We start from the raw sequence: 52,329 nt of genomic DNA, 5'->3' as shown, positions 1-52,329 counted from the left end.
GTGTCTTAACCACTTGACCAACGGGCCAATATGTATGGCAGAGAAGAAGGGATTCGAACCCTCGCACCGCGTTAGCGATCTACTCCCTTAGCAGGGGAGCCCCTTGAGCCACTTGGGTACTTCTCTGTATGGCTCCGCAGGTAGGACTCGAACCTACGACCGATCGGTTAACAGCCGATAGCTCTACCACTGAGCTACTGCGGAATAATGAAGACAATTTGTATCTTATAAAAATTCTCTCTGTAAGTCAAGAAGTTTTTAACAACATCTTGTTCAAACGTGACATGTTTATAATATACTGGATTGCGTTTTTACTGTCAAGATGTTTTCGATATCGGTTTGAGTTTCCCTTTACACTTTCCACAGACATATCTTTTTGTATTTATTTGACGCCTTCTTACATATTGAAGTGAACACTCCATACATTCATACTTATAAATCTTTTTTTGCTTCTCTTCATTAATCATTTGTTTACAAAAACGTGGTGCATCAACTTTCTTTAACAACTCACGAAAATCCCTGTCCCTGTGCTTATACCCTCTTCCTGCAATATGTAAGTGATAATGACAAAGCTCATGTTTAATAATCCCGACTAACTCTTCTTCACCATACACTTCGTAATATCGATAATTCAGTTCGATATTATGACTCTTCAATAAATAACGCCCACCAGTTGTACGTAATCTATTATTAAACACTGCTTTATGTAAGAACGGCATCTCAAAGTATTGTAGTGACACTTCTTCCACTAGTCGCTGAATTTCTTGCTCATCCACTCTCATTCCTCCTAAACAAAAAAATATTTTTACACTTTTCTCCCTTCTTATACATATATTAAATAGTACATATACCCATCCTCATGTAAGAAGCGTGGTTTCTAAAAACAAAACATGAATAGAAATCCACTCACCAACCTCTCATCAATAGCATTTTAGATTTTTGAGAGCAGGATTAAACAAGGAGGGATTCCTATGCCTACGTGGCTAAAAAAACAAATGCAACGTGCATATTTCGAAAAAAACCGGTATCAAATTAAATTATTAAATGAATGCTGGTTTTATTATAGCAAAATACATCAAAGCTCATAATCCATTACACTTTTTATTCCATAAAAAAAGAGCAGTTTCATCTGCTCTCTTCTCTTACTATTCAATCGGCAACATAGATAGTGCAACGCGTCCTTTTTTTGTATCAATATCATCTACCCATACTTTTACAATTTGCCCTACTGATACAACATCTAACGGATGCTTTACAAACTGTTTGCTAAGTTTAGAAATATGTACTAAACCATCTTGCTTTACGCCAACATCAACAAAAGCACCAAAATCAACAACGTTACGAACTGTTCCTTCTAGTTCCATACCACGTTTTAAATCTTCTAATTTCAAAATCCCTTTTTTCAGAAGTGGTTTAGGCAACTCATCCCTCATATCTCTTTCTGGACTAATAAGCGCATCTATAATATCAACTAACGTCGGCTCCCCAACTCCTGTTTCTTGAGATAACTTAGAAATCTCTACTTCTTCCAATCTCTTTTGTAATTGCGGTTGTCCTACGTCATCTATCGATAACCCTAGACTCTTCAATAACAATTCAACATTTTTATATTGCTCTGGATGAATACCTGTTCGATCTAATGGATTCGCTCCTTCTAGTATACGTAAGAAACCTATACATTGTTCATACGTCTTTGCACCTAAACGCGGGATTTTCTTTAATTCCGTGCGCTTCGTGAATTTCCCATCTTCTTCTCTCTTTGCCACAATATTTTTCGCAACAGTTTTCGATAAACCTGAAACATATTGTAACAATGCAACCGAAGCCGTATTTACATTAACCCCAACTTGGTTAACAGCTGTTTCTACTACAAATGTTAATGACTCATTCAGTCTCTTTTGAGATACATCATGTTGGTATTGTCCAACCCCAACTGATTTAGGATCAATTTTCACAAGTTCAGCAAGTGGATCTTGCAGACGTCTTCCAATAGAAACGGCACTTCTCTCTTCAACTTGTAAATTTGGGAATTCCTCACGGGCTAAATCAGAAGCTGAATATACACTAGCACCCGCTTCATTTACAATAATATAAAAGACATCTCGGTTCACACTTTGTAATACATCTACTATAAACTCTTCTGTTTCTCTAGATGCTGTCCCATTACCAATTGCAATCATTTCAACTTGATATTTATCTATAATAGAAAGAACTTTCGTTTTTGCATCATCATATTTACGAACAGGTGGATGCGGATAAATAACATCGATATGTAGTACTTTCCCCGTATCATCTACTACAGACAATTTACAACCAGTTCTATATGCCGGATCTACCGCTAGCACGACTTTCCCTTTCATCGGAGGTTGTAATAATAAGTTACGTAAGTTCTCAGAGAAAATATGTATCGCTTGTTCTTCAGCTGTTTCTGTTAATTCTTTACGAATTTCTCTTTCGATTGAAGATTGAATTAATCGTTTATAACCATCTTCAATCGCTAATTGTACATAATGTGCACTTTTCGAATCGTTATCACGAATTACTTTCTTATTTAAGAAAGTTACTATCTCATCTACTGGCGGAACAACAGCAACTCTCAATATATCTTCTTTCTCGCCACGATTCATTGCTAATACACGATGTGGTACTACTTTTTGCAATGGTTCTTCATAACTGTAATACATTTCATATATATTCTTTTCATCTTTTTCTTCATCTTTCACGGACGAAGACATAACACCTTTTCTAAAAGTAACATTTCGAATCCAACTACGATACGCAGCTTCATCTGAAACCATTTCTGCAATAATGTCTTGTGCACCTTGTAAAGCTTCTTCTGCAGATTGCACTTCTTTCTCTACATTAATAAATTCCACTGCCTTTTTAGCCGGATCTTCTTTCTTATATAACAATAACCATTCAGCTAATGGTTCTAATCCTTTTTCTTTAGCGATTGTCGCTTTCGTTCTTCTTTTCTCTTTATATGGACGATATAGATCTTCTACTTCTTGCAACTTTGTAGCTTTAACAATTTGCTGTCGTAGCTCTTCTGTCAGTTTCCCCTTCTCATCAATAAGACGAAGAACTTCTTCCTTCCTATCTTCAAGTTGCATCATATATTGCCATCTCTCTAAAATCGTACGAATTTGCACCTCATCTAAAGAGCCTGTCCATTCTTTTCGGTAACGAGCAATAAATGGAACTGTGTTACCTTCTTCTGTTAATTGAATAACATGACGAACTTGCTTTTCGGTAAAGCCTAATTCTTTCACTAACATTTTCATTAACGCTTGTCGATTATCTACCATTTCCATATACAACCGTAACCTCCTCTATAATAAAAAAAGTTGCCCTTCAAAGAGAGCAACTTAAACTGCCGATTTAAAAATCTATTAGTCCTAAACTAATTTGTAACGCTTCATCTACACGACTCATCATCACTTCATCCAAATGAGTGATTTTGTCCGTTAAGCGTTGCTTATCGATTGTTCGAATCTGCTCAAGTAAAATAACAGAATCTCTCTCAAAACCATACTTTTTCGCATCAATTTCCACATGAGTGGGTAATTTTGCTTTTTGAATCTGTGCAGTAATAGCCGCTACAATCACCGTTGGACTAAAACGATTTCCGATGTCATTTTGAATGACAAGAACCGGACGAACGCCTCCTTGCTCAGAACCAACAACTGGGGAAAGGTCTGCAAAATACACGTCGCCGCGTTTTACAATCAAAATATTACCCCCCGCTAACTAAGCGTTCTACTGTATGAGCTGCTTCATACTCTGCTAAGAAAGCTTCAGATGCAATACCAAGATTAATTTTTCCCATTTCAATGTACCCACGTCGCATTGATTCATGTTGGTAGCGTTTCTTCGTCTTATGTTGACGCAATAACAATTGTGTTGCCTGGCAAATTAGTTCATGGCGATTCTTATTCTCTTGTTTTCCAATTCCGTCCAATTCCGTTACCATTTGCTTTGGCAACCGAACCACGATTTCAGTAGTTACACTTGATTCGGACACAAAAATACACCTCCACCGTCAACTACACACCCAAATATATATATGACACCTATTGTAATAATACCATTGTATGGAGCCTGTTGCAAAGACTTCCTTATTCCTTGCTTATGTTTTCCAATTCACAAACAAAACATTCATCTTCTTAAATTTTTTATCTCATAACTAACTAAAAACAATAGAACTCCTCTTCAAAACTTACGTGCAACTTATATAAAAAATGATTATAAGTAAAAAGCTTCTCATCAAAAAGAGCTTATTATCCAGCAATGAACAGTCACTCCAATGACAAGAAGCAATCATACTACCTTCTATATATTGTTCAAGTAATTAATTATCTCTACAATCTTACCATTCCGTATAAATATTCTTGGCACACGGAAACTGATCGTTGCAATAATTTCATAATTAATAGTCCCTGAGTATTCCGCAACCTCTGTAGCGCTAATATACTCATCTCCTTGCCTTCCAATAAGCGTAACTTTCGTACCAAGTGGCACTTCACAAGGAAGATGAATCATGAACTGATCCATTGTTACTCGCCCTACAATCGGTACCCTTTTACCATTTATAAGCACTTCAAATCCTTGCAACCTTCTAAGCCACCCATCTGCATAGCCAATCGCTACAGTCGCAATCCATTCTTCCGTTTTCGTTCGGTAGGTGACGTTATAACTAATTCCATCACCTTTAATTACCTGTTTAATATGAGCGACTTTCGTATGAAGTGATAGCGCTGGTTCTAATTCAAATGGTAAAAAAGGACGTATTTCTACAGAAGGAGATAATCCATACATTGCAATCCCAATTCGCACTGCATTAAATGTAATCCCTTGAAAACGTAACGTCGCAGCACTATTAGCTGTATGAACAAACTTAGGATCCACTCCGAATTCTTTCAACCAACTTAACTGCTCTAAGAACGTGTTATATTGCTTATCAAAATACGAAGTCTCAACCTCATCTGCCGTTGCAAAATGCGTGTATACTCCTTCTAACTCTAAAAACGGTGCACCCTCTAAACTCTTTAAAAATTCTTTTAGCTCTTTTCTTTCACGTATTCCAATTCTCCCCATACCACTATCAAAGTTAATATGGAATTTCATTACAGATGAACCATCCCAAAGTTTAATTGCTTCGTCCACCCATTCTTTTTGAAAAACAGTTAGCGCTACATCATTTTCAGCAGCTACATTTACATCACGCGGCGGCGAGGGACCTAACACTAAAATCGGCTCAGTAATACCAGCCCTCCGAAGCACTAAAGCTTCATCTAAAAAAGCAACAGCTAACCTCGTTGCACCTGCTTCTAATGCCGTTTTAGCCACTGGTACATAATCGTGCCCATATGCGTTTGCTTTAACTACAGCAAAAATCTCTACATTACTTGGGATGAACTCTTTAATATGTGTAACGTTGTTATAAATGGCATCTAAATCCACTTCCACCCAAGTGTCACGGTAAAATGGTGCTTCTTCCATAAATACACTTCCTTATACACGATATGCGAAGCTTATTCTTTTATATGCTTCTTTTATGAAATCCACCTTCAAACTAAGAAAAGACGTGGTGCACATATATCACCACGTCTAAGAAGTTTACTTCACCTGCTTCGCTGTAACCGAACGAGCAACCATTAACAGCTCCTTCTGCTCTAAACCTTTAGACACGAGCATATATTCTACTCCGTTATGCGACCACGTTACAGAGTCTTTCGTTAATGCACCAATCGTAAACCCAAGATCAACTGGTTCTCCACTTACACTTACCGCTGATGATGCCTCTGCAACTTTTGCCTTTTCTTGTATTAAAGTAAAGGATTTCTTATTTCCAGTGTATGTGAGTATCGCACGCTTGCCACTGTCTGTCTTCAACTCTTTTTCATCTTGCAGAGTCATACCTTGTGGTGTATCAAGTGGATACAAAATAGCAAACGGTTTGTCTTCTTTCGCTGTTGTTTGAACATCTACCTGTGCTCTAGACATATTTTGTTTCGTATCAAATGCACCTTTATCAAATTTCGCATCGAATTTCACTTTAGAGAAATCTACTTTCACAAGAACATTTTGATCATTATCCATTAACTTCACTGAAACTGGAGTCAAGTCGCTCTTATTCAATGTAATCTCTTGTCTCGGCAACATATTTTGATGTTGATAGTTTGTTTTTGTTTTAAAAATATAATACTTATCTGTTTTCTCAAAAGTAAGGTTTTTCTTGTCCTGCAAAATATCTCTTACAAGTGATTCATATAAATAAGCCTGGCTACTATTTTGCGGCCAATCACTTTGAAAACGGAAGCTCTTATTAAGTGCTGGCGTTAATACAAATACACCTTCTTCATTTCTCAAAATAATTTGGCTCTGATCTTTTTTTGCATTTTTTAAATTCACACGATAAAAAGACGGTTCCTTATGCCAAATCTCTACGTTATACTCTTGAGGCTCATTGCCTGTTTTAATAGATAATTTTGCCTCAGCTTGATAACTTTTCATCCCTTTTACTTTTGATTCTAAATCTCTCACGACATCATCTTGCTTCTTTTCCATACAACCCGCCAACACAAAAACGGTCAACAAACCGACAAGAACTAAAAACAGACGCCTTTTCATCAATTCAGCCCCTTTGCCCCTATAAATGAATGGAAGATGTACCTTCCTTATCGCTACCTCAAATATATGAGACAAAGATATAAAATATGCAGACTAGCGTGACGAGCTTTCTAAAACAACTTGAGCAACAGCAAATTCCTTACTATGACTAATTGATAAATGAACAATATACTCTGTACTTGTAATCAGAATTGGCTTACCTCTTTCATCATTTTTCACTTCAATATCTAAAAAACTCACTTCTTTTCCGATACCAGTACCTACAGCTTTTGAATACGCCTCTTTCGCTGCAAACCTTCCAGCTACAAACTCTGTAAGGCGACTTCCTTTCAGCTCCATAGCAACATTACGTTCATTTTCCGTTAAAATACGTTCCATAAATTTAAGCTTTCCATCTAGCATTTTTTCAATACGATTTAATTCAATAATATCGATACCAATCCCTATAATCATTTCGAAATCCCCTTCTTCTATTTAACTTTCTTCTTTCATATTTATAAGAATAACAGAGAATCTTTCTGATGCAAAAGGGGTGAAAGTAACCGTATGCTAATAAGATCCACTCATATTTCTTTACAACCGACTATTCTTACCTTACTTCTTATTCATTTAGTCATGATGATATTAGGCGACTTTTTTCTCTTACCACTGGCAGCCTCTAATGAATATATCGCTAAAGGAGAATGGTGGCGTGTCATAACTTCTCTTCTCGTACACGTAGACTTACAACATTTTCTTTCTAATAGTATTTTTTTGTTTGCTCTTGGTTCCTCTATCGAAAAGCAACTCGGACACTTTTCTTTTTTTATTCTATTTTTTCTCTCTGGAATTTCCGGAAATATTTCTTCTTATATTATTATGCCGCTTGAATATATTCACGCAGGTGCATCAGGTGGTATTTTCGGACTATTAGGTGCACAGTTATTTTTATTGTACAATCGATACCGCTCTTCAAAACCAAAAGAAATTGCCATTTTCTCAATTATGATTCTTCTATTACTGCTATTTACTTTCTTTAACCCTTCTGCCAATCCGATCAGTCATTTAACAGGTTTAATAACCGGTGGCATTTTAACCCCTTTTTTAACCAAAAAAAACGATGGTGCAAAGCTTATTTAATATAAAAGCTTGCACCATCGATAATTTCTACATCTACTTGTTCACTTAAATCTCTCATTAATTGAAATAAAGACTCATCCTTCATCTTCGCCTCAATCATACAATCAATTTGCGGAACACTTCCCTTTATCCTTCTTAAAAAAGATAAAAATGCGTCTACATTAATATAATCTGCATGGGCTCTTGGATCTTTCCCCTCTCTAGGGCTAGAGATATGCATTTTAACCGGCAACAAAGACGTTTCCCACGTATGAACGACACGTGCCCAATCTTCATACCAATCTTCTTGCTCATTATTCATCATATGGTGATGCAAGTCAAATACGACGGGAATATCTAATTTTTCTCCTAAATATAATGTTTCCTCTAACGTAAAGGTTGTATCATCATTTTCTAATATAATCATTTCTTGAATACTCCTTGGGACATTCGACCAATTCTCTATAAAGCGCTCTAATGCAAGTTCTTTATCTTTATATCCTCCTCCAACATGCAGTATACATCGTTGCTTATGTTCAATCCCCATGCCTTTTAATAATTTTTTGTGCATCTGCAATGTTTTTACAGATTGTTTAAAAACACTCTCCTCAGGTGAATTTAGTACAACAAAATGATCTGGATGGAAATCAATTCTCATATTCATATGAACTGCATATTCACCTAGTTTTTTTAAATTTTCTTTTAAAGGACGAATATAGTTCCACTCTAGCAATTCCTCATGATTCGCTAAAGGAATGAGCTTTGAACTGAGCCGAAAGAAAGATATGTCATGCCCTTTATTATGCTTTAATAAACGTAAACAATTTTCTAAATTGGAATTAGCAATTCTTTCAAGTTTACGAATTGCAGCAGCACGATCATCTAATTTCTGAAACTGTGCATACGTCATCGTTTGAGATGGAGATGCATTCTTCAAATGTACACTCATCGCAACGTAACCAAGCCTTACAAGCATATAACAGCCCCTTTTCTATCATAACTATTATGTAGTATGCACAATTATAGAAATAAAAAAAGAGAATGCCCGCAAAGGGCATTCTCTTTTTTTTATTAAGCTTGTGGACGGCTATGATGTTTTCTTTCGCCGCGTCCATTTGAAGAACCAGGGCGACCTTGGCCTTCACCTCTACGACCACGACTACCACCATCACGATTACGATCGCGGTTTCCATCACGATTGCGATCACGGTTTCCATCACGGTTACGGTCACGATTACGTCCATCGCCACCGCCGCGTCCATCACGACTACGATTACGGTTACCATCACGGTATCCGCCTCCGTTACCGCCGCGTTTTTTAGAACCGCCACCTCTTGCAACAACTGGTGGTTCTGATGTTAAAGCGATTGGAGTTGTATCCGGCTCTTTTGTCATCATTTTTAAAGCAGCAGCTACTACTGTTACAGAGTCGTTCTCTTCTAACATTTCTTCTGCAATACGCTTGTAGTATGATAAATTTTCATTTTGAATTGTGCTTTGAAGTTTTTCAGCGATTAAACGTTGTTGACCTTCTAATGCTTCGTCAAGTGTCGGTGCTTCCATACGATCAACTTTACGTTTTGTTGTGCGCTCGATATTTTTTAATTGCCCTGATTCACGTGGTGTTACAAATAACATTGCAATACCTTTTTTACCTGCACGGCCAGTACGACCGATACGGTGAACGTATGATTCTGGATCTTGTGGGATATCGAAGTTATATACGTGTGTTACACCTGAAATATCAAGACCACGTGCAGCAACATCTGTTGCAACAAGAACTTCAATAGCACCTTCTTTAAATTTACGTAATACAGACATACGTTTCGCTTGTGTTAAGTCACCGTGAATACCTTCTGCTGCATAACCACGTAAGTTTAACGCTTCTGATAATTCATCAACACGACGTTTTGTACGACCGAATACGATTGCAAGCTCTGGAGATTGAATATCTAGCAAGCGTGTTAACACGTCAAACTTTTTCTTTTCTTGCACTTCTAAATAGAACTGCTGAATGTTTGGCATTGTTACTTCTTTTGCTTTTACTTTAATGTGTTGAGGCTCAGTCATGAAACGCTCAGCAATACGACGGATTGGATCTGGCATTGTCGCTGAGAATAGTAATGTTTGATGTGTTTCTGGCACATCTGTTAAAATTGCTTCAATATCTTCAATGAAGCCCATGTTTAACATTTCATCCGCTTCGTCAAGAACAACAGTCTCTACATTTTGTAAGCGAAGTGTTTTACGGTTAATATGATCTAAAATACGACCCGGCGTACCAACAATAATGTGTGGGTGTTTTTTTAGAGCACGAATTTGGCGGTTAATATCTTGACCACCATAGATTGGTAAAATACGAACGCGTTTATGTTTACCAATTTTGTATAGCTCTTCTCCAACTTGAATTGCTAATTCACGCGTTGGTGCGATAACAATACCTTGAACTGCTTCTTTATTTGTATCCACTTTATCTAATAGTGGTAATCCGAATGCTGCTGTTTTCCCTGTACCTGTTTGCGCTTGCCCAATAATATCTTTACCTTGCAATGCATGTGGAATTGTTTCAGCTTGAATCGGCGTAGCCTCTTCAAAGCCCATACTTTCAACAGATTGCAGTAAAGATTCACTTAATCCTAATTCTCGAAATGTTGTCAATGTTACTTCTCCTTTTCTATCCTATACTTATCATTTAAAAAAAGGCGTTTTCCGAATTTGCGGAAAAGCCCTTTTCCTGAATGCTCACGTATATAAACGGGCGTATATTCTTCGCGAAAATACTTCTAAACGTTATTACACTTTATCAATTATAAGTTTTGTATGTGTAAAAAGCAAACCCAACTGTTACCTTATTTTCATATTCAGAGTTTTTTTCTTCACTTTTATTTTTTTATATTTACTGTAAGCGCTTATTATAAGTTTCTTCTATTTTCGTAACTATCATCCCTATTTATATACACCAATTATTTCAACATCGTAATTACTTCTTCTAACTTCATACCGCGAGATGCTTTTATTAATACAACATCTTTCACATCGACTACTGCTTGTAAATCTTTTACTAACTCTTCTTTATTATCATACGCCTTTACACGTTCATTAGGGAAATTAATTTTCGCTCCTTCAGCAATTTGAGCCCCTAATCTACCGTATGTGAATACATGCGAGATTTTTGCTGGATCGATTAATTTTCCTACCTCATAATGGAACTGCACTTCTTGATCTCCAAGTTCTAACATATCACCAAGCACAACGATTTTTTTAGCAAAACCATCTAAACCATTCATTAAATGGAACGCTGCTTCCATAGCCGTCGGACTTGCATTATAAGCATCGTTGATAATTGTTAAACCACTATTTGTTTTCACAATTTCCATACGCATGCCCGTCATTTGAAGTGTTACTAAACCTTCTTTCATCTCTTCCCACGTTACACCAAAATGTTTCGCAATTGCCATTGAAGCAAGTGTATTATACACATTATGTTTTCCTAACACCGGTAAGTAGAATGAAATATTTTCATCTCTATTCATTTTGAAATGTGTCCCAGTTGCTTGTAATGTTACAGTCGTTGGATAATAATCGTTTGCTCTTGCATCACCAAACGTAACCGTTTCTGCTGCTAAATTCATTTCAGGAACACGATTCGTTAATAAAGGCTCATCTCCGTTATATACGAACACGCCACCTTCTTGTAACCCTGTAACAATTTCTAATTTCGCTTCAGCAATTGCCTCACGAGATCCTAAATCCATTAAATGTGCCTCACCAATATTCGTAATGATAGCTGCATTAGGACGAGCTAACTTAGATAAGAATTCAATTTCGCCTCGGCTTGACATACCCATCTCTAATACTGCTACTTCTGTATTTTCTTCTAAGTTTAAAATGGTAAGAGGTAATCCGATATGGTTATTGAAGTTCCCTTCTGTTTTTTGCACTTTGAATTTAGTCGCAAGAAGACTTGTTACAATATCTTTCGTAGATGTCTTACCGTTACTACCCGTTACACCTACAACTTTAACATCCAATTGATCGCGATAGTTTTTCGCTAACATTTGCAATGCCGATAGCGTGTCTTCCACAAAAATAACCGGAAGATTCTCAGGTGGATTCGCTACATCTTTCATCCATAATGTAGCCACAGCTCCATTTTCAACAGCTTTATCTACAAAAGCATGTCCATCAAAGCGCTCCCCTTGAATCGGAACATATAAGTTTCCTTTTTCAATTTTTCTTGTATCAATAGACACGCCTTGAATAGTAATTCCCTCATATTGCTCTGCTAATCCAGTACCATTTACCATCTGTTCCACTTGCTTTAACATTCGCTTTATCATATAGAAACGCTCCTTACATAGAGGAAGCACTATTCCTATGAATAGTGCTTCCTCCTTTTTTGTTAGATTGTATATTTAATTTTTTGTTTTTCTTCGTGACGTTCAATTGCTAAACGAATTAGCTCTTCGATTAATTCTGGATACGGTAACCCAGTATGTTGCCATAATAGAGGGAACATACTGAACGGTGTAAATCCTGGCATTGTGTTTACTTCGTTAATATACACTTCTCCATCTTTCGTTAAGAAGAAATCAGCTCGCGTTAAACCTGCACCGTCTAATGATTGGAATGCAATAATCGCATCACGCTTAATTACATTAGATTCTTCTTCTGTCATTTCAGCTGGAATAATTAGCGCCGTATCACCATCGATATATTTCGACTTATAATCATAGAAGTCCTTTTTCGGAACGATTTCACCTACAACTGAACATTTCGGCTCATCATTACCTAGTACCCCAACTTCTACTTCACGACCTACAATATTTTCTTCTACAATAATTTTGCGATCAAATTGGAATGCCTCTACAAATGCATCCTCAAGTTCTTCACGATTTTTACACTTATTAATACCAACACTTGAACCAAGGTTCGCTGGTTTTACGAAGCAAGGATATCCTAACTTATCTTCTACTTTAGAATAAGCTTCCTCACGATTTTTTTCCCATGCACTACGAATGAAGGATGCATATTTTGCTTGTTTTAAACCAGCCTCTGCAAAGATGTTTTTCATAACAACTTTATCCATACCAGCAGATGATGCTAGAACACCATTTCCTACATAAGGGATATTCATTAATTCTAATAGTCCTTGAACCGTTCCATCTTCACCATTTGGTCCATGTAGTAATGGGAAAATAACGTCAATAGCGTTCTCCTCAGAAGCTGCAGATGGGATAATTTCTGTACTTAATGATAACGGAGAAATCGCATTTTCTGCACCGCTCATTTTTAAAGCTTCAACATCTGTTACTTCGCCTTCAATACGCTCACCGCGTACCCATTGACCTTGTTCTGTAATATAAATTGGATGAATCTCGAATTTATCTTGATTTAACGCTTTAATAGCAGCAAGAGCCGTCTGTAGCGAAACTTGATGCTCAGCTGATTTTCCACCATATAATAAACCTAATTTAATTTTCGTCAATGAAATCACCCTAACCAATTGTTTTCATTTTTCTATTTTAGCACTTTTTATAAAAATAGGTAGTTCCTATTTGAAATAAAATGTAACTTCCATAAATAATTAAATAACATCACTTATTGGTTTTTCATTTCATTTTCTATATAGGTACACAAAATAAAATGGCAATCTAATCTAGTTATGTACCTAAAATATGTAGAAATCCCCTTTTTTGTGTATGTCACCTATTCACTAAGAAGATTGTTTGGTTAGTGTGTCTTTTTGCCTTTGCTCCACAAGGCGATCTAAAGAAACATATACAATACCTGCAACTACACATCCTACAGCTAAAATTGTAAATAGAAAGTGACCAAGTAATCGATCTAATAAAAAACCTCCCAAAAGTGGACCAAATGCGCTTCCTGTAATCCACTGCAAACTTGCAGCTCCCATGTAAGTCCCTCTCAAATGCTCAGGGGCCAAATTTGCTACAAATGTCATCTGTACAGGCGACATAATCATCTCACCTAACGTATATATAGCATAAACGAACAGTAGTGTTATTAAAATAATTGTAGCATTTGTATTAAATTCTCCAAACCATTTCGGTAACCACCCTATAAAAAATAATCCAATCCCGAATAAACATGCACCGTATAACATCGTCTTCCCGACTGGTTTATCCGTAGCCCATTTTGAAATTTGAAACTGGAATAAAACAACTAATAGTCCGTTTAACGCCATTAAATATGGATATGGATTATTCGTTCCAAAAATACGCTTCATTTCATTATCAAAATGTAGTGGCAACATGCCTTCGGTTTGAGAAAACCCCATCGAAATGATAATACCTGCTAATAAGTAAATCATTAATGCCTTATCTTGCATTACAATTTTCCAAACTGCCCCAGATTCCTTTTCTTTATGTTCTTCCTTATCTGTCCTCTTTGGCATCGTCTCTTGAATAAGAAGTAATACAAGTAACGCATAAAATAGCATTGTAGAAGAGGCAATAATAAACACAAGGTTCTTTGACAACACAACTACTGATGCTCCCATTATCGGACCAATGGCAGCACCTATATTGTGTCCCATTCGTAATAAACCATATGCCTCTGTTCTTTTTTCTGGTGCCGTTACATCTGCGACCATAGCTGATGCAGCTGGATGAAATAAAGAATTACTCAACCCTAAAAAAATAGATAAAATCGCATATGGAATAAATCCTTCTATAAATAGAAAACCGAGCATTAATAATGCATTACTTGCCATAGAAAATATCATAATAGGCTTTCTTCCATATATGTCAGCAATTCTCCCTCCTATAAGTGATCCAAAGCTTGCAGCAATTGGAGAAAGCGCCATAATAACCCCAACTTCCAACAACGAATCTACCTTATCTTTTAAATATAATGCAAAAAAAGGCATTAACATCATCATTGCAATTCCATTTAACGTCTCTCCAATAAATCGAATCCATACGTTACGGTCCATCTCCCTTAACTCACGCCACGTATTTTTCATCATTTCACCCCTTTAGTTAGCCAACAATTATCTTATAATAAGTTCAGAAAAATGTAAATTTTCAAATAAAAAAATCCATTCTAATTCTGTTAGAATGGATTTTTCCGCTTATAAATTTGCAACATCTTCTTCTTTTTTACTATTATTTAAAGCACTATGTTTCCGGCTATATAAGAAGTAAACCGCTATACCAATAACCATCCATATCCCAAAACTAATCCACGCTGTCCCCGATAATTGAAGCATTAAGTATAAACAGAAAATCACTGTTAATGCTGGTAAAAATGGTACAAGCGGAGCCTTAAATGCCCTTGGTAAGTCTGGATGAGTTCTTCTCATTACGATTACCGCAACAGCTACGAGTGCAAATGCTGACAATGTCCCCATATTTACAAGATGTGCTAAAACATTTAAATCTATTAATCCTGAAATCAGTGCCGCAATAATCCCCGTTGTCCATGTATTTAAAAATGGCGTTTTAAATTTCGGATGAACTTTAGCAAGACGCTTCGGCAGTAAACCATCTCGGCTCATCGCATAAGAAACCCGAACTTGCCCATACATCATAACTAGCATTACTGTTGTAATTCCTGTAATTGCTCCTACTGAAATTACCCCCGCTAAACCATCTTGTCCAATAAATTGAAGTGCAAAAGCAACTGGATCTGATATATTTAGCTGGCCGTATGGAACAATCCCTGTCAAAATAAGCGAAACAACAATATAAAGAACTGTACAAATTAATAACGATGCAATAATACCAATTGGTAAATCACGTTGCGGACGTTTCACTTCTTCTGCCGCTGTTGAAACTGCATCAAATCCTATGAATGCGAAGAATACTGTAGCCGCTCCAGCCATTACACCATCTAAACCAAATGGCATAAAAGGCGTCCAGTTTTCAGGTTTCACATAATTAAAACCAGCAAAAATAAAAATAAGAACAACTGCTATTTTAATAAATACCATAATGTTATTTACTCGTGCACTTTCACGAACACCCCTAGATAAAAGAACTGTCATCACTAAAATAATTAGAACTGCAGGTAAATCAATTATTCCACCCTTTCCTGTACCAGGAGCCGAGGAGAGAATAGTCGGAATGTGAATTCCAAACCCCTTTAATAAAGATTGAAAATATGCAGACCAACCGTTCGCTACAGCAGATGTAGCAAGTAAATATTCCAGCATTAAGTCCCAGCCAATTAAAAATGCGAATACTTCCCCCATCGTCGCGTATGTATACGTATACACACTGCCCGAGACAGGAACTGAAGAAGCAAATTCAGCATAACAAAATGCAGCAAAGGCACAAGCTAGAGCGGCAATCGCAAATGATAATATAATAGCTGGCCCAGAATGTTTCGCTGCCACAACACCCGTTAGAACAAAAATACCAGTTCCAACAATTGCTCCGATTCCAAGCATAGTTAAATCTAGCGCGCCCAATGTTCTTGCTAACGTTTTTTGCTTACTTTCTTGCATTAACTTTGCAATTGGCTTCTTTTGAAAAATTTGCTTCATCTTTCACTCCTCCAAGTTTTAAATTTTCTGAAAATTTTTAATTCGCTTTTTCATTTTACTCATTACGCTTTTCCTAGTCAATACTTTTGTCGAAACAAGTAGAAATTCTTCTAAATATGCACGATCCTTATTATTCTTTCTATATATCTTTCCATTATTTTTTTGGTATTATTATACATGTCGATTCCGTGAAAAAGGCATGCTCCCTTATTGAGAGCATGCCTTTTTTTACTTATTTCACAGTATATGAACCTTGTTCAATCCAGCTATACATATACTTTTCATCTTCTGTTTCATGTGCTTGTTTTACAATACGAAGCGGACGGAATGTGTCTATCATAACAGCTAATTCAAGCGTCTCTTTCTTCCCTATACTTGCCTCTGTTTTCCCCGGATGCGGCCCATGAGGAATCCCGCTCGGATGAAGTGTAATAGAACCTTCTTCCACACCTTTGCGACTCATAAAGTTTCCTTCTACATAGTAAAGAACTTCATCACTATTAACATTACTATGATAATATGGTGCCGGAATTGACTCTGGATGATAATCGTATAAACGTGGTACGAAAGAGCAAATAACAAAATTATGTCCTTCAAATGTTTGATGTACTGGCGGTGGCTGATGAATGCGCCCTGTAATTGGTTCAAAATCCTCTACATTAAATACCCACGGATATAAATAGCCATCCCATCCAACAACATCTAACGGGTGGTGTCCTAAAACATGTTTATGCATATAGCCTCTTGATTTTGTCATTACGACAAACTCGCCTTTTTCATCATATGTCTCTAATTTTTCTGGACCACGAAGATCTCTTTCACAAAACGGACTATGCTCTAACAATTGTCCGTATTCATTTCGATAACGACGCGGCGTTGTAATTTGGCTATTTGCCTCTACAACAAGAAACTTAGTCTCTCCTTCATCTGGAATAACACGATAAATCGTTCCAATTGGAATCGTTACATAGTCGCCTTTTCTATAGTGAATCGTTCCAAACATCGTTTCAATTTTCCCTGTTCCATAATGAACAAATAACATTTCATCGCCATCACCATTACGATAGAAATAATCCATTTTTTCTGTTGGACTCACTACTCCAATTAACAAATCTTCATTTCCAAGTATGAAATTCCGTCCACTTATTGCATCACCACTTTTTTTACTTTCTTTCGTTCGAAAGTGGCGATGAGAAAGAGCAACATCCTCTTCATACTGCAACTGACAAGAATGCGATAATGCAGAATGACCTACTTCTGTTGGCATATAATGATGATACAAAATAGACTGCGTACCAGAAAAACCTTTTGTTCCCATTACCTGTTCACGATAAAGCGACCCATCTTTTTTACGAAATTGTACATGTCGTTTATGAGGTAGTTCTCCCATGTGACGATAAAACATGCCCATCACCCGCTTCCTTTTCTTTTTTGATCGTATTACGTAGTGTACCTAAACCAGTAATCGACAGTTCTACAACATCTCCATCTTGTAGCCACTCTTCTGTACCCAGTTCTAAAATACATCCTGTTCCTACTGTCCCAGAACCAATCACATCTCCTGGATATAACGTAACGTCCTCTGAAGCACGTTCAATCATTTCAGCAAATGTATAGTAAATATCTTGGAAGTTTCCTTTTGATAATAGTTTTCCATTTACATGAGCAGTCATTTCTAAATTATATCGATCACCATTACGATAAACGTCTAATTCCTCTTTCGTAACGAGATGTGTTCCTAATGAAGTTGCAAAGTCTTTTCCTTTCGCTGGACCGAGACCTACTTTCATTTCTGTTGCTTGTAAGTCTCTCGCACTCCAGTCGTTCATAATACAATAACCAAAAATATATTCCTCTGCTTGCTCTCGAGAGATATTTCGCCCTTCTCTTCCTATTACGCAAGCAATCTCCAACTCATAATCAAGCTTTTTAGACTTTTTCGGACCAATTACAAAATCACCGGAACCAATTACAGCACGATGATTAGTAAAATAAAAAACCGGAATATCATACCATTCAGGCACAACATCTAATCCTCTTCGTCCGCGAGCTGTTTTTACATGTTGTTCAAATGCGTAAAAATCTCGAATACTACTCGGATTAGGAAGAGCAGCTGTCAATTGTACTTCTTCTAAAGCATATATACCCTTATTTGGATTCTTAATATTCCGCACTACTTCTACATACTCATCCGCTTTCTCTAAAAATCCCATCATAGAAGAAGGGATTTTCCCTTCACTAGCAAGATTCATATCTATTACTTTGTCACCTTCAAGCCATCCAGCCCGTAGTTCTTTTGAAGGAAGACGAAATGTAACAAATTTCATCCTGATTCCTCCTTATAAAAATGAAATTTCCACCAGCAAAGGGACTTTTGCTGGTGGATACAAATCTTATAAGTTTCCGCGACGCTCTTGTTCTCTTTCAATTGATTCGAATAACGCTTTAAAGTTTCCTTCACCAAATCCACGAGAACCTTTACGTTGAATGATTTCAATAAATAAAGTCGGACGATCTACAATTGGTTTCGTAAAGATTTGTAGTAAGTAACCTTCATCATCACGATCTACTAAGATCTTTAATTCTTTTAACTTATCAATTTCTTCATCGATTTTTCCAACTCGTGCAGTTAGCTCATCGTAATAAGTATCAGGTGTATCTAAAAACTCCACCCCATTTGCACGAAGCGCTTCAACTGTTTTAACAATATCACTTGTTAATAAAGCAAGATGTTGTACACCAGCTCCATTATAGAATTCTAGATACTCTTGAATTTGTGATTTTCTCTTTCCGTCTGCTGGTTCGTTAATAGGAAACTTAATACGACTTCCATTCGTCATAACTTTCGACATTAACGCCGAATACTCTGTACTAATATCGTCATCATCAAAATGAATCATTTGTTTAAAGCCCATAACATTCTCGTAATAACTAACCCACTCTTCCATTTTTTCAACATTACCAACTACATGATCAACAGCAATTAAACCAGACTCTTCAAATGGAATATTAAATTCTACCTTTTGGAATCCTGGCATAAATGCCCCTTTATAATTTTTACGCTCTACAAGCGTATGAATTGTATCACCATACGTACCAATAACTGCTTTTTTCAATGTACCGTCCTCATCTGTTAATTCCTGTGGTGGAGCAATTGCGACGGCACCACGTTTCACTGCTTCTGAGTATGCTTTATCAACATCATCAACAAGTAGTGCCACATCCTTCACGCCATCACCATGAGTCTTTACAAACTCTGCAATACGATTTTCACTACTTAAAGCTCCAGACACAACGAAACGCATATTTTTTTGCACAAGAACATAAGATACCTTTTCACGGTTTCCAGTTTCTAATCCAGAGTAAGCCACAATTTTGAATCCGAACGCTCTCGCAAGATAATAACTCGATTGCTTTGCATTCCCTACGTAAAATTCCAAATGATCTACATCACGTACTGGAAAAAAGTCCTCCATTTGTGCAGCTAGCGTATCCATAGATTTTTGTTTCATAATATCTTCATCCCCCTGTAAATAGATTAAATGGTCCATACTTAAAACCAACCGAAAACGCTTCCAACATTAATTAATAGAAATTAGTTAGCAAGCTAACAAATTCTGACCTTTAAAATTTTCTATCTTTTCTGTCAAATTCCTCTTTTTTTCTTACATATAAAATTCGACTTTTTTCTCTTTGAAATAAAGCGGGATTTTATTCAGTGGATTTTTGATTATTCGTTGAATCAAGTTTCAACCGCAGCGTTTAATTAGCCATAAATGCTGGATAATGAGGTAACTTTAATACTTGAAGGTATATAAGAAGAATATAAAAAAGACTCCAACATATTAACTACTTACTAATACGTTAGAGTCTTTATTTTTTTTGAATGATTGTATTTATATATCTCATACTAATACATTTGCAAGGAATAGAATAAATGATGTTAATATTACCGCTCCACCTAAGGATCCTAATAAATCTGTTTTTGTTACTTGAAACACTTGTTCACTGTTCATATCCCTCATTCTCCTTCCTTTTTTGTTTGATTTAAAACTTCTATTATAACTAATACACTTGATAAAAATACGATTAATGCTGTTAATACTACCGCTCCACTTGCTGATCCTACGAAGTCACCTTTTGTTACTTGTAACACTTGCTCTTTCATATCATTTATCCTCCTTTTTTTCTTTTGTTACAAAGCTTCTATTATACTAATACGCTTGATAGAAATACGATTAACGCTGTTAATACTACCGCTCCACTTGCTGATCCTACGAAGTCACCTTTTGTTACTTGTAACACTTGCTCTTTCATATCATTTATCCTCCTTTTTTTCTTTTGTTACAAAGCTTCTATTATACTAATACGCTTGATAGAAATACGATTAACGCTGTTAATACTACCGCTCCACTTGCTGATCCTACGAAGTCACCTTTTGTTACTTGTAATACTTGCTCTTTCATATCATTTATCCTCCCTTTTTATAAGTTATCTATATGTAATTTCTAAGAAATGTTTATTTCATAGTTTTTATGTTAACGTTACATTAAATTTGATAACGTAACGTTTGTAACATTAATGTAACATAACTATTATTACGTTGCAATATAATTACGTAAAATTTATTACACTTTTTTTACGTTTTTTTATAATAACCCTCAAAAACCTTTATTTAATGCGTTTTTCACTAAGTTCACGTTTGTAACATCCGTGTAACATTACAGTCATAAAGTGAAATGTAGTCATATTCCTCTCTATTTTTGTTACAAATTGTTTATTTAGTGCCACTAAACCTATCTAATCTTTACTTACTTTTAATATGAGATAAAATACCGTCTTTCCAAGATAAGTTTATATGTTTCCTCTATATAACTATGTATAATAAAAACAAAGAGGTGGTCATTTTGAAATTAATCGCATTAGATATGGATGGTACACTACTATCATCTAATCTTGAAATCTCCAAAGAAAACCTACAAGCAATCCAAACTGCACAAGAAGCCGGTCATATTGTAATGATCTGTTCTGGTCGTGCGAAAGAGGATGCTTTAAAGCTATTGGAAGAATATAAATTATCTCTTCCAGTCGGAGCAAGCAATGGGGCTATTGTTTATGTGGATGGAAAAGTAATTAACTCGCGTTGTATACAAAACGACAAAGTGTACAAACTTGCAAAATTACTAGAATCTGAAGGTTTCCCATATAAGCTATATACGAATAAAGGAGTTTATTCTCCATATACATGGCAAGATCAAGTGATGCAAGCATTCGAAGAAAATAAGCATGCGCTTGATGTTACATTAGAGGAACTTGAACGAATTACAGAAAAGCAAAAGAAATCGAACCTAATTACTGATTTCAAAAAAATAGAAGATGTTGTGAATAACCAAGAACTAGAAATATCTAAATTCTTCATTTTAACGTTTAATGCAGCGCATCGCGCACAGCTATTAAGTATATTACAAGAAGATGCTGATATTATGGTTACAGCATCGGCTCCTACTAACTTAGAAATTATGGATAGGAATGGACATAAAGGAAACGGGATACAGCAGATGGCAGCTCATTTTAATATCCCTATTGAAGATACAGTTGCTATTGGTGATAATTTTAATGATGTACCAATGTTAGAAGTAGCAGGCTTATCTGTTGCAATGGGCAACGCTGAAGAAGATGTAAAAAAGCTATGTGATGTTGTAACACTAACAAACAATGAACATGGTGTTGCTCACGCAATCGAGCAATTTGTATTGAAACAAGCTTCATCTAGTATATAAAAAAAGGACTCTTTCAATCTCTGAAAGAGTCCCTTTTTTATACGTGATGACAAGCAACAAAATGCTCTGCACCAACATTACGGAATTCTGGTACTGTTTTTTTACAAACATCCGTTGCAAATGGGCAACGTGTATGAAAACGACAGCCCGAAGGTGGATTTGCTGGACTTGGAATATCCCCTTCTAGTATAATTCGCTCTCGCTTCACTTTTGGATCTGGTATTGGAACAGCTGATAACAATGCTTTCGTATAAGGATGTAGCGGATTGGTAAATAACTCATCACGCGGTGCTGTCTCCACAATCGTACCTAAATACATAATTCCGATTTTCGTACATAAATGTTCTACTACACTTAAATCATGCGAAATGAATAAATAAGATAATCCCTTTTTCTCCTGTAACTCACTAAATAAATTAATAATTTGTGCTTGGATAGATACATCTAGTGCCGCCACAGGTTCATCAGCTACAATGAATTTTGGATTTAATACCATAGCTCTTGCGATTACGATACGCTGACGTTGTCCACCAGAAAACTCATGGGGATACCGGTCAATATGATAAGGAGCTAATCCACATAACTCCAATACTTCAATTACCTTTTCACGAACATTTTCTTTCGTCGCTAATCCGTGGGCCAACATTGGCTCTCCAAGCGCTTCTCCAATTCTCATTCTCGGATTTAATGAACTAAATGGATCTTGGAAAACGAGCTGCATATTAGGGCGATGTTTTCTTAATTCATCCTTGGATAAAGAATGAACATCTTTCCCTTTAAACTTCACTTCTCCCTCCGTTTTTTGAACGAGGCGTAAAATTGTTTTTCCTATTGTTGTTTTTCCGCTCCCTGATTCGCCAACGAGACCAAACACTTCACCTTTATTAATAGTAAAACTTACTCCATCAACTGCTTTTACATGCCCAATTGTTCTACTAAATACGCCACCCTTAATTGGAAAATATGTCTTTAGGTTTTTTACCTCTAATAATGGTTCACTCATTGTTCCGCACGCTCCTCATATAACCAGCAAGCTACTTTATGATTTTCATCATTTACATTTAGATTTGGAGCTTCTTTTTCACATATTTCCATACAATGCTCACAACGCCCACTAAAGTAGCAAAACTCACCTAAACCAACTAAATTCGGAACTTGCCCTGGAATAGAATATAGTTTATCTATTCGTTTTCCCATTACTGGTTTTGATTTCAATAATCCTTTCGTATAAGGATGTTTTGGATTTTGGAATATCTCTAGTACTGGAGCTTCTTCAATAACTTTCCCGCCATACATAACGACAACATAATCAGCCATTTCCGCTACGACACCTAAGTCATGTGTAATTAATAAAATCGACGTTTTAAATTCTTCTTTCACTTGTCTTAGTAGATCCAATATTTGAGCCTGAATGGTAACATCAAGAGCTGTTGTTGGTTCATCCGCAATTAATAGCTTAGGATTACAACTAAGTGCAACAGCAATCATAATACGTTGTAACATCCCACCGCTCAGTTCATGCGGATAAGAATGGACGATTTCATCAGCGCGGGCTATGCCAACTTTACGAATTAACTCAATTGCCTTCTTATATGCTTCATTTTTACTAAGTAATTCATGCTCCCTTAACGTTTCTACAATTTGCTCTCCTACAGTGAAGACGGGGTTTAGCGATGTCATTGGTTCTTGGAAAATCATTGCAATATCATTACCTCGTAAACTACGAAGTTCTTTCTCTTTCATTCCTAAAAGACTTTTTCCTTCATATAAAATGTCTCCACCCACTACACTGCCTGATTCAGCAATAAGCCCCATAATAGATAAAGCTGTTACACTCTTCCCGCAACCTGATTCTCCTACTACACAAACTGTTTCCCCTTCTCGAACCGCAAAGCTAACATGGTTCACAGCCTTTACTGTCCCCTCGTCAGTTTGAAAATGTGTTTGTAAGTCTTTCAGCTCTACTACCGCTTTACTCATATCTTCTCACCTACCGTCTCATCTTTGGATCTAACGCATCACGAAGTGCATCACCAAGTAAATTAATTGATACAACTGTTATAAAGATTGCAAAACCGGGCGGAATCCATAACCATGGACGCTTTTGGAAATCGATTAATGAGTTAGCTGCGCTAATCATGTTCCCCCATGATGGTGTAGGTGGAACGACTCCGAGGCCTAAGTAACTTAGTGCGGATTCTCCCAAAATAGAACCTGCAACACCTAATGTGGATACAACAATTAAAATGGGTAAAACATTAGGTATTAAGTGATATATAATTTTCCGGTAATCTTTTATTCCTAACACATCCGCAGCTTGCATAAATGCTTGCTCCCTAAGTGATAAAATTTGCCCTCTTACAAGGCGTGCAAGCCCTGGCCAACCTACTAGACTTAAAATAATCATAATGACATACAAACGATAATCAGACGGTACTTTCCACTCTGATAAAATCGCACCCATTATAATAAGTAACGGTAATCCTGGCATTGACATTAAAATATCTGCAAGCCGCATAATAATATTGTCCACAATCCCACGATAAAAACCTGCAATCGCTCCTAATAAAGCTCCAAGTATAACCGATAAAACCATTGAAGCTAAACCAATGGTTAATGAAATACGTCCCGCTTGCATAAGCCTTGTTAAAATATCTCTTCCTAATTGATCTGTACCAAGCCAATGAGAAACACTAGGTGGTTTGTTAATGAGCGCAACTTGTATTTTCCCTGATGCATATGGAGAAAAGAACGGACCAATAAAACAAAATAAAAACATAAAAAATAATGCATAAAACCCTACAAGTGCCATCTTATTTTTCTTTATCTTTTTAAAAGCTTGTCGCCATGGTGATGATTCGCTTCTGCTCTTTTTTTCTTTTTTTTCTGTAATTACTGTAACAGTCTCCATTTCTTCCTCCCCCTTACTTCAACCGAATTCTTGGATCAACAACTGCATATACGATATCTGCTAAAAAGTTTGAAACGATTGTTAAACAAGAAAGAAACATCGTAAATGCCATCAATACTGTATAGTCACGGAAATTTAATGCTTCTAATTGAATATTACCAATCCCTGGCCAGTTAAAAATTTGTTCAATAATAATTGCCCCAGAAAACAATCCCGGTAATTCAAATGCTAATAACGTAATTGCTGGTAATATTGCATTTTTTAATGCATGCTTATAAATAACCGTCTTCTCCTTCAAACCTTTCGCTCTTGCTGTTCGTATGTAATCTTGTCTTACAACCTCTAACATACTTGTTCTAAAATACCGAGTTAGCGAGCCGACCCCAAGAAGTGTCAAAATAAATACTGGTAAAATCATATGTTTTGCAACTTCTATCACGTAAGCAAATCCTGTTGAATTACTGCCAACATCAATCATTCCACCTATCGGTAATAACTTAAAGTCAACCGCAAACACCTTAATTAAAAACAAGCCGATAAAGAATGAAGGGAATGACATTGCTGCAAAAACACCGATTGTTACAAGTTTATCGAATAAAGAATGTTGTTTCGTCGCCGAGAATACACCGATAATAAGTGCAATTAGCCAAATAAAAAACAATGCAATAATTGCTACACTAAAAGAATTCCAAATAAATTTATTTAATAATGACGTTACAGGCTCTTGATATTGAAGCGAGAAGCCAAAGTCCCCTTGCAATGCATTACCTAACCAATGAAAATAACGCTCAACAATCGGTTTGTTCAACCCATATAATTCCCTCAGTTCAGCTGCTCTTTCCGGTGTAATTTTCGGGTTTGAATCAATATAATCCCCAGGGAGAAGTGCGAACAGGACAAAGATAATAATTGATGTACCAAGCAGTGTAGGAATCATTTGTAACAACCTACGAACAATATATGTTTTCACCCTTTTTCTCTCCAATCTTATGCTTAAAATAGAAGAACATTTTTTCAAAGCGGCACATTACTAACCGAATGAAAAAATGTCTTCTACTTATACATTCTTATCGTTATTTTTCAAATGATAATACCGGTAAGTTTGCACTAATACTGTTGTACTTTTCAGGATCAATTCCTTTTATATTCCCGTTATAACCAGTAATTGTTCTACGGTAGTTTAATAGAATTACTGGTGGATCATCACTTAATTCTTTATACAATTCTTTATAAATAGGTTTACGCTTTTCGATATCTACAGTTTCAATACCTTTTTGAATTAGCTCATCTACTTTTGCATTCTTATAACCAAGACTAGTTTCATTTGCAGTAGACAAATATTCACCAGCTGTTTCACTCGGGTCACTTGTAATCGGTGTCGAAACAGAAGCTAAATCATAATCTCCTTTGTTTACCTTAGAAAGCATCGTATTAAAGTCCATAAATTCAGGATTAAACTCTACACCTATTTCTTTATAATTCTCTTTCGCAATCGGAATTAATAAATCACTATCTTTAGCCGAACTTGGACCGAAATAAGAAAGTTTTAATTTTTGACCATCTTTCTCACGAATTCCATCCGAACCAACTTTCCACCCTGCTTCATCTAATAATTTTTTCGCTTTTTCTTTATCGTATTCGTATTTATTAACTCCTTCTTCCGTATAAGCCCAAGAAGTTGGATGAATTGGTACATTGGCTACTGTACCGTATCCTTTTAACGCTGTATCAACATATTTTTTGCGGTCTAATCCGTAAATAAGTGCTTGGCGAACCTTTTTATCCTTTAAGTAAGGCTTATTATTATTCATATAAATATAACTAAATGACGGCGCTGTTTCGATTTGGATATTTGCGAATTCTAAAGCCTTAGCCTGTTCAAGAACCTCATCACCGGTACCTAAGCCAGTATGGTCAACTTCTCCTGTTTGGAATAACTGAAGCTTCGTATCACCAGAAGTAATTTTATAAATAAAGTTTTGAATTTTTGGTTTACCCGCATAATAATTTTCGTTTGCTACAAAACGAACTTCTTGACCTGGAATATACTTTTCAAATTTATATGGACCCGCAGCTAATGGCTTTCCATATAAATCTTTTAAGTAATCTAAGCTTGTATTTTGCTTATAATCTTTTCCATAATAAGCTTTTGATAGTACTGTACCTCCTAAAACAAATATAGCTTGTGAATTCACTTTTTCAGTTGTAATTTTAATTGTTTGTTGATCAACAACTTGAATACCTTCAATTGAAGTTGCTTTTCCTTCTTTATATTCTTTACCACCTTTAACGGCATATTGAGAGATATCTACTTCACCTTCATATGCCTTATCATGTAAAAGCGTCAATGTGAAAGCTACATCATCCGCCGTTAATGGCGATCCATCACTAAATTTCAAATCTTTACGTAAATGGAATGTATATGTTAACTGATCAGAAGAAACGTCCCACTTCTCAGCTAATTCTGGAATTGGTTTCCCTTGTTTATCGGTTGATACGAGAGATGCAAAAATAACTGAAGTTACGTTTCCATCCCAACCATTTTGTTGAAAGTATGGTAAAAATACGCCGCCTGGCTTACTAATACCAACTACTAACGTATCTTTTCTATTCTTCGCTTTGTCTGGCACTTTCGTTTTATCTGTCGCAGCAATCTTTTCAATTTTCACACTTTTTAAATCCTGCTGTTTAACCGGCTCTGTAGAAGCCGCATCCTCCTGTCCCCCACAAGCAGATAACACAAGCGAACTACTCAGTAATACCGAAAATACACCAGCCCATTTTTTTGTCTTTTTCTTCATTGTCCCCACCCTAACTTTTCTTTTTTTAATAATTAAACCTTATGAACTGCTTGCCTTATGTATGCCTCCCACAGCAACATTTTATAGCCAATCGGAAAAGTCGGTTTTAATCGTAAAAAAATAGATGTTTTTGAGGGGTAACAATCTTATTCCGACCTTTCCGGTAGACTTTATGGTTATTAGCTTATATCTTCAGTTATATTTTGTCAATTCTTTCTAAATAAATATTTCAAGAATTTTTTTAAAATTATTATTCTATCTTTAATTTAGGTAAACTTAATAAAACTCCGTTATAGTCACCTTCTTATAATCCTTGAATTCGTGCATGATGTGTAGACACCATTTTGCTATTATTCAAGAAGATTACAAGCGGGGCTTCGCTTAACTCTTGATATAATTTTTTATAAATTTCCTTTCGCTTTTCAATATCCAACGTTTCTAATGCTTGCTTAGCTAATTCATCTACTTTCTGATTATAATATCCATCATAATTTCGTTTACTTGTTGAAATAAACTCTTCAATCGCTCTCTTTTATTTCTTATAAAAAAATTAAAAATTCACTTCTATTCGTTCAGCATGAAACATAGAATACTAATAACCAATTACCAAAAAGGGGGCGAAAATATGGACAACCTATTCCAATACGTCCTGCACTACGTATTATTAACAATTATGATAGTCGGAGCGCTATTACTATTCCCGTTCTTCCCAAAGTTCGTCCTCTTTTTAGCTTTTTTTATCATGCTCGGGATCGCTATTATAATTTCAACGAGAGAAGATGCCACGCAAAAAGAGAGCAGAGTTCAGCGCGTAAAGCTGTAACTTTGCTCTCTTTTTGTTTTCATTCACTAGTCTCTGTTACACATATTTATCCCGCTATTTGCCGTGCAGTAAGACCCCCACCTCAAAATTCAGCGAAAGCAAAAGAAGTTAGGTCAGGGTCGGGGTGCCCGTAAAAGCCCTCACTTTATCTCTCGGGAAATAATTAGCCTTTGTTTTTGTAATTACTCCTATCGAAAAACCACTAATGACATTTATTTTTCACCTTATCATTTTCATATGTTTCACAAACTATGCAAATTGAGGAAAATGGATTTATCTAAGTTACTGTTTCACGTGAAACACATCGCTTCATTTAACCTTTAAAGCAAAATATCATTATGAAGAAAGCCACTTCCTCCAGCAAAACTGAAAGGAAGTGGCTTTCTACTCATTACTCCACAATATTCTCTAATTCATTATATAAATCTGCTCGTAACAACTCTTTCTTCGTTTTTTCCTCATATAATTTTTCAAGTTTTTCAACATCAGCTACATGTTCCATTCCACATTCTATTGCATATATATCTTCTTCTACATGCATTAACTCATTTTCAATCTCTTCAAGATTCCTAGCTTCTTTCTCTTTTAAAGGAACCGTTTCAACACTTTTTCTCCCTTGGCGTTTCTGCTTTATTACTTGCTTCTCAAGCTTTTCCTCCCACTTTTGACGAGCCCATGCATAATTTCCTGCAAACTCAAATAATTTGCATCTATCAATCCAGTACGTCTTTTCAAATAACTTATTTAAAAAATATCGATCGTGTGAAACAGCTAAAATCGTCCCGTTATATTGCTCAAGGGCTTCCTCTAAAACTTCCCTTGATTCAATATCAAGATGGTTTGTCGGCTCATCTAAAATTAGAAAATTGATGTCTTGATACATAAGTTGCGCAAGTCTTAATCTCATTTTTTCTCCACCGCTCAGTTGTGTTACTTTCTTAAACACCGCTGGACCATAAAATAAAAACTTAGCTAATATATGTCTTGCTTCTCCTTCTGTTACAGCCACATACTCTCTAAACGCTTCCAATACATTACTCTTCACATTTCCATACGTATGCTGTGATAAATAACCAATTTTGACACTACTACCAATGCGAATTTCACCAACGTCTGGATTTATTTCTTCTAATAGTAGTTTTAATAATGTAGTCTTTCCTGTACCATTACGACCAACGATAGCAGCACGCTCTTGAAAACGAACATGTAAATTCGCTTGTTCAAATAAAAGTCGGCCAGCAAAACCTTTACTCACTTCTTTCATTACAACAACATCTTTTCCGCTTCTCTCTTGCCCTTCAAACTGAAGACCCATCTGTTTTCTTTCTAAAATCGGCCTCTTTAATTTCTCTATACGCTCTAACGCACGTTCCATATTCCTCGCTCTTTTATGCAATCCTTCATTCGGAGGATTCGCTTGATTTGCCCATTCACGTAGGCGCTTAATTGCTTCTTTCATTTTCTTTATTTTCTTTTGCTGCTCTTGATAAGCTTGAAACTCTTGAAGTAACCTTTCTTCCTTCTCCTCAACGAACTGAGAATAATTCGTATGGTACACGTGAATCTCTCCATCTTCCAAATCCAAAATTTTCGTTACAACTTCATCAAGGAAATAGCGATCGTGTGAAATAACCATAACTGTTCCAGTATATTCTTTTAAAAACTTCTCTAACCATTCAACTGCAAACAAATCTAAATGATTTGTTGGTTCATCTAATAGAAGTAAATCTGGTTTCTGCAATAGCATATATGCAAGGCTTATTTTCGTCTGTTCTCCTCCACTTAATTCCGTAAATACTCTTGGAAATAAGTTTGTGACTTGTAAGCCATTTGCTACCTTCATTATATTTGCCTCTATTTCATAACCACCGAGAAATGCAAATTTTTCTTGAATTACTCCGTACCTCTCCATTAGCTTTTGCAAAGCAGATTGTTCCTGCTCCTCCGCCATATTTTTTTCTAGAGCATGCATTTCTTTTTCTAATTCCTTTTCTACTTTAAAAGCGGAACTCAATACATCATATACAGTCATGGCCTCATCAAACTTCGGAATTTGTGCGACATGACCAATACGTGTACCTTTCTTCATATGAATGGCTCCTGCATCCAAACTCTCCATTCCCGTTAGAAGCCCAAAGATTGTTGTCTTCCCACTACCGTTACGACCAACTAACCCAACACGTTCACCATTCTTTATTTCAAGCGATATATTTTCAAATATGATGTTTCCACCAAAAGATTTCGTTACATTATTTACACTACAAATAGTCATTTTCCGTACTCCTTTCAATATAAAAAACCATGAGAAAGAAACATTCCCCATGGTTTTCGGCATAGAAAAAGGAAGCCAAATAGCTCCCTTTTCACACGTTTATTAAAAATGGGTGAAGAGATTTCTATCGTTCAATAGTCACTATGCAATTGTTAAAAAAGGGCATACGTATCCCGTTAACAACTACATCATGAAAAATCGCACGACAAAAATAGATAAAATCTAAAAATTTGGCACGCGCAGCTAAAGAACGTTTCATCTCATGCACCCCTTTCGTACGGAATTTAATACTTACTTCTTTATTATACTTTCCAATTTCATGTTTGAATAGTCATTTTTCTGAAAATAATGAAGATAGACTAAACATTTCAATAAGTGACATCAAATCTTACAAAACTGTTATGTTCACGTAATGGAAAGCGATAGTACGAAAAGATGCCTCCCTATACAATAAAGATGTAAAACAAGAGAGACAAACACAAGGAGGAAACAAACATGATGAAAGAAATCGTAAAAGCAATCTTTGAGGTATTAGTGAACGGACAAGCAGTTGTAAAAGAATTAAATGAACTATAAAAAGGAGTGAAGAAATATGATGAACATGGTGAAAATGATTTTACACGCTTTAGTCGATGCAAAAGCAGTTAGCCAAGAATTAAACCAACAATAAAAAGGGGTATATGAATATGAAGAAAGCCATTATTATAATTGCAAGCACAGCAATTACTTTATACACAATAAAAAATAGAAAAAAGAAAAATAATGAAAATGTTCTATATTATCCATACACACTATTAGAGAAAAAATAAAAGACAAGGTACCCTATCGTAATGAGGATATCTTGTCTTTTATTTTTTCCATATTGTCTTTAGAGGATTTCCTTCTCCTTTTCCCGAATGTATTAAGCGGGATTTTTACACATATTTTAAAGGGGCATATATACAAATGGATACACAACAACTATATTTTTTAAACGATATCGGTAAACAAAAACCAGAAAGTATTCGGAATAGAAGCGCTGCATGTCCATTTTGCGATAAAGAACATTTAACGGATATTTTAGCAACTGATGGTTCTATTATTTGGTTAAAAAATAAATTTCCTACACTACAAGATACATTTCAAACGGTGCTGATTGAAACGGATAATTGCGAAGATCATATCGCAACATATACAGAAGAACATATGCGAAAATTAATGCAATTTTCTATTCAACATTGGTTACACTTACAGAAGAACGAAGAATTTGCATCTGTAATTTTATACAAAAATCACGGTCCATTTTCAGGTGGAAGTTTGCATCATGCACACATGCAAATTATCGGAATGAAATATGTAAATTATCTTGAAAATATTGAAGAAGAAAATTTCCAAGGGGTAATTGTTCAAAAAAATGAACGCATTGAGCTTAATATTTCAGAGCATCCCATTATTGGCTTCACTGAATTCAATATAATCATTGATAATATTTCATATATAGATGAAATGGCAAATTACATTCAGCAAACTGTACGTTACATACTGATAGATTTCCATAAAGGATGCAGTAGTTATAACTTATTCTTCTATTACTTAAATGGAAAAATCATTTGTAAAGTTGTACCTAGATTTGTCGTTTCACCATTGTATGTAGGATATAAAATACCGCAAGTTTCTACAAAACTAGAAGAGGTGAAAATACAACTCACGCAGTATTTCACGAAAGAAAAGGATGAAATTATTCATAAAAAAACAGAGTAGGTATAGAAAACCTACTCTTTAATTACACCTTTATTTCGATAGTACACATCTTCTAGTCCGATGTTATACTTCATGTTATTATCCGTCCACTCTGGCCCTAAATTCCCTGGCCATCCAGATGTATTCGCTATATATTTCAGTAATGCAAAATCAGTCAAACCTTTTTGCACCCCACGCTTATATCCTTTCATTAAATGCGGCATTGCAATTTGCGCATTTGTACGTGGATCTTTCAGCTCATCATCAGTTAAATGTTCTGGTGCAAGCCCGCCGCCGCGGTGTAGTTGAAACAATCCAAATGAAGTTCCATTATCTCCAACACTTCTTGGATTTAATCGACTTTCATGCTCGGCAATTGCAAGAGGTATCCATTCCGGAAGATTTACTTTCTTCGCTTCCTCTATAATGATTTGTTTCATCTGTTTTGCTTCTTCTGAATCAACATAGCTTGTTCCATTCACTAGCTTATCCATTCCTTCAGACTTTCCTTGGAAATATAAATATACTCCAAGAACAACTAAAAATCCTACAAAGAATTTCTTCACTACCTCTACCTCTTTCTCCGCTGAAATTTGTCCCCTTTCAGCCTTCTTCCCTTTACAATTACCCAAATTTCATCATTCTCTTACTCTTTTATCATAGCAAATAACTATACGTATTATCATCATGCTTTAGACCGATTTTGTGAAAAAACAGCTGGTAAATACGTGCAAAAATGTAACTTTCATAGACTATAACGCATTTTTTGTATATAATTGTAAATTGAATTCTAAATATAAACTAGGAGAATAATAATATGAAAAAATGGTTGCTACTCTTATTTAGTTTACTACTATTAATTCCTGTCCCTATTTCCGCACAAAAAAACGCAAATCTAAAAGCCCTTATTCTATACAGTTCGAACGATGATCAAATTACAAGTGATACCCAAATACTTAATACACAAGTAGGACATTTTACTAATAACATAACAATAAAAAACATAAAACAGTTAGCTGAAATAACTGATAAATCTTCATATACACATATTATTTACTTAGGTGAAAAACAAGAAGAACTTTCTACTGAAACAAAAGAATTTCTAGAAAGTTTCTCAGGGCCACTACTATTTTTAGGTCAAAATATAGAACAATTATCCAATCGTTTTTCGTTTATCACACTTAAAAATGAAGATATAAACTCTGATACAATTGAATATCCAACACGTAAAATAAAGAATACATTAGAGGAAGAACGATCAATTAAACATCTTGATACAACTGGAACAATTCTTGCCCACGCTTTAAAAGGGAAGAATCCTTATCCATTAATTGTGCAACAAAATAATTCTTATTACGTTGCAACGCCAAATCTCTTTGACTGGATGTCTCATTACATCGGTGAAGTGTTATTTTCTTACTTCGGACAAAAGCCAACGAACAATAAGGTAGAAGCTTATTTACGTCTTGAGGACGTCCATCCAGCCGCAGATATAAATCAATTAAAAGAAATTGCTACATTACTAAAAGAGAAAAATATTCCTTACATGATCACTGTTATTCCTGTATATACAGATCCAGAGACAGGAAAAACACTACATTTAAAAGATAAACCCGAACTAGTCGATCTTTTACGCTCTATGCAAGATGAGGGTGCAGCAATTATTATGCACGGTTATACGCACCAATTTTATGATAGTGAAACTGGGGAAGGTTTTGAATTTTGGGACGTAAAGTCAGATCAACCAATTCGCCAACCGAAACATGAAAAACCAAAAACAAAAGATGCCTTTCCTAATATAGAAGCATATAATGCATACGTAAAAAAAGGGGAAGAATTTGAAGAAAAATATACAACTGAGCATATTGAAAAAGGCATTCAAGAACTTGTAGATGCTAAACTATATCCCGTCGCATTTGAAGCACCCCATTACACGATGTCTCAAAAAGGGTATGAAATATTATCAAGATACTTTTCAACTTATGTAGGACAACTACAGTTAAGTGATATAACTTGGAAATCCATGCACTCTCCGGCATATAGAAGTACACCATCATTTCTACATGGAATGAAATTAATGCCTGAAACAGTCGGTTTTATTGAAGAAGACAAGCCACAAGCTATCGCTAAAATGAAAGCAAATGCTTTATCTGTTGCTAAATTATCCGATGGGATTATTGGGGCATTTTATCATCCTTACTTAGGTGTGAAACCATTAAAAGAAGTATTAAAGGATCTAGAAAGTATTCCAAATATAGAATGGATTGATTTACAAAAGGAAAAAAATGAAGTAAAAATGAAAGATATTCATATTACGACGAATAAAGACGGCATTCACGTTGAAAAACCAACCAGTGCGAATGACATAATTGATTATATAAAGCAATATGGCTTCTTCCTTATACTGGGGTTCGTTATCATTGTCTTTCTTTTATTATTAAAACGTGCTAAAAAATTAGAATCCTAATAAAAAACCACCGAGCGGAACGCTTGGTGGTTTTTTTCATATATCAAACCGTGGCATTTTATTAAATAAATTCAACTTTTACTTTTTCCGTTACATTATGAAAATTATAATTCTCCTATCCTTTCAAATAAAATCGAATGGTATTTTCATATATTGTTTCTGCAACCTGATCAACAGATATGTTTTTTATAACACTAATTTCCTTTAATACATCTCGAATCATTCTCGGGTGCGTCATAACATCGTCTTGAAATTCCCACGGTCCATCTGTTTCTACCATCATATATTCAAGCGGATAATACGAAACAATTTTTCTAATCTTCTCCTTATGTAAAACATCCGGTGTAATCGAAATATAATAACCATTCTTCATCATCCGTTTCATTGTTTCATCACTTCCTTTAAACCAATGGAAATGTGCACGTGAAACTTTATATTTCTCTAGCAAATCACATACAGTGTCAGCATCTTCATAAACTGCGTGTAATATAATCGGCAAATTATACTTACTAGCTAGTTCTATAAATTTTTTTAATACAGCTATGTATGAATCTACAGCAATGCTTTCATCTTCTTTCCTCAAATAATAGGGCAAACCTACTTCACCAATCGCAACAATTTCCTCTGCGTTCTGTTCAATAAGTTTATAAATCTGTTCACACTCTTCTTTATGAATCTGTTGCTCTGGATGAAACCCTATCGCTGGATATATAAAGGGATACTTCTTCGCTAAAGATAACGTTTCCTTACAAGATTGATAATTCATAGATACAGCAATAAGCCCCTTTATTTCATTACTATTTTCCACCTCTTTCAGTAATCTGTTCTTCTCTTCACCCTTATATTGATCAACATGTATATGACTATCAATCCATTTCATCTTTATGCCCCCATAAAAAAAACAAGAAAGGACTTCCTTTCTTGTTTTATCATCTATATTATTTAACAATTAAGTTTGTTATGATATCAAATAATCCAATACACACTACGGCAACAGTAAAGTAGCTACAGAAATCTTTAATTGGTAACTTCACTACTTCTTCTTTACGCATCCCATTTTTCTCCCTTCTTACTAGATCCCTAATTATTTTTCTATCTGTATCTATTATGCAAAAAATATGACAAATTTACTATCGAATTAACTTACGTAAACCTTACAATGTTGTAAGGTTTAAAAAAGGATCCTCATCTTTATTCAGATGAGGATTATTAAAAATTAGTTGGTTTTTCATTCTTCATTACAAACAGAAAGTAATACATTAAGACTTTCTAGTTACACTATATGAAAATTACTATCTTTTAACTATCGAATTACATTACAGAAGGCTTACATGTTTGTAAGTTATGTGTAATGTAATTCGATAGTTCCCCTTACTTATATTTCGTACAATAAAGTTAGAAAGTAAGCCAAATAAGAAGAACACTCACATAACCAAATTGCATTGCTAGTAGCTACTCTTCTTATACCTTTCATCCATGCTACTACAATGTACCCCCTTCCCCTTTATATAATAAAAAAGCCTTAGTCTATATGGACTAAGGCTTTTTTGCTAACCCCTAAAATACCCTTACCTAGTATTTTTATTTTCGACAAAAAATAGCTGGGGGTATATTTTACTATCTCATCGTTAAAAGTTTACTCTTCGCATTTATAGGAATATTTGCAACCTCAATCTCTTCAATCGATTCACCGTAACGTCCTTTTGCATACACCTTTAATGCTTCATCTCTCTTTAACATATGCTTAACCGTTTTCTTTATTTTCTGCTCTCTACCACGTTCATCGAATGCAATAAATTCATATTCATACCACTCATCACCAATATGCTGACCAATTGTATTCACAACCGTATAGTATTCTTTCGTCTTATAAAATGGATTATATTTATCGATAACCGGTCCAAGTTTCGTAGGTAGTAACATTACTACTATCACTATCATCGCTATTATAGTAGTGATCATTTTTTTCTTCATAATAAACATTCCTCCTCTGCAGGATATATATACATCCATTTTAAAAAGGGGGAATAAAATCTACTATTGAATCTCATTACATTACACTTACATTTTTGTAAGAATTAAAAAAGGTGAACGAATTTACTCGTTCACCTTTTAGCTTGCTTTAAAGCCACCGCCAAGTACATCACGTACATCATGTATAACAACGAAAGCATCTTCATCTACCCGGCTAATAACTTGTTTTAACTTAACAAGCTCTTGTTTATTAATAACAACATATAAAACTTCTTTATTTTTACCAGTATATCCGCCGCGCCCTTCTAATACAGTAACACCGCGTGTCATATTTTTCGTAATAGCTTCACGAATTAAATCTGGTTGATTCGAAATAATCGTAACAGCCGTTTTTGTATCCATTCCTTCTACAATGAAATCAATCACCTTCGCTCCGATGAACACAGCTACAAGTGTATACATTGCCTTTTCTTGCCCTATTATAAATACAGAACCAGCAATTACAACAATATCAATAATTAGTACGCCTTTACCTACGCTCCAACCTAAATATTGATTTGCTAACCGAGCTAAGATTGCTGACCCTCCCGATGTACCTCCGGCTTTGAACATACAGCCTAATCCAATACCCACAAATAAACCAGCAAATAAAGCTGCTAATAATGTATCACTATTTACATGATACTCAATATGTTCTGTAACGTATAAAAACAAAGATGTTTCTACAATCCCTAAAATTGTATAAATCATTGTTTTCTTATCAAAAAATTTATAACCAATAGCTAGTAAAATTGCATTTATAGCAAAATTCACAATCCCTGGTGACCAATCAAATAAGTAGTACGTAACAACCGTTAAACCAATAATTCCACCTTCCGATAAACGGTTTGGAATTGCAAAGTAATTAATACCAATTGCGAATAATAATGAACCAATTGTAATTAGTGTTATTTCCTTTATACGTTGATTAACCATAGTTCATACCCTCCCCCCATTTGACATTGTATCACTATCTCCTAGAGGTTTAGAAGTGGTTTTTATTCCGCATTTTCCCTCTTAAAAATTGAAATATTATGTTTAAACAGAGGGTTGATTAATTATTCATATTTGCTCTAACTGCACGGACAAATTGCTCCACATTCCCTTTCTGAATATACTTAGCGCGAATGGTTTCATGATTACAAGTAAACTCAAAGTACGGATGAAAATCTATGCTATCTATATGCAAATATGAGTACTCTTTAAATGTTGAAGGATAGTACGGAAATTCCCCGTAAAAAAGGAGACGTCTAGTAGTGGCAACAAAAACCCCATGTTGATACGATAATATAAAATTATCCTTCTCAAATATCCCTACCACAAAAACCAAAATCTTTTCATCATCATCTACATACTTTTTCATACTCGATAAAAGTTCATTCATGCATATTCCTCCAAATTCTATTCACTGCTTTAACACTTGAAAAGAATCCATGGATATTACAGACCGGTTTAACTCCTTTATAAAGTATGAAACGCGTTTCCTGTCAAAGATATTTCAAAAAAATAATCCGTTATGCGATTATACACATAACGGATTAAAATTAAACCGTAGAGCGTTCCACAAGTTCGTATGGAATTTCCAGCTTTTCTTGTTCAGAACTCTCGTCATTCACTTTTCTATGCAACATTTCAAAAGCAGTTTTCCCTATCTCCTTTAAATTTTGATCAATAGTTGTCAATTGTAACACTTGCGAGATAGGTTGATTATCAAAGCCAATAATCGCTAAATCCTCAGGAACTTGAATCCCTAATTTTTCAACCTCTGTCATAACCCCAATCGCAACTTCATCACCTGCTACTATTAATGCTTCAGGAAGATCCTGCATCTCTTTTAACTTATGAGCCACTTTTACACCATCTTCTAGTGTAAAACATTCTGTAAAAATCCATTCTTCATTAACCTCTTCGTCTATAGATTGCAATTGCTGTTTATAAACATCAAAACGCTTTTGACTACTCGGCCCTAATTTTCTTCCCGTACAATAACCAATTTTTTTATAACCTTTCTCAATCAAATAATCCATTCCTAATTGAAAGGCCGCTGAATGATTCGTATATACACTTGAGATGTTTGAAATATCATTGTCTTCACAAGCAATTATTGTGCCGTAAGAAGCATACGGTTCTATCGTTTCCCAATCATTTGCACGGGAACAAATAATAAGACCATCCAATTGTTTTGTTTTTAACATATGTAAACTTTTCATTTCTTCTTTTTTATTATAATTCGTTTGGCAAAGTAACACTCTGTAATTATGAGTTAACGCAATCTCCATCATTCCGCTCACCATCGCATCAAAACACGGATGATTAATATACGGTAAAATCACACCAACAATATTCGTCTTTCCTTTTGATAAATGAACAGCATTTGCGTTTTGCGAGTAATTCAATTTCTCAACTATCTCTATAACCGCTTTTCTTTTTTCTTCACTTACATATGGGTGATCATTCAACACTCTCGAAACAGTCGTAACTGAAACTCCCGCCATCTTTGCGATATCTTTAATATTAGCCATACACTCACCTCTATCTTTAAGTTAATGAATCTCATGAACATATGTCAAATCTTCTTATCATTACACCTTCATTCATTTCTCTTACAAAAGTGTAATTTTTTTGTAAGCTAATTCGATAGTGACTTTCGGCAACATTTCATACAATTAAGTCAGAAACAAGGTAACAACCATTCGAAAAGGAGCGGATTAATATGATGAACAAAATGAAAACGAACAATTTCTTACATACAATGGGCATGGTATTTTCCGCTCTTATCGACGCAAAAGCTGTTGCTTCTACATTAAACAAGTAAGGAGAATATATTATGAATAACATCACTTTTAACAAATTAGATTTTTTAGGACTAGCTAGTGGCTCGCTTCTTCTTACTGCTTTTATTTACGCCGCTACGCTTGTATAACTTTGTGTCCCCTTTCCCCTTTATTATAAATAGTAATAGAAAAGACGACCGTCTATGCCCGGTCGTCTTTTCTTATTTTTGATTTGATTGCAAAGCTTCTTTTAACTCCTCAAATTTCTCATTTAATTGATCTGTCATCATTTTCATAGCAGTTTTTCGATCTATTTGTTCTCCAGCCTCAATTTGAATCGAATCTCCAAAAATCAATTGTGCCTTTTTCCCCTTTATTAATTCTTTTACACTTGATGGACCAACATAAGCTGCCGGCACTAAAGGTACATTAGAACGCATCGCAATTGTCACAGCACCCGCTTTTAATGAAACATCTTCCGCTGATCTCGTTCCACTCGGAAAAATCCCTACTACCTTTCCTTCTTTTAATAAACGTGATGGAATTTTAAGTGTACTCGGTCCCGGATTCGCGCGATCTACAGGGAATGCATTTACATTTTTAAAGAACCAATTTTTGAATTTCCCTTCAAATAATTCTTTTTTTGCCATGTAATGAATTTGAGTTGGGTACATCCCTGTAGCTAACATTAATACATCCATAAAACTTGTATGTGTACACGCAACAACATACGGACCACCTTCTGGTAGCTTTTCTCTTCCTTGCACTTCTACTTTCCCAGCTGTTTTAAATATATATTTCAACAAAAATGTAATTGGTTTATACATTTATTTCGTTCCTTTCTAAACATCCGAAGTATAATCATATTCTTACAACAATTATAACACTAAGTTTTAGGAGTTGGTAATAAAAATGAGTATGAATTGTTACATTTTAATTCTTACAAAAGTGTAATTTTCTTGTAAGCTAATTCGATAGTTACTTCTTACTATATTTCATACAATTAAGTCAGAAACAGGGCAACAATTATTCGAAAAGGAGTCGATTAATATGATGAACAAAATGAAAACGAACAATTTCTTACATACAATGGGCATGGTATTATCGGCTCTTTTCGATGCAAAAGCTGTTGCTTCTACACTAAACAAGTAAGGAGAATGTATTATGAATAACATCACTTTTAACAAATTAGACTTTTTAGGATTAGCTAGCGGCTCTCTTCTTCTTACTGCTTTTATTTACGCTGCTACGCTTGTATAACTTTGTGTCCCCTTTCCCCTTTATATAGAAAAAGACGACCGTCTATGCCCGGTCGTCTTTTTAATTTTTTCTTTCTTTCAATTCTTTTAAAAGCTGTATCAGCTCAGCTTGTTGTTTTATCTTTTTACGACCATTTCGATTAATTGCTGCAAGCTCACAGGCAACTCCGACGGCGAAGAAAAACAATAAACTTTCTAACATGTAAAATCCTCCATTTGCCTATTAAACAGCTTGACGTAATTGTTCTTCTTGTAAAACTCTCTTATTTATATTTTCTTCTTTTCTCTGACAAACGTTATTGCGAATAAGCGCTGCAATAACAAGTACAGTCCCTATAATATCAAACATTGTGATTTGATACCCTTGCATCATCATAATAGCTAAAGTCGTAATTGGTACAAAATTAATAAATAAAATCCCATTAATGGATGATAAAATTTTCACACCATAGTTCCAAGCAAGTAGCGCTACAATACCTGGCAATGTCATCATAAATAACAAATCATATTTCACAATAGAAATCGTTCCCATACTCGGAACTGAAATATATCCAAGCGACGTAATAATTACCGTTATAATCGCTGTAACAGTCGTACCGAATACACACGTCAACGTAGAATAACGTAATGTTGACCAATCACTACAAGTTTGACCACCCATCGTATAAATAACCCAGCCTACAACACCAATAAATATAAATGCTAATGGGAACATATTATCTTTCAATGTTACAAAGAAACTCATGTCACCTTTTGTAATAACAAACACAGCTCCTACAAAAGCAATAACCATACTCGTTATCATATACTTCTTCGGTTTTATATGCTTATATCCCCATAAAATACAAATAGAAATCATCGGCATAAGTGCTTCCATAATGGAAGCTACCATTACACCCGACTTACCCATCAACATTTGCCCTAAAAATATGAGGACATTATATACTGTAAATGCCATCGTTCCAAAAAAGACGAGTAACTTTCCTCTTCCCTCTAAACGAAATGCCTGTTTTCCTTCTTTCATTAACAACAATACAATCAGCATTATCGCCACTGCTCCATAGCGAATAAGCGAAAAATAAAATGGATCTATGTATTCTAGCGCATGATCAGCAACTGGAAACATCGCTCCCCATGACATACTCGCAATTAAACACGCTAAAGCCCCTATTATCATTTGACCTCTTCTCACCGCAATCCCCCGTTTCTTTCTATTTGCACAAAGAGAATTGTAAAAGAAAAAATATATCACGTAAAATGATTCAAAATGATGTTAACTATCATTTATAATGATAGTTAACATCAAGGGGGATTACAAAATGGAATTACGAGACTTACAAATCTTTAAAAGCGTTGCCGATCAGGGTAGTGTAAGTAGCGCAGCAAAGGAATTAAATTATGTACAATCAAATGTAACTGCACGTATTAAACAACTAGAAAACGAATTAAAAACCCCACTCTTTTACCGCCATAAACGAGGAATGACTTTAACAGCTGAAGGAAGAAAAATGCTCGTTTATGTTAGTAAAATTTTGCAAGATGTCGATGAACTAAAACAAGTATTTTTAGATAGCGAAACACCCTCCGGTATATTAAAAATCGGTACAGTCGAAACAGTAAGTACACTGCCTACCATTTTATCTTCTTACTATAAAAGCTATCCGAATGTCGATTTATCATTACAAGCGGGTCTAACAGAAGAATTAATTAGAGAAGTACTTGATCACCAATTAGATGGTGCCTTTATATCAGGTCCTATTAAACATCCACTAATCGAACAATACGATGTTAGTACAGAGAAATTAATGCTTATAACACAAAATAAAGCCTTTCATATAGAAGAATTTACAACAACTCCTCTACTCGTTTTTAACCAAGGATGTGGATACCGCTCCAAACTAGAACGTTGGCTTAAAGATGAAGGTTTGCTACCAAAAAGAATTATGGAATTCAATATATTAGAGACAATATTAAACAGTGTTGCACTCGGTCTCGGAATTACACTCGTACCACAGTCTGCTGTCCATCATCTTTCTAAAGCAGGTAAGGTACATTGTCATGCAATCCCTGAAAAATACGGCAGTATTTCAACGGTTTTCATACGCCGTAAAGATAGCTATATGACGAATTCAATGCGTAGTTTTTTAAAAACAATTGAAGAACATCATCATATCAATATGCTATGAAAGACATTCTTACACGAATGTCTTTTTTTCTTACAAAAGTGTAAGTCTTTCGTAAGCTAATTCGATAGTTGCAAGTAGACATATTTCCTATAATTAAGACATAAGCAGGGCAACAACAATTCGAAAAGGAGCGGATACGCATGATGAACAATATGAAATCAAATAAACTTTTAAATACAATGGGCATGGTGCTATCCGCACTTGTCGATGCAAAAGCTGTTGCAACTACATTAAACAAATAAGGAGAGATTATAATGAACAACATTACTTTCAACAAATCAGACTTTATCGGACTTGCAAGTGGAGCTACTCTTCTTACGGCTTTCATTTATACACTTGCTCAAGGTCTTGTTTAACACTTTGTTTCCCCAACCCCCTTTATATAGAAAAAGCTGCTCGTCTTATAGACAAGCAGCTTTTTAGTTTGTTTCATATACAATTTGACCTGTTTTCGTAATATCATATCCGCCAATCGCATTTAATTCATTATGAAATTCTTTCGATTGCAGAATATCTTTCACAACTTCAATCAACTCTTCATTTTCTTTATTCTTCAAAATTACTAAATCATACTGTTCTTTCATGATTGGAATAAAGTCCACATTTACAATTTGCGAAAACTTTTCTGAACCTACTCCTACATCAGCTTTTCCATTTGCAACTTGAGTGGCAACACCAAGATGATTCGATTCTTCCCATTCATATCCACTAATATCAGCTTTATTTAATTTTTGGATTCGTAATTGTTCATCCACTAACACTCTAATACCAGAACCCTTTTCTCGATTCACAAACTTTATAGTGGACCCGGATATGTCAGCCCATGTCTTTATTTTCTTCGGATTTCCTTTTTGAACATAAAACCCTACATTTCTGGACAATAAATTAATCATAAGACATGGCTGTCCTACTAAAATACGTTTTACGTAAGGAATATTATATGTACCCGTTTCACCATCAAACAAATGCAAACTAACGATACTTCCTTCTCCTTGATACATTTTCACTAAACTCGTTAAGCTACCTTGATACGCTCTTAAAACATTAGAACTTGGCAAACGATTTTCTATACGTTTAGCTAACATATCTAACGTTAGTTCTTGACCACTAATAATACACGTGTTCAAGATACTACTACCATCGTTTTTTACAGGATTAACTTGTACTTTTCCTGTTTTCATTTGCTTTATATATTGATCTAAATCTGCTGCATCAATGCGCATCTGTCTACCAACTCTATAAGAAGGAAGTTCTCCTTTTTTAATTAAGTCGTATACAGTTAATTTTGATACTTTTAATCGCTTTGCTACTTCTTCCGTTGTGTAGGAATGATGATCCATAGACGATTCCTCACTTTCTCCTTTCATTGTAACAAAGAAAAGAATATTTCTCCTATTTTTTAAAAATAGATATATGTTCAAATTATATTCAATTATAAATAGTTATATTTAGTTATATTTAGTTATAATTAGATGTATCAAAATGAAAGGGGATTTTTTTATGAATAAATTTACATTACGTTCCATCGGGGCACTTATACTTTCTTTCCTTCTTATATTTAGCACTGCTTGTACAAGTGGGGAAAAGCATACAAAGTCAACTGCTAAAGAGGATAAAACAGTTGAACTGACTATCTCAGCTGCTGCAAGCTTACAAGATGCATTAAAAGAAATCGAAAAACAATATAAAGAAAAAGAGCCAAATATCAAACTTTCTTTTAACTTCGGTGCTTCTGGAGCACTTCAACAACAAATTGAACAAGGTGCACCTGCTGATTTATTCTTCTCAGCAGCAGAAGATAAATTCCAAACCCTTGTAAAAAAAGGATTCATTAATGAAAAAGAAGGGAAAAATCTTCTTGGAAATGAACTAGTTCTAGTCATCCCTAAAGATAGTTATCTTACAAAATTTCAAGATTTAAAAGATGAGAAAATCAAAAAAATTGCACTTGGTACACCTGAATCTGTACCTGCTGGCAAATATGCAAAGGCTTCTCTAACACACGAAAACCTTTGGAATGATGTTCAAAATAAAGTCGTATTTACAAAAGATGTTCGCCAAGTGTTAACATATGTAGAAACAGGGAATGTCGATGCTGGTATCGTATACAAAACAGATGCTCTCATTTCGGATAAAGTAAAGATTGGTGAGACAGCAGCAGCTACTTCTCATGAGCCAATCCACTATCCTTTAGGTGTTATAAAGGAATCTAAACATAAGAAAGAGGCGACTTCATTTTATGAGTATTTGCAGTCAAAAGATGCACAATCTATCTTTAAGAAATATGGATTTACAGTCCTGTCGTAATTACTATGAGCATTGATGCTATTTTATCGCCTTTCTTTCTATCTTTAAGAGTAGCTGCGTGCGCCACTATTCTCGTTACAATTTTAGGGACAATTGTCGGGCGAGCACTAGCTCGCTCCTCATGGCGATATAAAGTACTATTAGAAACCATATTTTTATTACCAATGGTACTTCCACCAACTGTTATCGGCTTCTTTCTCATTATCATCTTTGGAAACAACAGCCCGATCGGAAAGTGGGTTGAATCATTATTTCAGCAGTCTATTATGTTCACATCTACTGCTGCGATCATCGCTTCTACAGTTGTTGCATTTCCGCTTATGTACCAATCAGCGAAAACGGGATTTTCTATCGCAAATGTACAAATTGAAGAAAGTGCTCGTGACCTTGGCGCAAGTGAATATCAAGTTTTTCTGCACGTTACACTTCCACTCGCATTTCCTGCCTTACTAAGCGGGATGATTTTGAGCTTTGTCCGCGCGCTCGGTGAGTTTGGTGCTACACTTATGTTTGCCGGGAACATTCCTGGTAAAACACAGACAATCCCAACTGCAATTTACATGGCTATTGATGCAAGTAATATGCAACTCGCCTGGACACTTGTAGTTATTACTATCGTTATGTCACTCTTATTTCTCCTATGTATTCAACTTATTAATAAAAGAATTACTAACTCTTAAAGCAGCTTTTTTCGAAGCTGCTTCTTTATTTCTTAGGAAATAAAATATACCACCGGGAAATAACTGAATTTTACCTCTTATTAAAATATACATTTTATTTGAATTCACTTTCTAAAATAGGCAATTTCCTGTTATTATATGGAGGTGTTTCAAAAAATGAAGAAATGAAAACGCATTTATATCGTGAATTCTTCATCCTGTTTTAGCGATCGGTAATCTTCTACTCTATTAGTGGGGCATTACCGATCGTTAGAACGATATGTAACTATATTGGTATAGCAAACCGAAGGGAGTCTTGTAATGGACATTTTATTAGCGCTTCTTCCTGCAATTGCATGGGGAAACATCTTATTAGTAAGCGTAAAAATGGGCGGTGGTGCATATAGCCAAACGGTAGGTATGACAATCGGTGCTCTATTCTTCGCAACAATTATGTATGTATTTACTCAACCAGCTTTAACAATGACAATCTTAATTGTTGGTTTTATTTCAGGTTTATTCTGGGCTTTAGGACAAGTAAACCAATTAAAAACAGTTGAAAAACTAGGTGTTTCAACTACTGTAACGATTTCTACTGGTATGCAACTTGTTGCAACTTCTATCTTTGGGGTTATCGCTTTCCGTGAGTGGACTACTACTACAACAATCATTCTGGGAACGATTGCAATCCTATTAATTGTAGTTGGTGTTGTATTCACATCATTAGATGATAAAGAAAATGCTCAGCCACCTGGACAATTGAAAAAAGGACTTCTTACTTTAATTGTTTCTACTTTCGGCTATCTTGTATATGTAATTATTATTCGTTGGTATAATATCGATGGTTGGTCTGCTATTTTACCACAAGCAGTTGGTATGTTTGTTGGTGCAGTTGTACTGACGTCTAAACATAAACCATTTAACAAATATGCAATCCGTAATGCTTTGTCTGGTTTACTATGGGGAACTGGAAACTTATTCTTACTTCTTTCATTACCACGTGTTGGAGTAGCAACAAGCTTCCCATTATCTCAAACCGGAATCGTTATCTCAACATTCGGTGCGATTGTATTCTTAGGTGAAAAGAAAACAAAACGCCAATTGATCTTTATTGCACTCGGTAGTGTTTTAATTATCGGCGGCGCTGTATTACTTGGTATGACAAAAGCATAATCTTATATTCTATTAGTAAACCCCTGAAGCATATATGCTTCAGGGGTTTTTCAATTCGAATTATTTTCTAGATATAATTATTTGTATGTTCTTGCCCCTTATAATTGCTCTTCCACTCTAGCAAACCAGCTACACATATAAAGAGATTAATAACAGCTAATATTAGCATGAATTTCCGCCTTCTCATTATCCATTCCATCTACGGTAAGTCTTTTCTTTTTACAAAATTCTCTTAAAGATGATATCGTTTTTATAACATATCTCTACTAGAAAGGAATAACGGATATGCTAACTAAACATCGAATTTTATTTATTGGTGCCGGTCGTATGGCAGAAGCTATATTTTCCGGATTACTTAAAACAAGCAAAGAGTACATCGAAGAAATTATCGTCTCTAACCGAAGCAACGTAGAAAAGCTAAAACAGTTACAACATCGATATAATGTGTCTACTGCAACAGATTGGAAACAGCATGTTACATCTGTTGATACGGTTGTTTTAGCAATGCCACCTTCTGCTCATGAAGAGTTATTAGCTGAGCTATCTCCGTTACTATCAAATCAACTAGTCGTAACAGTCGCAGCCGGCATTGGACCATCTTATTTAGAAGCTAGACTCCCAAAGGGCACGCCTGTTGCTTGGATTATGCCTAATACAGCTGCTGAAATTGGAAAATCTATCTCCTTATATACAATGGGACAATCAGTAAACGCGATGCATCAAGAAACCCTGCAACTGCTTTTAAAAGGTATTGGTACTTCGCAACTTTGTACTGAGGAAGAAGTTCATCAGCTTACTGCAGTTACTGGAAGTGCACCAGCCTTCCTTTATTACTTTGCTGAAAGCTTAATTGAAACAACAAAAAGTTATGGAGTCGATGAAGAAACCGCAAAACATCTTGTCATTCAAATGATTTCTGGCTCTGCTTCTATGCTCGAACAAACGCAAAATCCAGCTAACCTCCGCGAACAAGTAACAACGCCAGGTGGTTCCACAGCCGAGGGTCTCAAAACTTTATACGAATATAATTTTTCAGAGGCAATTCAAAAAGCAGTAGAAGCAACAAACAAAAAAGCTAGGGGGAAATAATATGATTTTAACAAGTTTAAAAGACTATACAACATTACATAACGGTGTAAAAATGCCTTGGTTTGGTTTAGGTGTTTTTAAAGTAGAAGATGGTTCAGAAGTAATTGATTCTGTAAAAGCAGCAATTAAAAATGGCTACCGCAGCATCGATACTGCAGCAATCTATCAAAATGAAGAAGGCGTTGGACAAGCGATTCGTGAATCCGGTGTTTCACGCGAAGAATTATTTATTACCTCAAAAGTATGGAATAGCGATCAAGGATATGAAACAACACTTCAAGCATTTGAAACTACATTAGAGAAATTAGGTCTAGAATATTTAGATTTATATTTAGTACATTGGCCTGTAAAAGGGAAATATACCGAATCATGGAAAGCATTAGAAAAACTTTATAAAGATGGCCGTGTTCGCGCTATCGGTGTGAGTAATTTCCACATTCACCACTTACAAGACGTATTTGAAATTGCTGAAATTAAGCCAATGGTCAACCAAGTGGAATACCACCCACGTTTAGCACAAGAAGAGTTACATGCATTCTGTAAAGAACATAATATCCAGCTTGAAGCTTGGTCACCATTAATGCAAGGACAACTACTAGATAATCCAACGTTACAAGAAATTGCGACAAAATATAATAAATCAACTGCGCAAATTATTTTACGCTGGGATTTACAAAACGAAGTTGTAACAATTCCCAAATCAATTAAAGAACATCGCATTATTGAAAATGCAAACATCTTCGACTTTGAATTAAGTGCTGATGATATGAAATCAATTCAAGCTTTAAATGAAGATCGTCGCGTTGGTCCAGATCCAGATAACTTTAACTTCTAGTAGAAAAACCACTGCCCTATGCAGTGGTTTTTTTATTTAAGAAAACTGAATATTTAAACTATATTTCATTTAGTTGACACTTCATTATTCAAGGTGTAAGATTTTGAATTATCAAAGAAACACAAAAATTAATAAAATTTATTCGTTTACTCATTGTATCAAGAGAGGTGGAGGGACTGGCCCTTTGAAACCTCGGCAACAGGTTCATTTTGAATACTGTGCCACTTCCTGCAAGCTTTATGCTTGAAAGATAGAATGAGGGACTTCGTTTATATACGGGTGCATAACTTGTACGTGAAAATCCCTCTTTCTCAATATGAAAAGAGGGATTTTTTATTTTTCATTTCCCTCATCATCATCCAAACTTAATTATTTAGGAGGAAAATTAAATGAAAAAGAAGTTTGTACCCGGTATTGCATCAGTTGTAGGAGTAAGTATTTTATTAACTGGTTGCGGTAGTTATAAAAACGAAGCAAGCGGAGCAAATGCAAAAGACGAGGCACCTAGTAAACAGATTTTAAACTTATCTTCACCTACTGAAATACGAACAATGGATACGGCTCGTGCTACAGATACTGATTCTGGTCAAGTAATGAGAAACGTATTTGAAGGTTTGTATAATCTTGGTGAAGGTAACAAACCTGTTCCTGGTGTTGCAAAATCTCATGAAGTAAGTGGCGATAAAACGAAATACACATTCCATTTGCGAGATTCAAAATGGTCAAACGGCACTCCTGTTACAGCTAAAGATTTTGTGTTCGCTTGGCAAAGAGCCGTAGATCCAGCAACAGCCTCTGAATATGCATTTCTATTCTTTGATATTAAAAACGCAACAAAAATTAACAACAAAGAACTTCCAGCCGACCAACTTGGTGTAAAAGCAGTTGATGACCATACGTTTGAGGTAGAATTGGAGCGTCCTGTTCCGTATTTTATTAGCTTAACAGCGTTCCCAACATTTCTACCCATTAACGAGGAATTCTTTAAAGCACAAGGTGATAAGTACGCTTTAGAAGATAATACAATCTTGTACAACGGAGCTTTTACACTAAGCGATTGGAAGCACGAACAAAGCTTTAAATTCAAGAAAAACCCTACCTATTGGGATAAAGATACTGTCAAACTAGAAGAAATCAATTTTAACGTCGTAAAAGAAAAATCAACAGAAGTAAATTTATTCGAGTCAAAACAATTAGATCGTATAAAACTAACATCTGACTTCGTCGATAAATATAAAAAAGATGCTAACTTTAAAGAACGTCCAAACGTAGGCGTACAATTTTTACGTATGAATCAACAAAACAAAGTGCTTCAAAACGTTTCTGCACGCCAAGCAATTGATCAAACAATTGATAGAAAATCCTTTGTAAATACGTTATTAAATGATGGATCTACACCAACATTTGGTCTCGTTCCAAAAAACTTTGCAAAAGGACCTGAAGGAAAAGACTTCCGTACTGCAAATGGCGATTTAACAAAAGTTGATACAAAATCTGCACAAGAGTTATGGAAAAAAGCTAAACAAGAGCTTGGTTCTGAAAAGATAGCATTAGAATTATTAACGAGTGATGCTGACCTTGATAAGAAAACTGGTGAATTCTTAAAAGGACAACTAGAAAAGAATCTAGATGGATTAACAGTAAATATAAAACCGCAACCGCGTAAGCAACAAGTTTCGCTTTTATTAAAAGGTGACTATGAAATCGGAATTGATGGCTGGAGCCCTGACTTTGCGGATCCAATTACATTCCTTGAGCTATTTACAACGAATAACCCTTATAACTTAGATCATTACTCTAATAAGGAATTCGATGAAACAATAGCAAAAGTGAAAACAACTTTAGCTGGTGATGAAAAAGCTCGCTGGGAAGCATTACTAGCATCCGAGAAAATATTATTTAAAGACTCTGTTATCGCTCCTCTTTACCAAAAAGGCGAATCTTATTTAGAACGTTCTTATGTGAAAGGAATTGTGCAAGTAGACTTTGCAGGTCAATTAAACTTCAAGTGGGCAAAAATTGAAAAATAAAGTGAAACTTTAATAAGTGGGGGTTTCTTCATCCCCACTTATTATTAGCCCACACCAATTGTTTTTTTAGCAAAATATATTTAAAATAGGTTCTCTCACACATGAGAATCTGCTTTTTCAATATATTATTCTAAGAAATTAACAATCTATTTTTATTATTGACATATAGTTCTTTTCAGTGTTAATATTCTAAATAATCAAAGAAACGAAATATTTCACCATCAAAATATAATGTCTACTACGTTGAAACATATAACGATAGATTATAGATCAACATGTATATACATATAGAACACCTGATTACCTATAAACAAATATTTATAATAGGTTTTATCTCCTTCTATAGCTACTTCAGACATGGACATTATGACGTTACGAACAACACATTTAGGGAGGAACGAACAATGAAGAAAAAAGTTATACCTGTTGTTGCATCTGTTTTAGGGGCAAGTCTATTACTAACTGCTTGCGGGGGAAATAAAGATAATGCAAGCGGAGCGAAAGCAAACGATAAAGCACCTGATAAACAGGCAATTAACTTATCATTCGCTTCAGAAATTCCAACAATGGATGTTGCAAAAGCAACGGATGGGGAATCCATGAACGTAATGCGCAATGTTTTTGAAGGGTTATATGCAATGGGAGAAGATAATAAACCGGTTCCTGGTGTCGCTGAGTCGGTTGACATTAGTCCCGATAAAACAAAATATACATTCCATCTGCGTGATTCAAAATGGTCAAACGGTACTCCTGTTACAGCAAAGGACTTTGCCTTCGCTTGGCAACGTGCCGTAAATCCTGATACAGCAGCTGAATACGCATTCTTATTCTTCGATATAAAGAATGCGAAACAAATAAACCAAAAACAATTGCCAATTGATCAACTAGGGGTCAAAGCTGTCGATGACAAAACGTTAGAAGTACAACTAGACCGTCCTGTTCCCTACTTCTTAAGCTTAACGACATTCTCAACATTCTTACCAATTAA

55 protein-coding genes, 3 tRNA genes, 1 pseudogene and 1 riboswitch (2 of these 60 only partly in view) are annotated in these 52,329 nt (G+C 35.3%); of the genes and pseudogenes, 18 read left to right on the top strand and 41 right to left on the bottom strand.

The features are described 5' to 3' along the window. The 4 genes from MHB52_RS01475 to MHB52_RS01460 all read right to left on the bottom strand — a co-directional run. Window positions 1-27, bottom strand: a tRNA-Glu gene (locus tag MHB52_RS01475) (it extends 48 nt beyond the left edge of the window). 8 nt (window positions 28-35) lie between these two features. Beyond that, window positions 36-126, bottom strand: a tRNA-Ser gene (locus tag MHB52_RS01470). Between the two features lie 3 nt (window positions 127-129). Next, window positions 130-204, bottom strand: a tRNA-Asn gene (locus MHB52_RS01465). Window positions 205-317: 113 nt separating this feature from the next. Beyond that, complete coding sequence (locus MHB52_RS01460; protein ID WP_016119014.1) at window positions 318-776, bottom strand: SprT family protein; 459 nt, start codon at window positions 774-776, stop codon at window positions 318-320. Window positions 777-971: 195 nt separating this feature from the next. Here MHB52_RS01460 and cmpA point away from each other — a divergent pair, with 195 nt between their 5' ends. After that, window positions 972-1,088 (top strand): cortex morphogenetic protein CmpA, encoded by a 117-nt coding sequence (cmpA, locus tag MHB52_RS01455; RefSeq protein WP_001143642.1) that lies wholly within the window; start codon window positions 972-974, stop codon window positions 1,086-1,088. A 57-nt stretch (window positions 1,089-1,145) separates the two neighbouring features. Here cmpA and MHB52_RS01450 read toward each other — a convergent pair whose 3' ends face one another. The 6 genes from MHB52_RS01450 to acpS form a co-directional block, all read right to left on the bottom strand. Further along, window positions 1,146-3,314 (bottom strand): Tex family protein, encoded by a 2,169-nt coding sequence (locus tag MHB52_RS01450; RefSeq protein WP_000426236.1) that lies wholly within the window; start codon window positions 3,312-3,314, stop codon window positions 1,146-1,148. 67 nt (window positions 3,315-3,381) lie between these two features. Beyond that, the gene (gene ndoA, locus MHB52_RS01445) at window positions 3,382-3,732 is read right to left on the bottom strand and encodes a type II toxin-antitoxin system endoribonuclease NdoA (RefSeq protein WP_000635965.1); all 351 of its coding nucleotides are present in this window, start codon (window positions 3,730-3,732) and stop codon (window positions 3,382-3,384) included. A gap of 4 nt (window positions 3,733-3,736) precedes the next feature. Next, on the bottom strand, window positions 3,737-4,024 hold the full coding sequence (locus tag MHB52_RS01440) for an antitoxin EndoAI (protein WP_000004570.1): 288 nt from the start codon (window positions 4,022-4,024) through the stop codon (window positions 3,737-3,739). Between the two features lie 308 nt (window positions 4,025-4,332). After that, window positions 4,333-5,502: an alanine racemase gene (gene alr, locus MHB52_RS01435; RefSeq protein WP_000390614.1), complete on the bottom strand. Its 1,170-nt coding sequence runs from the start codon at window positions 5,500-5,502 to the stop codon at window positions 4,333-4,335. A 117-nt stretch (window positions 5,503-5,619) separates the two neighbouring features. Beyond that, window positions 5,620-6,570 carry a LolA family protein gene (locus MHB52_RS01430; RefSeq protein WP_001998927.1) on the bottom strand — a complete coding sequence of 317 codons (951 nt, stop codon included), beginning with the start codon at window positions 6,568-6,570 and terminating at the stop codon, window positions 5,620-5,622. A 156-nt stretch (window positions 6,571-6,726) separates the two neighbouring features. Further along, window positions 6,727-7,086: a holo-ACP synthase gene (acpS, locus tag MHB52_RS01425; RefSeq protein ID WP_000583417.1), complete on the bottom strand. Its 360-nt coding sequence runs from the start codon at window positions 7,084-7,086 to the stop codon at window positions 6,727-6,729. 93 nt (window positions 7,087-7,179) lie between these two features. On the opposite strand from acpS, the gene MHB52_RS01420 reads away from it, so the two are divergent. Further along, on the top strand, window positions 7,180-7,752 hold the full coding sequence (locus MHB52_RS01420) for a rhomboid family intramembrane serine protease (protein ID WP_000908523.1): 573 nt from the start codon (window positions 7,180-7,182) through the stop codon (window positions 7,750-7,752). Here the strand turns inward: MHB52_RS01420 and uvsE are convergent. The 13 genes from uvsE to MHB52_RS01355 all read right to left on the bottom strand — a co-directional run bounded on the left by uvsE (window position 7,745) and on the right by MHB52_RS01355 (window position 20,709). Beyond that, a complete protein-coding gene (uvsE, locus tag MHB52_RS01415; RefSeq protein WP_061664843.1) occupies window positions 7,745-8,707 on the bottom strand; it encodes a UV DNA damage repair endonuclease UvsE in 963 nt (320 codons plus the stop codon). The two genes, MHB52_RS01420 and uvsE, sit on opposite strands and share 8 nt — an antisense overlap. A 95-nt stretch (window positions 8,708-8,802) precedes the next feature. Then, a complete protein-coding gene (locus tag MHB52_RS01410; RefSeq protein ID WP_000206600.1) occupies window positions 8,803-10,389 on the bottom strand; it encodes a DEAD/DEAH box helicase in 1,587 nt (528 codons plus the stop codon). Between the two features lie 305 nt (window positions 10,390-10,694). Then, a complete protein-coding gene (gene murF / locus MHB52_RS01405) occupies window positions 10,695-12,071 on the bottom strand; it encodes a UDP-N-acetylmuramoyl-tripeptide--D-alanyl-D-alanine ligase (RefSeq protein ID WP_000595961.1) in 1,377 nt (458 codons plus the stop codon). Window positions 12,072-12,133: 62 nt separating this feature from the next. Further along, on the bottom strand, window positions 12,134-13,219 hold the full coding sequence (locus MHB52_RS01400) for a D-alanine--D-alanine ligase (RefSeq protein WP_000161427.1): 1,086 nt from the start codon (window positions 13,217-13,219) through the stop codon (window positions 12,134-12,136). Window positions 13,220-13,447: 228 nt separating this feature from the next. Next, complete coding sequence (locus tag MHB52_RS01395; RefSeq protein WP_000799719.1) at window positions 13,448-14,719, bottom strand: MDR family MFS transporter; 1,272 nt, start codon at window positions 14,717-14,719, stop codon at window positions 13,448-13,450. A 108-nt stretch (window positions 14,720-14,827) separates the two neighbouring features. Beyond that, window positions 14,828-16,243, bottom strand: coding sequence for an amino acid permease (locus MHB52_RS01390; protein ID WP_000809361.1), 1,416 nt, complete (start codon window positions 16,241-16,243; stop codon window positions 14,828-14,830). Window positions 16,244-16,475: 232 nt separating this feature from the next. After that, on the bottom strand, window positions 16,476-17,648 hold the full coding sequence (locus MHB52_RS01385) for a homogentisate 1,2-dioxygenase (RefSeq protein WP_013141710.1): 1,173 nt from the start codon (window positions 17,646-17,648) through the stop codon (window positions 16,476-16,478). Then, window positions 17,614-18,570 carry a fumarylacetoacetate hydrolase family protein gene (locus MHB52_RS01380; RefSeq protein ID WP_016119011.1) on the bottom strand — a complete coding sequence of 319 codons (957 nt, stop codon included), beginning with the start codon at window positions 18,568-18,570 and terminating at the stop codon, window positions 17,614-17,616. The genes MHB52_RS01385 and MHB52_RS01380 overlap by 35 nt, the downstream gene beginning before the upstream one ends. Window positions 18,571-18,636: 66 nt before the next feature. Next, window positions 18,637-19,755: a 4-hydroxyphenylpyruvate dioxygenase gene (gene hppD / locus MHB52_RS01375; protein ID WP_000810922.1), complete on the bottom strand. Its 1,119-nt coding sequence runs from the start codon at window positions 19,753-19,755 to the stop codon at window positions 18,637-18,639. A 393-nt stretch (window positions 19,756-20,148) separates the two neighbouring features. Then, window positions 20,149-20,259 carry a DUF3948 family protein gene (locus MHB52_RS01370; protein WP_001083690.1) on the bottom strand — a complete coding sequence of 37 codons (111 nt, stop codon included), beginning with the start codon at window positions 20,257-20,259 and terminating at the stop codon, window positions 20,149-20,151. 5 nt (window positions 20,260-20,264) lie between these two features. Further along, window positions 20,265-20,411, bottom strand: a complete 147-nt coding sequence (locus tag MHB52_RS01365) for a DUF3948 family protein (protein ID WP_061664844.1) — start codon at window positions 20,409-20,411, stop codon at window positions 20,265-20,267. A gap of 41 nt (window positions 20,412-20,452) precedes the next feature. Next, window positions 20,453-20,560, bottom strand: a complete 108-nt coding sequence (locus tag MHB52_RS01360; protein WP_000664237.1) for a DUF3948 family protein — start codon at window positions 20,558-20,560, stop codon at window positions 20,453-20,455. A gap of 41 nt (window positions 20,561-20,601) precedes the next feature. Then, entirely contained in the window at window positions 20,602-20,709 is a 108-nt protein-coding gene (locus tag MHB52_RS01355; RefSeq protein ID WP_000664237.1) for a DUF3948 family protein, read from the bottom strand. Window positions 20,710-21,150: 441 nt separating this feature from the next. On the opposite strand from MHB52_RS01355, the gene MHB52_RS01350 reads away from it, so the two are divergent. Further along, window positions 21,151-22,023: a Cof-type HAD-IIB family hydrolase gene (locus tag MHB52_RS01350; protein WP_000766423.1), complete on the top strand. Its 873-nt coding sequence runs from the start codon at window positions 21,151-21,153 to the stop codon at window positions 22,021-22,023. Window positions 22,024-22,060: 37 nt separating this feature from the next. Here the strand turns inward: MHB52_RS01350 and MHB52_RS01345 are convergent, their stop codons facing one another. The 6 genes and pseudogenes from MHB52_RS01345 to MHB52_RS01320 all read right to left on the bottom strand — a co-directional run. Beyond that, window positions 22,061-23,026: an ABC transporter ATP-binding protein gene (locus MHB52_RS01345; protein WP_061663599.1), complete on the bottom strand. Its 966-nt coding sequence runs from the start codon at window positions 23,024-23,026 to the stop codon at window positions 22,061-22,063. Further along, complete coding sequence (locus MHB52_RS01340; RefSeq protein WP_000030767.1) at window positions 23,023-24,003, bottom strand: ABC transporter ATP-binding protein; 981 nt, start codon at window positions 24,001-24,003, stop codon at window positions 23,023-23,025. Before MHB52_RS01340 ends, MHB52_RS01345 begins: the two co-directional genes overlap by 4 nt. 10 nt (window positions 24,004-24,013) lie before the next feature. After that, window positions 24,014-24,934, bottom strand: coding sequence for an oligopeptide ABC transporter permease (gene opp4C / locus MHB52_RS01335; RefSeq protein WP_061663598.1), 921 nt, complete (start codon window positions 24,932-24,934; stop codon window positions 24,014-24,016). Window positions 24,935-24,947: 13 nt separating this feature from the next. Beyond that, window positions 24,948-25,904, bottom strand: a complete 957-nt coding sequence (locus MHB52_RS01330; RefSeq protein ID WP_000860748.1) for an ABC transporter permease — start codon at window positions 25,902-25,904, stop codon at window positions 24,948-24,950. Window positions 25,905-26,007: 103 nt separating this feature from the next. Beyond that, complete coding sequence (locus MHB52_RS01325; RefSeq protein WP_000730665.1) at window positions 26,008-27,735, bottom strand: ABC transporter substrate-binding protein; 1,728 nt, start codon at window positions 27,733-27,735, stop codon at window positions 26,008-26,010. 304 nt (window positions 27,736-28,039) lie between these two features. Then, window positions 28,040-28,258 (bottom strand): annotated as a pseudogene (locus tag MHB52_RS01320) (ABC transporter substrate-binding protein); the annotation flags it as partial. Window positions 28,259-28,360: 102 nt separating this feature from the next. On the opposite strand from MHB52_RS01320, the gene MHB52_RS01315 reads away from it, so the two are divergent. After that, the gene (locus MHB52_RS01315; protein ID WP_000369254.1) at window positions 28,361-28,558 is read left to right on the top strand and encodes a hypothetical protein; all 198 of its coding nucleotides are present in this window, start codon (window positions 28,361-28,363) and stop codon (window positions 28,556-28,558) included. Between the two features lie 391 nt (window positions 28,559-28,949). Here MHB52_RS01315 and abc-f read toward each other — a convergent pair whose 3' ends face one another. After that, window positions 28,950-30,830 carry a ribosomal protection-like ABC-F family protein gene (gene abc-f, locus MHB52_RS01310; protein ID WP_061663597.1) on the bottom strand — a complete coding sequence of 627 codons (1,881 nt, stop codon included), beginning with the start codon at window positions 30,828-30,830 and terminating at the stop codon, window positions 28,950-28,952. Window positions 30,831-30,954: 124 nt separating this feature from the next. Continuing rightward, window positions 30,955-31,089 (bottom strand): RAxF-45 family protein, encoded by a 135-nt coding sequence (locus MHB52_RS01305; protein WP_000830643.1) that lies wholly within the window; start codon window positions 31,087-31,089, stop codon window positions 30,955-30,957. Window positions 31,090-31,510: 421 nt separating this feature from the next. On the opposite strand from MHB52_RS01305, the gene MHB52_RS01300 reads away from it, so the two are divergent. Together MHB52_RS01300 and MHB52_RS01295 are read left to right on the top strand one after the other, a co-directional pair. Then, on the top strand, window positions 31,511-31,639 hold the full coding sequence (locus MHB52_RS01300; RefSeq protein ID WP_001998915.1) for a hypothetical protein: 129 nt from the start codon (window positions 31,511-31,513) through the stop codon (window positions 31,637-31,639). 136 nt (window positions 31,640-31,775) lie between these two features. Continuing rightward, window positions 31,776-32,570 carry a DUF4931 domain-containing protein gene (locus MHB52_RS01295; protein WP_016119007.1) on the top strand — a complete coding sequence of 265 codons (795 nt, stop codon included), beginning with the start codon at window positions 31,776-31,778 and terminating at the stop codon, window positions 32,568-32,570. A gap of 11 nt (window positions 32,571-32,581) precedes the next feature. Here the strand turns inward: MHB52_RS01295 and MHB52_RS01290 are convergent, their stop codons facing one another. Beyond that, a complete protein-coding gene (locus MHB52_RS01290) occupies window positions 32,582-33,115 on the bottom strand; it encodes a transglycosylase SLT domain-containing protein (RefSeq protein WP_000713249.1) in 534 nt (177 codons plus the stop codon). A 251-nt stretch (window positions 33,116-33,366) separates the two neighbouring features. Here MHB52_RS01290 and MHB52_RS01285 point away from each other — a divergent pair, with 251 nt between their 5' ends. Further along, window positions 33,367-35,016: a DUF2334 domain-containing protein gene (locus MHB52_RS01285; RefSeq protein WP_061663596.1), complete on the top strand. Its 1,650-nt coding sequence runs from the start codon at window positions 33,367-33,369 to the stop codon at window positions 35,014-35,016. A gap of 115 nt (window positions 35,017-35,131) precedes the next feature. Here MHB52_RS01285 and MHB52_RS01280 read toward each other — a convergent pair whose 3' ends face one another. From MHB52_RS01280 to MHB52_RS01260, 5 genes are all read right to left on the bottom strand, one after another. Continuing rightward, window positions 35,132-35,896, bottom strand: a complete 765-nt coding sequence (locus MHB52_RS01280; RefSeq protein ID WP_061663595.1) for a TatD family hydrolase — start codon at window positions 35,894-35,896, stop codon at window positions 35,132-35,134. Between the two features lie 737 nt (window positions 35,897-36,633). Further along, window positions 36,634-36,990: a YxeA family protein gene (locus tag MHB52_RS01275; protein ID WP_061663594.1), complete on the bottom strand. Its 357-nt coding sequence runs from the start codon at window positions 36,988-36,990 to the stop codon at window positions 36,634-36,636. Between the two features lie 138 nt (window positions 36,991-37,128). Then, entirely contained in the window at window positions 37,129-37,965 is an 837-nt protein-coding gene (locus MHB52_RS01270) for a YitT family protein (protein WP_000248040.1), read from the bottom strand. A 118-nt stretch (window positions 37,966-38,083) separates the two neighbouring features. Then, entirely contained in the window at window positions 38,084-38,413 is a 330-nt protein-coding gene (locus tag MHB52_RS01265) for a PH domain-containing protein (RefSeq protein ID WP_001004249.1), read from the bottom strand. A gap of 160 nt (window positions 38,414-38,573) precedes the next feature. Further along, the gene (locus tag MHB52_RS01260) at window positions 38,574-39,551 is read right to left on the bottom strand and encodes a LacI family DNA-binding transcriptional regulator (RefSeq protein WP_001273898.1); all 978 of its coding nucleotides are present in this window, start codon (window positions 39,549-39,551) and stop codon (window positions 38,574-38,576) included. A gap of 305 nt (window positions 39,552-39,856) precedes the next feature. Here MHB52_RS01260 and MHB52_RS01255 point away from each other — a divergent pair, with 305 nt between their 5' ends. Next, a complete protein-coding gene (locus MHB52_RS01255) occupies window positions 39,857-39,952 on the top strand; it encodes a DUF3948 family protein (RefSeq protein WP_001060007.1) in 96 nt (31 codons plus the stop codon). A gap of 72 nt (window positions 39,953-40,024) precedes the next feature. Here the strand turns inward: MHB52_RS01255 and MHB52_RS01250 are convergent, their stop codons facing one another. Continuing rightward, entirely contained in the window at window positions 40,025-40,630 is a 606-nt protein-coding gene (locus MHB52_RS01250) for a lysophospholipid acyltransferase family protein (protein WP_061663593.1), read from the bottom strand. Window positions 40,631-40,967: 337 nt separating this feature from the next. Between MHB52_RS01250 and MHB52_RS01245 the strand changes: the two genes are divergently transcribed. Then, window positions 40,968-41,063 carry a DUF3948 family protein gene (locus MHB52_RS01245; RefSeq protein ID WP_001060007.1) on the top strand — a complete coding sequence of 32 codons (96 nt, stop codon included), beginning with the start codon at window positions 40,968-40,970 and terminating at the stop codon, window positions 41,061-41,063. A 60-nt stretch (window positions 41,064-41,123) separates the two neighbouring features. Here the strand turns inward: MHB52_RS01245 and MHB52_RS01240 are convergent, their stop codons facing one another. Together MHB52_RS01240 and MHB52_RS01235 are read right to left on the bottom strand one after the other, a co-directional pair. After that, the gene (locus MHB52_RS01240; RefSeq protein ID WP_000894065.1) at window positions 41,124-41,264 is read right to left on the bottom strand and encodes a YrzO family protein; all 141 of its coding nucleotides are present in this window, start codon (window positions 41,262-41,264) and stop codon (window positions 41,124-41,126) included. Between the two features lie 21 nt (window positions 41,265-41,285). Beyond that, window positions 41,286-42,254 carry a DMT family transporter gene (locus tag MHB52_RS01235; protein ID WP_016119004.1) on the bottom strand — a complete coding sequence of 323 codons (969 nt, stop codon included), beginning with the start codon at window positions 42,252-42,254 and terminating at the stop codon, window positions 41,286-41,288. 127 nt (window positions 42,255-42,381) lie between these two features. Here MHB52_RS01235 and MHB52_RS01230 point away from each other — a divergent pair, with 127 nt between their 5' ends. Both MHB52_RS01230 and MHB52_RS01225 read left to right on the top strand, forming a co-directional pair. Further along, complete coding sequence (locus MHB52_RS01230) at window positions 42,382-43,248, top strand: LysR family transcriptional regulator (RefSeq protein WP_000423032.1); 867 nt, start codon at window positions 42,382-42,384, stop codon at window positions 43,246-43,248. Window positions 43,249-43,502: 254 nt separating this feature from the next. Beyond that, window positions 43,503-43,604, top strand: coding sequence for a DUF3948 family protein (locus tag MHB52_RS01225; RefSeq protein WP_001060018.1), 102 nt, complete (start codon window positions 43,503-43,505; stop codon window positions 43,602-43,604). A 63-nt stretch (window positions 43,605-43,667) separates the two neighbouring features. Here MHB52_RS01225 and MHB52_RS01220 read toward each other — a convergent pair whose 3' ends face one another. Further along, window positions 43,668-44,588 carry a substrate-binding domain-containing protein gene (locus MHB52_RS01220; RefSeq protein ID WP_016119003.1) on the bottom strand — a complete coding sequence of 307 codons (921 nt, stop codon included), beginning with the start codon at window positions 44,586-44,588 and terminating at the stop codon, window positions 43,668-43,670. Between the two features lie 160 nt (window positions 44,589-44,748). On the opposite strand from MHB52_RS01220, the gene modA reads away from it, so the two are divergent. From modA to MHB52_RS01185, 7 genes are all read left to right on the top strand, one after another. Then, on the top strand, window positions 44,749-45,555 hold the full coding sequence (modA, locus tag MHB52_RS01215; protein WP_061663592.1) for a molybdate ABC transporter substrate-binding protein: 807 nt from the start codon (window positions 44,749-44,751) through the stop codon (window positions 45,553-45,555). Between the two features lie 5 nt (window positions 45,556-45,560). Then, entirely contained in the window at window positions 45,561-46,235 is a 675-nt protein-coding gene (gene modB, locus MHB52_RS01210; RefSeq protein ID WP_000020520.1) for a molybdate ABC transporter permease subunit, read from the top strand. A 300-nt stretch (window positions 46,236-46,535) separates the two neighbouring features. Further along, window positions 46,536-47,387, top strand: a complete 852-nt coding sequence (locus MHB52_RS01205) for a GRP family sugar transporter (RefSeq protein ID WP_000353544.1) — start codon at window positions 46,536-46,538, stop codon at window positions 47,385-47,387. A gap of 285 nt (window positions 47,388-47,672) precedes the next feature. Then, complete coding sequence (gene proC / locus MHB52_RS01200) at window positions 47,673-48,476, top strand: pyrroline-5-carboxylate reductase (protein WP_000956280.1); 804 nt, start codon at window positions 47,673-47,675, stop codon at window positions 48,474-48,476. A 1-nt stretch (window position 48,477) separates the two neighbouring features. After that, window positions 48,478-49,311, top strand: a complete 834-nt coding sequence (locus MHB52_RS01195) for an aldo/keto reductase (RefSeq protein ID WP_000604197.1) — start codon at window positions 48,478-48,480, stop codon at window positions 49,309-49,311. Between the two features lie 152 nt (window positions 49,312-49,463). Next, window positions 49,464-49,568, top strand: a riboswitch (SAM riboswitch). 132 nt (window positions 49,569-49,700) lie between these two features. After that, window positions 49,701-51,341, top strand: a complete 1,641-nt coding sequence (locus MHB52_RS01190; protein ID WP_061663591.1) for a peptide ABC transporter substrate-binding protein — start codon at window positions 49,701-49,703, stop codon at window positions 51,339-51,341. 404 nt (window positions 51,342-51,745) lie between these two features. Beyond that, window positions 51,746-52,329 carry the beginning of a peptide ABC transporter substrate-binding protein gene (locus MHB52_RS01185; RefSeq protein ID WP_023520842.1) on the top strand. Its footprint extends 1,057 nt past the window's final position, so only the first 584 of its 1,641 coding nucleotides appear in the window; its start codon is at window positions 51,746-51,748; its stop codon lies beyond the right edge, outside the window.

Origin of the sequence: Bacillus sp. FSL K6-0073, assembly GCF_038006085.1 — a bacterium.
Classification (GTDB): Bacteria; Bacillota; Bacilli; order Bacillales; family Bacillaceae_G; genus Bacillus_A; species Bacillus_A cereus.
The sequence above is the reverse complement of the archived record's forward strand: the minus strand, read 5'-3'. Positions and strand labels throughout refer to the sequence as shown.

Coding starts and splice junctions, on each gene's coding strand:
- MHB52_RS01265 (WP_001004249.1), bottom strand. CDS start 38,413: ATGAATGAACTTTTATCGAGTATGAAAAAGTATGTAGATGATGATGAA.
- MHB52_RS01355 (WP_000664237.1), bottom strand. CDS start 20,709: ATGAAAGAGCAAGTATTACAAGTAACAAAAGGTGACTTCGTAGGATCA.
- abc-f (WP_061663597.1), bottom strand. CDS start 30,830: ATGACTATTTGTAGTGTAAATAATGTAACGAAATCTTTTGGTGGAAAC.
- MHB52_RS01250 (WP_061663593.1), bottom strand. CDS start 40,630: ATGTATAAACCAATTACATTTTTGTTGAAATATATATTTAAAACAGCT.
- MHB52_RS01190 (WP_061663591.1), top strand. CDS start 49,701: ATGAAAAAGAAGTTTGTACCCGGTATTGCATCAGTTGTAGGAGTAAGT.
- modA (WP_061663592.1), top strand. CDS start 44,749: ATGAATAAATTTACATTACGTTCCATCGGGGCACTTATACTTTCTTTC.
- MHB52_RS01420 (WP_000908523.1), top strand. CDS start 7,180: ATGCTAATAAGATCCACTCATATTTCTTTACAACCGACTATTCTTACC.
- uvsE (WP_061664843.1), bottom strand. CDS start 8,707: ATGCTTGTAAGGCTTGGTTACGTTGCGATGAGTGTACATTTGAAGAAT.
- MHB52_RS01345 (WP_061663599.1), bottom strand. CDS start 23,026: ATGAGTGAACCATTATTAGAGGTAAAAAACCTAAAGACATATTTTCCA.
- MHB52_RS01450 (WP_000426236.1), bottom strand. CDS start 3,314: ATGGAAATGGTAGATAATCGACAAGCGTTAATGAAAATGTTAGTGAAA.
- MHB52_RS01230 (WP_000423032.1), top strand. CDS start 42,382: ATGGAATTACGAGACTTACAAATCTTTAAAAGCGTTGCCGATCAGGGT.
- MHB52_RS01240 (WP_000894065.1), bottom strand. CDS start 41,264: ATGTTAGAAAGTTTATTGTTTTTCTTCGCCGTCGGAGTTGCCTGTGAG.
- proC (WP_000956280.1), top strand. CDS start 47,673: ATGCTAACTAAACATCGAATTTTATTTATTGGTGCCGGTCGTATGGCA.
- cmpA (WP_001143642.1), top strand. CDS start 972: ATGCCTACGTGGCTAAAAAAACAAATGCAACGTGCATATTTCGAAAAA.
- MHB52_RS01385 (WP_013141710.1), bottom strand. CDS start 17,648: ATGTTTTATCGTCACATGGGAGAACTACCTCATAAACGACATGTACAA.
- acpS (WP_000583417.1), bottom strand. CDS start 7,086: ATGATTATAGGGATTGGTATCGATATTATTGAATTAAATCGTATTGAA.
- MHB52_RS01430 (WP_001998927.1), bottom strand. CDS start 6,570: ATGGAAAAGAAGCAAGATGATGTCGTGAGAGATTTAGAATCAAAAGTA.
- MHB52_RS01395 (WP_000799719.1), bottom strand. CDS start 14,719: ATGAAAAATACGTGGCGTGAGTTAAGGGAGATGGACCGTAACGTATGG.
- MHB52_RS01315 (WP_000369254.1), top strand. CDS start 28,361: ATGGACAACCTATTCCAATACGTCCTGCACTACGTATTATTAACAATT.
- MHB52_RS01280 (WP_061663595.1), bottom strand. CDS start 35,896: ATGAAATGGATTGATAGTCATATACATGTTGATCAATATAAGGGTGAA.
- MHB52_RS01360 (WP_000664237.1), bottom strand. CDS start 20,560: ATGAAAGAGCAAGTGTTACAAGTAACAAAAGGTGACTTCGTAGGATCA.
- MHB52_RS01370 (WP_001083690.1), bottom strand. CDS start 20,259: ATGAACAGTGAACAAGTGTTTCAAGTAACAAAAACAGATTTATTAGGA.
- murF (WP_000595961.1), bottom strand. CDS start 12,071: ATGATAAAGCGAATGTTAAAGCAAGTGGAACAGATGGTAAATGGTACT.
- modB (WP_000020520.1), top strand. CDS start 45,561: ATGAGCATTGATGCTATTTTATCGCCTTTCTTTCTATCTTTAAGAGTA.
- opp4C (WP_061663598.1), bottom strand. CDS start 24,934: ATGGAGACTGTTACAGTAATTACAGAAAAAAAAGAAAAAAAGAGCAGA.
- MHB52_RS01325 (WP_000730665.1), bottom strand. CDS start 27,735: ATGAAGAAAAAGACAAAAAAATGGGCTGGTGTATTTTCGGTATTACTG.
- MHB52_RS01390 (WP_000809361.1), bottom strand. CDS start 16,243: ATGAAGCAAATTTTTCAAAAGAAGCCAATTGCAAAGTTAATGCAAGAA.
- alr (WP_000390614.1), bottom strand. CDS start 5,502: ATGGAAGAAGCACCATTTTACCGTGACACTTGGGTGGAAGTGGATTTA.
- MHB52_RS01205 (WP_000353544.1), top strand. CDS start 46,536: ATGGACATTTTATTAGCGCTTCTTCCTGCAATTGCATGGGGAAACATC.
- hppD (WP_000810922.1), bottom strand. CDS start 19,755: ATGAAACAAAAATCTATGGATACGCTAGCTGCACAAATGGAGGACTTT.
- MHB52_RS01365 (WP_061664844.1), bottom strand. CDS start 20,411: ATGAAAGAGCAAGTGTTACAAGTAACAAAAGGTGACTTCGTAGGATCA.
- MHB52_RS01300 (WP_001998915.1), top strand. CDS start 31,511: ATGAATATGAAGAAAGCCATTATTATAATTGCAAGCACAGCAATTACT.
- MHB52_RS01245 (WP_001060007.1), top strand. CDS start 40,968: ATGAATAACATCACTTTTAACAAATTAGACTTTTTAGGATTAGCTAGC.
- MHB52_RS01225 (WP_001060018.1), top strand. CDS start 43,503: ATGAACAACATTACTTTCAACAAATCAGACTTTATCGGACTTGCAAGT.
- MHB52_RS01220 (WP_016119003.1), bottom strand. CDS start 44,588: ATGGATCATCATTCCTACACAACGGAAGAAGTAGCAAAGCGATTAAAA.
- MHB52_RS01270 (WP_000248040.1), bottom strand. CDS start 37,965: ATGGTTAATCAACGTATAAAGGAAATAACACTAATTACAATTGGTTCA.
- MHB52_RS01305 (WP_000830643.1), bottom strand. CDS start 31,089: ATGAAACGTTCTTTAGCTGCGCGTGCCAAATTTTTAGATTTTATCTAT.
- MHB52_RS01195 (WP_000604197.1), top strand. CDS start 48,478: ATGATTTTAACAAGTTTAAAAGACTATACAACATTACATAACGGTGTA.
- MHB52_RS01285 (WP_061663596.1), top strand. CDS start 33,367: ATGAAAAAATGGTTGCTACTCTTATTTAGTTTACTACTATTAATTCCT.
- MHB52_RS01295 (WP_016119007.1), top strand. CDS start 31,776: ATGGATACACAACAACTATATTTTTTAAACGATATCGGTAAACAAAAA.
- MHB52_RS01255 (WP_001060007.1), top strand. CDS start 39,857: ATGAATAACATCACTTTTAACAAATTAGATTTTTTAGGACTAGCTAGT.
- MHB52_RS01340 (WP_000030767.1), bottom strand. CDS start 24,003: ATGAGTAAAGCGGTAGTAGAGCTGAAAGACTTACAAACACATTTTCAA.
- MHB52_RS01380 (WP_016119011.1), bottom strand. CDS start 18,570: ATGAAATTTGTTACATTTCGTCTTCCTTCAAAAGAACTACGGGCTGGA.
- MHB52_RS01260 (WP_001273898.1), bottom strand. CDS start 39,551: ATGGCTAATATTAAAGATATCGCAAAGATGGCGGGAGTTTCAGTTACG.
- MHB52_RS01275 (WP_061663594.1), bottom strand. CDS start 36,990: ATGAAGAAAAAAATGATCACTACTATAATAGCGATGATAGTGATAGTA.